The 55,130-nt window shown below is 59.8% G+C and carries 63 protein-coding genes and 3 pseudogenes (2 of these 66 cut by a window edge); 16 read left to right on the top strand and 50 right to left on the bottom strand.

Annotated features, from left to right (window positions below):
- A protein-coding gene (locus ACSQ26_RS09340) for an alpha/beta hydrolase family protein (protein WP_436008279.1) crosses the window boundary here: on the bottom strand, positions 1-87 show its 5' end (the start). The gene continues 789 nt to the left of window position 1, outside the view; 87 of the gene's 876 nt are visible here — the first part of the coding sequence; it begins with the start codon at positions 85-87; its stop codon lies off the left edge, out of view.
- A gap of 138 nt (positions 88-225) precedes the next feature.
- Here ACSQ26_RS09340 and parE point away from each other — a divergent pair, with 138 nt between their 5' ends.
- The 3 genes from parE (at position 226) to ACSQ26_RS09325 (ending at position 4,138) form a co-directional block, all read left to right on the top strand.
- Positions 226-2,277, top strand: coding sequence for a DNA topoisomerase IV subunit B (gene parE / locus ACSQ26_RS09335; RefSeq protein WP_436008278.1), 2,052 nt, complete (start codon positions 226-228; stop codon positions 2,275-2,277).
- A gap of 119 nt (positions 2,278-2,396) precedes the next feature.
- Entirely contained in the window at positions 2,397-3,011 is a 615-nt protein-coding gene (locus tag ACSQ26_RS09330; protein ID WP_436008277.1) for a PilZ domain-containing protein, read from the top strand.
- A gap of 533 nt (positions 3,012-3,544) precedes the next feature.
- Positions 3,545-4,138: a transglutaminase-like cysteine peptidase gene (locus ACSQ26_RS09325; protein WP_436008276.1), complete on the top strand. Its 594-nt coding sequence runs from the start codon at positions 3,545-3,547 to the stop codon at positions 4,136-4,138.
- A gap of 97 nt (positions 4,139-4,235) precedes the next feature.
- Here ACSQ26_RS09325 and ACSQ26_RS09320 read toward each other — a convergent pair whose 3' ends face one another.
- Positions 4,236-4,556 carry a DUF6949 family protein gene (locus tag ACSQ26_RS09320; RefSeq protein WP_436008275.1) on the bottom strand — a complete coding sequence of 107 codons (321 nt, stop codon included), beginning with the start codon at positions 4,554-4,556 and terminating at the stop codon, positions 4,236-4,238.
- 128 nt (positions 4,557-4,684) lie between these two features.
- Between ACSQ26_RS09320 and ACSQ26_RS09315 the strand changes: the two genes are divergently transcribed.
- The 3 genes from ACSQ26_RS09315 (at position 4,685) to ACSQ26_RS09305 (ending at position 7,448) form a co-directional block, all read left to right on the top strand.
- The gene (locus ACSQ26_RS09315) at positions 4,685-5,404 is read left to right on the top strand and encodes a hypothetical protein (RefSeq protein WP_436008274.1); all 720 of its coding nucleotides are present in this window, start codon (positions 4,685-4,687) and stop codon (positions 5,402-5,404) included.
- A 241-nt stretch (positions 5,405-5,645) separates the two neighbouring features.
- On the top strand, positions 5,646-7,067 hold the full coding sequence (locus ACSQ26_RS09310; protein WP_436015171.1) for a D-alanyl-D-alanine carboxypeptidase: 1,422 nt from the start codon (positions 5,646-5,648) through the stop codon (positions 7,065-7,067).
- A 123-nt stretch (positions 7,068-7,190) separates the two neighbouring features.
- On the top strand, positions 7,191-7,448 hold the full coding sequence (locus ACSQ26_RS09305) for a hypothetical protein (protein WP_436008273.1): 258 nt from the start codon (positions 7,191-7,193) through the stop codon (positions 7,446-7,448).
- Here ACSQ26_RS09305 and ACSQ26_RS09300 read toward each other — a convergent pair whose 3' ends face one another.
- A complete protein-coding gene (locus ACSQ26_RS09300) occupies positions 7,449-7,886 on the bottom strand; it encodes a DUF1489 family protein (RefSeq protein ID WP_436008272.1) in 438 nt (145 codons plus the stop codon).
- Positions 7,887-7,937: 51 nt separating this feature from the next.
- Complete coding sequence (locus tag ACSQ26_RS09295) at positions 7,938-9,335, bottom strand: L-serine ammonia-lyase (protein WP_436008271.1); 1,398 nt, start codon at positions 9,333-9,335, stop codon at positions 7,938-7,940.
- Between the two features lie 156 nt (positions 9,336-9,491).
- Between ACSQ26_RS09295 and ACSQ26_RS09290 the strand changes: the two genes are divergently transcribed.
- From ACSQ26_RS09290 to ACSQ26_RS09280, 3 genes are read left to right on the top strand one after another with little or no spacing between them, the layout of a single operon-like run.
- Positions 9,492-10,184, top strand: a complete 693-nt coding sequence (locus ACSQ26_RS09290; protein ID WP_436008270.1) for a DUF599 domain-containing protein — start codon at positions 9,492-9,494, stop codon at positions 10,182-10,184.
- A gap of 25 nt (positions 10,185-10,209) precedes the next feature.
- Complete coding sequence (locus tag ACSQ26_RS09285; RefSeq protein ID WP_436008269.1) at positions 10,210-11,184, top strand: heparan-alpha-glucosaminide N-acetyltransferase; 975 nt, start codon at positions 10,210-10,212, stop codon at positions 11,182-11,184.
- A 41-nt stretch (positions 11,185-11,225) separates the two neighbouring features.
- Positions 11,226-11,684, top strand: coding sequence for a methyltransferase family protein (locus ACSQ26_RS09280; protein WP_436008268.1), 459 nt, complete (start codon positions 11,226-11,228; stop codon positions 11,682-11,684).
- Here ACSQ26_RS09280 and ACSQ26_RS09275 read toward each other — a convergent pair whose 3' ends face one another.
- Positions 11,685-12,071 (bottom strand): MerR family transcriptional regulator, encoded by a 387-nt coding sequence (locus tag ACSQ26_RS09275; protein ID WP_436008267.1) that lies wholly within the window; start codon positions 12,069-12,071, stop codon positions 11,685-11,687.
- A 72-nt stretch (positions 12,072-12,143) separates the two neighbouring features.
- A complete protein-coding gene (gene mgtE, locus ACSQ26_RS09270; protein WP_436008266.1) occupies positions 12,144-13,571 on the bottom strand; it encodes a magnesium transporter in 1,428 nt (475 codons plus the stop codon).
- A gap of 351 nt (positions 13,572-13,922) precedes the next feature.
- Between mgtE and ACSQ26_RS09265 the strand changes: the two genes are divergently transcribed.
- From ACSQ26_RS09265 to ACSQ26_RS09255, 3 genes are read left to right on the top strand one after another with little or no spacing between them, the layout of a single operon-like run.
- Positions 13,923-14,432 (top strand): Spy/CpxP family protein refolding chaperone, encoded by a 510-nt coding sequence (locus ACSQ26_RS09265; protein WP_436008265.1) that lies wholly within the window; start codon positions 13,923-13,925, stop codon positions 14,430-14,432.
- Between the two features lie 18 nt (positions 14,433-14,450).
- A complete protein-coding gene (locus ACSQ26_RS09260; RefSeq protein WP_436008264.1) occupies positions 14,451-15,158 on the top strand; it encodes a response regulator in 708 nt (235 codons plus the stop codon).
- Complete coding sequence (locus ACSQ26_RS09255; protein WP_436008263.1) at positions 15,155-16,423, top strand: ATP-binding protein; 1,269 nt, start codon at positions 15,155-15,157, stop codon at positions 16,421-16,423. Before ACSQ26_RS09260 ends, ACSQ26_RS09255 begins: the two co-directional genes overlap by 4 nt.
- Before the next feature lies 1 nt (position 16,424).
- On the opposite strand, the pseudogene ACSQ26_RS09250 reads toward ACSQ26_RS09255, so the two are convergent.
- The 3 pseudogenes from ACSQ26_RS09250 to ACSQ26_RS09240 form a co-directional block, all read right to left on the bottom strand.
- Positions 16,425-17,240: pseudogene (locus tag ACSQ26_RS09250) on the bottom strand (DMT family transporter); the annotation flags it as partial.
- A 17-nt stretch (positions 17,241-17,257) separates the two neighbouring features.
- A pseudogene (locus ACSQ26_RS09245) lies at positions 17,258-18,018 on the bottom strand (IS5 family transposase).
- A gap of 71 nt (positions 18,019-18,089) precedes the next feature.
- Positions 18,090-18,206 (bottom strand): annotated as a pseudogene (locus ACSQ26_RS09240) (EamA/RhaT family transporter); the annotation flags it as partial.
- 146 nt (positions 18,207-18,352) lie between these two features.
- Here ACSQ26_RS09240 and ACSQ26_RS09235 point away from each other — a divergent pair.
- Positions 18,353-19,480: an S-(hydroxymethyl)glutathione dehydrogenase/class III alcohol dehydrogenase gene (locus tag ACSQ26_RS09235; RefSeq protein ID WP_436008262.1), complete on the top strand. Its 1,128-nt coding sequence runs from the start codon at positions 18,353-18,355 to the stop codon at positions 19,478-19,480.
- Positions 19,481-19,539: 59 nt separating this feature from the next.
- Entirely contained in the window at positions 19,540-20,238 is a 699-nt protein-coding gene (locus ACSQ26_RS09230) for a hypothetical protein (RefSeq protein ID WP_436008261.1), read from the top strand.
- 9 nt (positions 20,239-20,247) lie between these two features.
- Here the strand turns inward: ACSQ26_RS09230 and ACSQ26_RS09225 are convergent, their stop codons facing one another.
- The 32 genes from ACSQ26_RS09225 to rpsL form a co-directional block, all read right to left on the bottom strand.
- Complete coding sequence (locus tag ACSQ26_RS09225; RefSeq protein WP_436008260.1) at positions 20,248-20,763, bottom strand: GNAT family N-acetyltransferase; 516 nt, start codon at positions 20,761-20,763, stop codon at positions 20,248-20,250.
- A 90-nt stretch (positions 20,764-20,853) separates the two neighbouring features.
- The gene (gene rplQ, locus ACSQ26_RS09220; RefSeq protein WP_258162276.1) at positions 20,854-21,276 is read right to left on the bottom strand and encodes a 50S ribosomal protein L17; all 423 of its coding nucleotides are present in this window, start codon (positions 21,274-21,276) and stop codon (positions 20,854-20,856) included.
- A 121-nt stretch (positions 21,277-21,397) separates the two neighbouring features.
- On the bottom strand, positions 21,398-22,408 hold the full coding sequence (locus ACSQ26_RS09215) for a DNA-directed RNA polymerase subunit alpha (RefSeq protein ID WP_258162277.1): 1,011 nt from the start codon (positions 22,406-22,408) through the stop codon (positions 21,398-21,400).
- 85 nt (positions 22,409-22,493) lie between these two features.
- The gene (gene rpsK / locus ACSQ26_RS09210) at positions 22,494-22,883 is read right to left on the bottom strand and encodes a 30S ribosomal protein S11 (RefSeq protein ID WP_436015169.1); all 390 of its coding nucleotides are present in this window, start codon (positions 22,881-22,883) and stop codon (positions 22,494-22,496) included.
- Positions 22,884-23,075: 192 nt separating this feature from the next.
- Complete coding sequence (rpsM, locus tag ACSQ26_RS09205; protein ID WP_258162278.1) at positions 23,076-23,444, bottom strand: 30S ribosomal protein S13; 369 nt, start codon at positions 23,442-23,444, stop codon at positions 23,076-23,078.
- A gap of 238 nt (positions 23,445-23,682) precedes the next feature.
- Entirely contained in the window at positions 23,683-24,333 is a 651-nt protein-coding gene (locus ACSQ26_RS09200; RefSeq protein WP_436008259.1) for an adenylate kinase, read from the bottom strand.
- Complete coding sequence (secY, locus tag ACSQ26_RS09195) at positions 24,333-25,673, bottom strand: preprotein translocase subunit SecY (RefSeq protein ID WP_436008258.1); 1,341 nt, start codon at positions 25,671-25,673, stop codon at positions 24,333-24,335. The genes ACSQ26_RS09200 and secY overlap by 1 nt, the downstream gene beginning before the upstream one ends.
- Positions 25,674-25,902: 229 nt before the next feature.
- Positions 25,903-26,385: a 50S ribosomal protein L15 gene (gene rplO, locus ACSQ26_RS09190; protein ID WP_436008257.1), complete on the bottom strand. Its 483-nt coding sequence runs from the start codon at positions 26,383-26,385 to the stop codon at positions 25,903-25,905.
- A 16-nt stretch (positions 26,386-26,401) separates the two neighbouring features.
- Positions 26,402-26,608, bottom strand: coding sequence for a 50S ribosomal protein L30 (gene rpmD, locus ACSQ26_RS09185; RefSeq protein ID WP_258162282.1), 207 nt, complete (start codon positions 26,606-26,608; stop codon positions 26,402-26,404).
- 11 nt (positions 26,609-26,619) lie between these two features.
- Positions 26,620-27,195 (bottom strand): 30S ribosomal protein S5, encoded by a 576-nt coding sequence (rpsE, locus tag ACSQ26_RS09180; protein ID WP_258162283.1) that lies wholly within the window; start codon positions 27,193-27,195, stop codon positions 26,620-26,622.
- A 140-nt stretch (positions 27,196-27,335) separates the two neighbouring features.
- Complete coding sequence (gene rplR / locus ACSQ26_RS09175; protein ID WP_436008256.1) at positions 27,336-27,695, bottom strand: 50S ribosomal protein L18; 360 nt, start codon at positions 27,693-27,695, stop codon at positions 27,336-27,338.
- A gap of 12 nt (positions 27,696-27,707) precedes the next feature.
- Positions 27,708-28,241, bottom strand: coding sequence for a 50S ribosomal protein L6 (gene rplF, locus ACSQ26_RS09170; RefSeq protein WP_436008255.1), 534 nt, complete (start codon positions 28,239-28,241; stop codon positions 27,708-27,710).
- Positions 28,242-28,284: 43 nt separating this feature from the next.
- The gene (gene rpsH / locus ACSQ26_RS09165) at positions 28,285-28,683 is read right to left on the bottom strand and encodes a 30S ribosomal protein S8 (protein WP_258162286.1); all 399 of its coding nucleotides are present in this window, start codon (positions 28,681-28,683) and stop codon (positions 28,285-28,287) included.
- A gap of 12 nt (positions 28,684-28,695) precedes the next feature.
- Positions 28,696-29,001 carry a 30S ribosomal protein S14 gene (gene rpsN / locus ACSQ26_RS09160; protein WP_436008254.1) on the bottom strand — a complete coding sequence of 102 codons (306 nt, stop codon included), beginning with the start codon at positions 28,999-29,001 and terminating at the stop codon, positions 28,696-28,698.
- Positions 29,002-29,034: 33 nt separating this feature from the next.
- Entirely contained in the window at positions 29,035-29,592 is a 558-nt protein-coding gene (gene rplE, locus ACSQ26_RS09155; RefSeq protein ID WP_436008253.1) for a 50S ribosomal protein L5, read from the bottom strand.
- On the bottom strand, positions 29,585-29,896 hold the full coding sequence (gene rplX, locus ACSQ26_RS09150) for a 50S ribosomal protein L24 (protein ID WP_258162289.1): 312 nt from the start codon (positions 29,894-29,896) through the stop codon (positions 29,585-29,587). Before rplX ends, rplE begins: the two co-directional genes overlap by 8 nt.
- Before the next feature lie 18 nt (positions 29,897-29,914).
- Entirely contained in the window at positions 29,915-30,283 is a 369-nt protein-coding gene (gene rplN, locus ACSQ26_RS09145) for a 50S ribosomal protein L14 (RefSeq protein ID WP_201663652.1), read from the bottom strand.
- Positions 30,284-30,487: 204 nt separating this feature from the next.
- Entirely contained in the window at positions 30,488-30,724 is a 237-nt protein-coding gene (gene rpsQ / locus ACSQ26_RS09140; protein ID WP_258162290.1) for a 30S ribosomal protein S17, read from the bottom strand.
- 12 nt (positions 30,725-30,736) lie between these two features.
- Entirely contained in the window at positions 30,737-30,937 is a 201-nt protein-coding gene (gene rpmC, locus ACSQ26_RS09135) for a 50S ribosomal protein L29 (RefSeq protein ID WP_436008252.1), read from the bottom strand.
- A 13-nt stretch (positions 30,938-30,950) separates the two neighbouring features.
- Positions 30,951-31,364: a 50S ribosomal protein L16 gene (gene rplP, locus ACSQ26_RS09130; RefSeq protein WP_436008251.1), complete on the bottom strand. Its 414-nt coding sequence runs from the start codon at positions 31,362-31,364 to the stop codon at positions 30,951-30,953.
- A 33-nt stretch (positions 31,365-31,397) separates the two neighbouring features.
- Positions 31,398-32,108 carry a 30S ribosomal protein S3 gene (gene rpsC, locus ACSQ26_RS09125; RefSeq protein ID WP_258162293.1) on the bottom strand — a complete coding sequence of 237 codons (711 nt, stop codon included), beginning with the start codon at positions 32,106-32,108 and terminating at the stop codon, positions 31,398-31,400.
- Positions 32,108-32,497, bottom strand: a complete 390-nt coding sequence (rplV, locus tag ACSQ26_RS09120) for a 50S ribosomal protein L22 (protein ID WP_258162294.1) — start codon at positions 32,495-32,497, stop codon at positions 32,108-32,110. Before rplV ends, rpsC begins: the two co-directional genes overlap by 1 nt.
- 2 nt (positions 32,498-32,499) lie before the next feature.
- On the bottom strand, positions 32,500-32,778 hold the full coding sequence (gene rpsS / locus ACSQ26_RS09115) for a 30S ribosomal protein S19 (protein WP_201663658.1): 279 nt from the start codon (positions 32,776-32,778) through the stop codon (positions 32,500-32,502).
- 16 nt (positions 32,779-32,794) lie between these two features.
- Positions 32,795-33,625: a 50S ribosomal protein L2 gene (gene rplB / locus ACSQ26_RS09110; RefSeq protein WP_258162295.1), complete on the bottom strand. Its 831-nt coding sequence runs from the start codon at positions 33,623-33,625 to the stop codon at positions 32,795-32,797.
- A 10-nt stretch (positions 33,626-33,635) separates the two neighbouring features.
- Positions 33,636-33,929 (bottom strand): 50S ribosomal protein L23, encoded by a 294-nt coding sequence (locus tag ACSQ26_RS09105; RefSeq protein ID WP_258162296.1) that lies wholly within the window; start codon positions 33,927-33,929, stop codon positions 33,636-33,638.
- Complete coding sequence (gene rplD, locus ACSQ26_RS09100) at positions 33,926-34,546, bottom strand: 50S ribosomal protein L4 (RefSeq protein ID WP_258162297.1); 621 nt, start codon at positions 34,544-34,546, stop codon at positions 33,926-33,928. Before rplD ends, ACSQ26_RS09105 begins: the two co-directional genes overlap by 4 nt.
- 14 nt (positions 34,547-34,560) lie before the next feature.
- A complete protein-coding gene (gene rplC, locus ACSQ26_RS09095) occupies positions 34,561-35,241 on the bottom strand; it encodes a 50S ribosomal protein L3 (protein WP_258162298.1) in 681 nt (226 codons plus the stop codon).
- A gap of 185 nt (positions 35,242-35,426) precedes the next feature.
- On the bottom strand, positions 35,427-35,735 hold the full coding sequence (gene rpsJ, locus ACSQ26_RS09090) for a 30S ribosomal protein S10 (RefSeq protein ID WP_258162299.1): 309 nt from the start codon (positions 35,733-35,735) through the stop codon (positions 35,427-35,429).
- A 104-nt stretch (positions 35,736-35,839) separates the two neighbouring features.
- On the bottom strand, positions 35,840-37,015 hold the full coding sequence (gene tuf / locus ACSQ26_RS09085) for an elongation factor Tu (RefSeq protein WP_436008250.1): 1,176 nt from the start codon (positions 37,013-37,015) through the stop codon (positions 35,840-35,842).
- Between the two features lie 60 nt (positions 37,016-37,075).
- Positions 37,076-39,175, bottom strand: coding sequence for an elongation factor G (gene fusA / locus ACSQ26_RS09080; RefSeq protein ID WP_436008249.1), 2,100 nt, complete (start codon positions 39,173-39,175; stop codon positions 37,076-37,078).
- 23 nt (positions 39,176-39,198) lie between these two features.
- The gene (gene rpsG / locus ACSQ26_RS09075) at positions 39,199-39,669 is read right to left on the bottom strand and encodes a 30S ribosomal protein S7 (protein WP_436008248.1); all 471 of its coding nucleotides are present in this window, start codon (positions 39,667-39,669) and stop codon (positions 39,199-39,201) included.
- A 77-nt stretch (positions 39,670-39,746) separates the two neighbouring features.
- Positions 39,747-40,118: a 30S ribosomal protein S12 gene (gene rpsL, locus ACSQ26_RS09070; protein ID WP_137153564.1), complete on the bottom strand. Its 372-nt coding sequence runs from the start codon at positions 40,116-40,118 to the stop codon at positions 39,747-39,749.
- A gap of 569 nt (positions 40,119-40,687) precedes the next feature.
- Here rpsL and ACSQ26_RS09065 point away from each other — a divergent pair.
- Positions 40,688-40,978, top strand: a complete 291-nt coding sequence (locus ACSQ26_RS09065) for a transcriptional regulator (protein ID WP_258162827.1) — start codon at positions 40,688-40,690, stop codon at positions 40,976-40,978.
- A gap of 63 nt (positions 40,979-41,041) precedes the next feature.
- Positions 41,042-41,440: a GFA family protein gene (locus ACSQ26_RS09060; RefSeq protein WP_436008247.1), complete on the top strand. Its 399-nt coding sequence runs from the start codon at positions 41,042-41,044 to the stop codon at positions 41,438-41,440.
- Positions 41,441-41,484: 44 nt separating this feature from the next.
- Here the strand turns inward: ACSQ26_RS09060 and ACSQ26_RS09055 are convergent, their stop codons facing one another.
- The 9 genes from ACSQ26_RS09055 to secE all read right to left on the bottom strand — a co-directional run.
- Positions 41,485-42,951, bottom strand: coding sequence for a type I secretion C-terminal target domain-containing protein (locus tag ACSQ26_RS09055; protein WP_436008246.1), 1,467 nt, complete (start codon positions 42,949-42,951; stop codon positions 41,485-41,487).
- 204 nt (positions 42,952-43,155) lie between these two features.
- Complete coding sequence (gene rpoC / locus ACSQ26_RS09050; protein WP_436008245.1) at positions 43,156-47,367, bottom strand: DNA-directed RNA polymerase subunit beta'; 4,212 nt, start codon at positions 47,365-47,367, stop codon at positions 43,156-43,158.
- A gap of 174 nt (positions 47,368-47,541) precedes the next feature.
- Positions 47,542-51,678 carry a DNA-directed RNA polymerase subunit beta gene (gene rpoB, locus ACSQ26_RS09045; RefSeq protein WP_436008244.1) on the bottom strand — a complete coding sequence of 1,379 codons (4,137 nt, stop codon included), beginning with the start codon at positions 51,676-51,678 and terminating at the stop codon, positions 47,542-47,544.
- Between the two features lie 261 nt (positions 51,679-51,939).
- Positions 51,940-52,317, bottom strand: a complete 378-nt coding sequence (gene rplL, locus ACSQ26_RS09040; protein ID WP_436008243.1) for a 50S ribosomal protein L7/L12 — start codon at positions 52,315-52,317, stop codon at positions 51,940-51,942.
- Positions 52,318-52,379: 62 nt separating this feature from the next.
- Positions 52,380-52,901 (bottom strand): 50S ribosomal protein L10, encoded by a 522-nt coding sequence (rplJ, locus tag ACSQ26_RS09035; protein WP_436008242.1) that lies wholly within the window; start codon positions 52,899-52,901, stop codon positions 52,380-52,382.
- 332 nt (positions 52,902-53,233) lie between these two features.
- Positions 53,234-53,929, bottom strand: coding sequence for a 50S ribosomal protein L1 (rplA, locus tag ACSQ26_RS09030; protein ID WP_436008241.1), 696 nt, complete (start codon positions 53,927-53,929; stop codon positions 53,234-53,236).
- A 5-nt stretch (positions 53,930-53,934) separates the two neighbouring features.
- Positions 53,935-54,366, bottom strand: coding sequence for a 50S ribosomal protein L11 (gene rplK, locus ACSQ26_RS09025; RefSeq protein WP_436008240.1), 432 nt, complete (start codon positions 54,364-54,366; stop codon positions 53,935-53,937).
- A gap of 191 nt (positions 54,367-54,557) precedes the next feature.
- Positions 54,558-55,088: a transcription termination/antitermination protein NusG gene (gene nusG / locus ACSQ26_RS09020; RefSeq protein ID WP_436008239.1), complete on the bottom strand. Its 531-nt coding sequence runs from the start codon at positions 55,086-55,088 to the stop codon at positions 54,558-54,560.
- A gap of 15 nt (positions 55,089-55,103) precedes the next feature.
- Positions 55,104-55,130: the end of a preprotein translocase subunit SecE gene (gene secE / locus ACSQ26_RS09015; protein WP_258162311.1), read on the bottom strand. It continues 174 nt past the right edge of the window; 27 of the gene's 201 nt are visible here — the last part of the coding sequence; the start codon falls outside the window, past its right edge; its stop codon occupies positions 55,104-55,106.

Below are 55,130 nucleotides of genomic sequence, written 5' to 3'. Positions count from 1 at the left end.
AAGTTCGTCGGCAGCAGCCGAAGTCAGCGTGAGAATGGTGGAGAAAGCAGCGATCAGCATCCTTCTCGGCAAACGAACTGTGGACATCAGGCCTCCATCCTCGCTATCTCGGCCCGATATCTTGCCATTCAAGTCTCGGACACGCCATTCTCTATATGTTCGCGTATCATTGTGCCATCTGTCAGAATCCAATGATTCGCGGAACGAACGAGCCGACTGGAACACATGAGCCAAGCCCTTAATCTTTTCGACGACATGCCCGAGGCCCCCAAGCCGGAACGGAAGCCCGCCGCTGCTGGCAATATGTCGCCACCTCCGCCGCCAACAACCACGTCCATGCCAGAAAAATCCGGCGAGGACTATGGCGCGTCCTCGATCCGCGTCCTCGAAGGCCTCGAGCCGGTCCGCATGCGGCCGGGCATGTATATCGGCGGCACCGACGAAAAGGCGTTGCATCACCTGTTTGCCGAAGTCATCGACAATTCGATGGACGAGGCGGTGGCAGGCCACGCCAATTTCATCGAGGTCAGCCTTGATGCCGAGGGCTATCTGACGGTCAGCGACAATGGTCGCGGTATTCCGGTCGAACTGCATCCGCAGGTTCCCGGCAAGTCGACGCTCGAAGTGATCATGACCAAGCTGCATGCCGGCGGCAAGTTCGATGGCAAGGCCTATGAGACGTCGGGCGGCCTGCACGGCGTCGGCGTATCGGTGGTCAATGCGCTCTCGGATTTCGTCGAGGTCGAGGTCGCCCGCAACAAGCGCCTCTACCGCCAGCGTTTCTCGCGCGGTGTCCCGCAGGGTCCACTGGAGGAATTGGGCGAAATCCACAATCGTCGCGGCACGCGGACACGCTTCCATCCCGATCCGCAGATTTTCGGCGCCCATGCGAAATTCGATGCCGGCCGCATTTTCCGCATGTCCCGCTCGAAAGCTTATCTCTTCGGCGGCGTCGAAATCCGCTGGAGCTGCGACCCGGCGCTTGTCGAAGGTAGCGAGACCCCCGACAAGGCAGTCCTTCACTTCCCGGGCGGCCTCAAGGATTACCTCGCGGCGCAGATCGGCAAGGAATTCACCGTCACCCGCGAAATCTTCTCCGGGAAGACGGAGCGCGGCGGCCATGGATCGGTCGAATGGGCCGTGACCTGGTACGGCGGCGACATGATGCTGCATTCCTATTGCAACACCATTCCGACGCCCGAAGGCGGCACGCATGAAGCGGGCTTCCGCATCGCGCTGGCCAAAGGCCTCAAGGCCTATGCAGACCTCACCGGCAACAAGCGTGCGGCCAACATCACGACGGATGACGTGATGATCTCGGCGGCGGGCATGCTGTCGGTCTTTATCCGCGAGCCGGAATTCGTCGGCCAGACCAAGGATCGCCTGGCGTCCGTCGAAGCGCAGCGCATTGTCGAAAACGTCATCCGCGACCCGTTCGACCACTATCTCGCCGATAACCCCAATGAGGCGGACAAGCTGCTCGAATGGGTGATCGAGCGTTCGGACGAGCGCATGCGCCGGCGCAAGGAAAAGGAAGTCAATCGCAAATCAGCGGTTCGCAAGCTGCGCCTGCCGGGCAAGCTCGCCGATTGCTCGCAGAATTCCGCAGACGGCGCCGAACTCTTCATCGTCGAAGGCGACTCGGCCGGGGGCACGGCGAAACAGGCGCGCAACCGCGCCAACCAGGCCATCCTGCCGCTCAGGGGCAAGATCCTCAACGTTGCCTCGGCCGGCCGCGAGAAAATGGGCGCCAACCAGCAGATCTCCGATCTCATCCAGGCGCTCGGCTGCGGCACCAAGAGCAAATACCGGGACGAAGACCTTCGCTACGAGCGCATCGTCATCATGACCGACGCCGATGTCGACGGCGCCCATATCGCGTCGCTGCTGATCACCTTCTTCTACCAGGAAATGACGGAACTCGTGCGGAAGGGCCATCTGTTCCTTGCCGTGCCGCCGCTCTATCGCATCACCCAGGGCGCCAAGACGCTTTATGCCCGCGACGACGTGCATCGAGCCCAGTTGATGGAAACCGAATTCAAGGGCGGGAAGAAAGTTGAAATCGGCCGCTTCAAGGGTCTCGGCGAGATGTCGACCGGTCAGCTCAAGGAAACCACGATGGATCCGGCGAGCCGCACGCTTCTGCGAGTCGAAATCGATGAAATCGACTTCGAAGGCACGCGGGAAGCTGTGGACGGCCTGATGGGCACCAAGCCCGAGGCACGATTCCGGTTCATCCAGGAACGGGCGGTTTTCGCCGACAATCTCGATATATGATCGATAATCGGATTTGTTGCTATTGGCGCTGAATCCGTAGGAGTTTTGTCACACAAAAAACGCTTCGTTAACCTCGCCGCCCTATTATTCAATCCATAGGCGAAAATGGATTCTCGAATATGCCGGCATTCTCGACGACAGCACCCGCGGCCGCTCGCGTCCAGATACAGAACAACTCGAACGAACGCGTGGTTGTCAATCTCAGCGGTCGTCTCATGTTGTCGAGCAGCTACGCGGAATTCGATTGCAAGGCAGTCGAAATGTCGCCGTCGGAAGTCGTCTTCCAGTGCGCGGCATTTCCCGCGATCGGCGAACGGATCGTCGCCTATGTCGATCATATCGGCCGGCTGGAATGCACCGTCACCCGCCATGTCGATCATGGCTTTGTCTGCAAGATCAGCACGACCGACCGCAAGCGCGAGAAGCTCGCCGCCCAGCTGACCTGGCTTGCCAACAAGCATCAGTTCAACCTGCCCGAAGACCGCCGTCACGAGCGTGTCGCCCCCAACAACAACACGTCCGAACTGAGCCTCGACGACGGCCGCAACTATCCCTGCCGTATCATCGACCTGTCGATGTCGGGCGCCGCTGTCGAGATCGACGTTCGCCCCGCCATGGGCACACCGGTCAGGCTCGGTAATATGCGCGGCCGTGTCGTGCGTCATTTCCAGGAAGGCGTCGCGATCGAATTCGCCAACGTACTGTCCCGCGAAGGCCTGCAGATGCTCGTCTGACAACATCGAAAAAGTAAAGTTTTCAAGCCGGCGCTATGCCGGCTTTTTCGTTTCCAGGCCCCGGTTGCCGTTTGGCAATCCTCTGTTTACCAAGAAACGCCGCAAATCCCGCAAATCAGCGCCTTGATTCTGCCCCAAATGGATAGGTCTCCAAGGCTGTCGCGGCCTTTCCATAAGCATTGTCCAAACAGACAAGCGGCTGCGTTGCGCCAGGCCGGTCCATGGACGCTTTGCTCCAGATAGTCTGGCGGTACCCCCGAAACCTCTCATCGCTCGCAACAATTCAAGAACATGAATATTTTTCAATAACATAGGCAGGCGCTTCGATCTGCCGAGATCCGATTTCCCTAAGATTTTCATCAAATTCTACTCAAACAATAATCAAATACACATCAAATAAAGAAAGAGTTTTACTCTAATTATTGCTTCATTTTATATTTGTTTTACTAGATTTAATACTTTTTTTTACTGTCAATATTGGCGGGCGATAAAAAACTGTGTGCCATTGTCTTCCCACAACGGGGAGACACAAGATGACAAGAACATTCCTGAAGGGGCTACTGACGACCGCTTTGTTCGGCCTTGCTACAACGGCCTATGCGACGCCAGCCAATATGATCACGCTCGGCAAGACGAACCCGCCGATCGGCCACTATGAATTCTGCAAGCTCAATACCGGCAAATGCGGACCGACCAATGACGGCGGCCCATTGCAGCTAACCGAAGCAAAATGGAAGACGTTGCTCAAGGTCAACTACAACGCCAACAGCTCGGTCGAGCCGTTGACGGACCAGGAAATCTACGGCGTAGAGGAGAAGTGGGTCTATCCCAAGTCGGTCGGCGACTGCGAGGACTATGTCCTGCTCAAGCAGAAGATGCTGATCGAGCGCGGATTTTCCCCCTCCGACCTGCTGATCACCGTCGTACTGCAGCCGAATGGCGACGGTCATGCCGTGCTTGTGGTGCGCACCGATCGCGGCGACTTCGTGCTCGACAATATGCGCAACAAGGTCCTGCTCTGGTCGGACACAGAATACACCTATCTCAAGCGCCAATCGACCAGGAATGCCGCCCAGTGGGTCAAGATCGAGGACGATCATTCGCCTGCGGTTGGTAGCCTGCAGTAACAGCCACGCCTAAGGGCCCGGTCACACCCCGTATCCCCGTCCCCGGCCGAGCCCAGCTTGCCGGTCCCGTATCCCCCGGGACCGGCATTTTTTTCTTTTAGGCCGGCAGCACGAATTGCACGCCGCGCAGCACGACATAACCGTAGATCGTCGCCCAGCCGACGGCGATGAAGGCGCCGGCGGAAAGATCGCCGGCACTCAGCGATTGTTCCTTCCATCCCTCGATGAGCTTTTCGACCAGCAGGCCGGGACCTGCGACGACTGCCAGCAGCCATGGTGACAGCCGCGTCTCGATCTGGAATCCATCATGTTGCACCGGCATGCGAGAGCCTACGAACGCCCGGAGGCCATCGAGTATGGCAAGCGGCAGGGCGAGCCCGACCACGAGGCTGACGAAAACATCACCGGAATTAAACATTGGTTAACCCTAAACTGGTTGCTTCTCAAAAGCATGAGGTGAGCAAGCGCCGTGCCAGCATTTTTTGCGTCAGTCTGGCACAGGCACCACGCACGATACTTCCGCCAGGCAACCAACGGGTGATGACGATGACGACCGCATCCGACACCGACGAATCCTTGATATCCAATCGCTTGCTGTTCCGGCTGACGGCGGCGATTGGTGTCCTGGCCGCCCTGACAGCCTTGATCAGTGTTGCGGGCAAGAACTACGGCGACGAACTGTCCCTCGGCGGGCATACCGCGTCCACGGAGATCCAGCATGTCATCGTCGGCCAGGATGTGATCGCGCTCCCCGCCAATGTGATCTGCTTCGAAAGCCAGCGTCGCAGCGGCCCCACCGATGCGGTCAGCGTCTACCTGTCATGGCCGCGGATGGAAGGCTATTCGCACGCCAATGCCATAGCGTTCTCCAATCCGGCCAATGCCGAGGCGCTGGTTTTCGCCGACTTCTCGCAAAGTGTCATGTCGCGCGATATGTCGGGCAGGCTCGAGCCGATCTATGAAAGACTATTCACGGGCGAGCCGCGCCCCGGCCCTTCCGGTCTGGTGATCCACGATCTCTCGGAGAAATCGGGCTTCGGCGACGAGAAGCTGTTGACGGGAACGACGAAGACCGGCGCCGTCTACGCCGTGCGCTGCATCCTGCCCAGGTCGAGGGCACAAGCCACCGCCGCCGATTGCCAGCGCGACATTCAGGTCGGTCGCGATCTCACGCTGCTTTACCGCTTCTCCTCCAATCTTCTGCCGCAATGGGAGAAGATCGATAGCGCTATGCTGGAATTCGCCACCAGGCATATCAAGCGATAGAACGGCAAATTTATTTGATTTCAGTACTTTGTGAACCATCCCGCCCGAAATTAACGCTAAACGCATTTTTTCCTTCAATGGCACAGAAATGTCTCAACTTATCATTCATCATAAACTGATTGGTAACGCTAACTCGGTAGATTTTTTCCAATCACGCCGCACCTCCCAACGGCAGACTGAAACAAAAACAAAGAGTAGCATTGTGTCACAATTCAAGTTCGTATCGCCTTCGATCGAAGGCATGCACCATCCGCTTATCAGGGCTTTTTGGTCGCTTGCATTGGCCGTGTTGATCGGCTTTGTTTTTACTGCCGAAGCCTTCGCCGGACCCCGCCCCGCCAGCATCGTCATCGACGTGCGCACCGGCAAGATCATGGCCTCGGAAGATCCGGACGGCCTGCGCTATCCCGCCTCGCTCACCAAGATGATGACGCTCTATATGGTGTTCGATGCTCTCGAGTCGGGCCGCATCTCGCTCAATACCCGTGTACCGGTCTCGGCCCATGCCGCTGCCCAGCAGCCGTCCAAGCTCGGCGTCCGCAAGGGTAGCACCTTTACCGTTGAACAGGGCATTCTCGCTCTCGTGACCCGCTCTGCCAATGATTGCGCCACGGCGTTCGCCGAATTCCTCGGTGGCACCGAGCCGCGCTTCGGCAAGCTGATGACCTCCAAGGCGCGCCAACTCGGCATGACCCGTACCGTCTACCACAATGCCAACGGCCTTCCGGATGCGCGCCAGGTGACCACCGCCCGCGACCAGGCCCGCCTCGGCATCGCGCTGCGCAAGCACTTCCCTGACTATTACGGCTATTTCGCCACTCGTTCCTTCAGGTACGGCAAGCAGGTGATCGGCAACCACAATCGTCTTCTCGGCAATGTTCGTGGCGTCGACGGCATCAAGACCGGCTACACCCGCGCCGCAGGCTTCAACCTGGTGACATCTGCCCAGGCTGATGGCCGCTCCATCGTCGGTGTCGTGCTCGGCGGCAAGTCCGGCCGCTCACGCGATGCCAAGATGCGCAAGCTGGTCGAAACCTATCTGCCGCAGGCATCGCGCAAGGGCAAGATGAACGACTTCATCGCCAAGGCCGAACAGCCCGCAGTCGTCGAGACCGCCTATGCCGAGCCCGAGCGGGACACCGAAATGGAAGTCGCGACACGTGCGCTCGATCTTCCGCATAACGGTCCGGTGCCGGCCACCCGCTACGAGCAGGCCGAAGAGGAAGTTGCCTCGGCTGACGACGCTCTCGTGCCGGTGATCCGCACCAAGACGGTCAAGATCACCAAGTCCAATCGCGCTGCGAAGATCGTTCTCCCCGAGGAGCCTGTCGGCGAAGATGTCGCCGAAGCCGAGGCACCGGTTCGCGAAGAGCAGAAGGTCGATCAGGTGACCACCGCGTCCACCAAGTCCGACATCTCGGGTTGGGTGATCCAGGTCGGTGCGGCTCCTGAAAAGGACCAGGCCATGAATCTCCTGCAGAAAGCGCAGGATAAGGGCGGCAAGGTATTGCGTTCCGCCACTCCCTTTACCGTCGCCTTCGTCAAGGGCGAAGAACAGCTCTTCCGCGCTCGCTTCGGCGGCTTCTCCGATCAGGATGAAGCGGTCCGCGCCTGCAAGGTGCTGAAGCGCAAGGGCGTCAGCTGCTGGGCAAGCCTGCAGTAAAACGAATTCGGAGAGCCGCGCGTACTTGCGGCTTTCCATGACGGTGAACCCGTCGCGTTAAGGAATACGGGAGGCTCGCCTCCCGGCTCAAAACCTCGATTTGTATTGCGTACGAGGCAACCTATGGCACAGAACGGCAACATATCCGAGTTCAAGTCCAAGAATGCCGGCAAGGCCACCGGCCTTCATCCGTTGCACGAAGCGGCGATGAAACTGGCCGGGATGGGGCTCAACCGCTCCCATTCCAAGACCCGCGATCTCGTCGCCATGCTGCTCGGCCATGGCGCCCGCGCCTGGCGCGCCGGCCAGCCGGAAGTCAACCTTCATCTTCATGTGAAGACGCCGAACGGCGCCCACCCCATCCGGCTCAGGCTTCGCTGATCAGAGAAGCCCGAGTTCCGCGAGTTCGCGCTTCAATTCCGCTGGCATGTCCTTCTCGGACTGCCCAGCCTCGAAAAGATCGCGCGGCGCATCCTTCGTCTCGAGATAGCGCCAGCCCTGGAACGGCCGCTTCGGCTGCGGCATGGTCTCGATGACCTGAGGTCCGAGGATCAACTTGCACCGGCCGATGCCGTCGACATCTGTAAACTCTACGAGATCGAGCAGGGGCTGGCGGGCGCAAAGCTGACCCTTGATCACCCAATAGAGCGATCCGCCGTCGAGAAGATCGGCCACCCGCTTGGGCGTCATGCGCGTCGTGTGCGAGGAGTGCGGCTGATGACCGGAGGCAATTGCCATGAGTGACCGCTCCGTCACCCATTCCCGGAGATCATCGATCGAGTCGCAACCGACGCAGAGCTTGATGAGATGAAGTGCCATGCCCTCTTCTCCGCCAAGTCGCCGCAATCGTCAACACGGACGCTTGGGATATCAACACTCGACCACATTGACGGCGAGGCCGCCGGTCGAGGTTTCCTTGTACTTCTCGTTCATGTCGTTGCCGGTCTGGCGCATCGTCTCGATACAGGCGTCGAGCGGCACGAAATGCTGGCCATCGCCCTTCAGCGCCAATGAGGCGGCAGTGACCGCCTTGACCGCACCCAGCGCGTTGCGCTCGATACAGGGCACCTGGACCAGCCCGGCGATCGGATCGCAGGTCATGCCGAGATGGTGTTCGAGCGCGATCTCGGCCGCGTTCTCGATCTGCTCGGGCGTAGCGCCCATGACGGCGGCGAGGCCGGCAGCGGCCATCGCGGCAGCCGAACCAACCTCGCCCTGACAGCCGACCTCGGCGCCGGAGATCGAGGCATTGTGCTTGATGATGCCGCCGACCGCGGCTGCGGTCAGCAGGTAGTCGCGGATGCCGTCCTGGTCCCAATCCTCATGGAAATGCTGGTAGTAGCGGATAGTGGCCGGAATGACGCCGGCCGCACCATTGGTCGGTGCCGTGACGATCCGGCCGCCGCCGGCATTTTCCTCGTTGACCGCCATCGCGTAGACCGACAGCCAGTCATTGGCGAGCAACGGGTTGACCTTGTTGGAGCGCCACTCTTCCTGCAGCTTGTCGTGGATCTGACGTGCTCGGCGGCGAACCTTGAGCCCACCCGGCATAATGCCATCGACTGCCAGCCCGCGATCGATACAATTGGTCATCGCGTCCCAGATCTTGTCGAGCTTGGCGTCGAGATCGTCACGGCTCATCGAGACTTCCTCGTTGGCACGCTTCATCTGGGCAATCGACAGGCCGGAACGATTGGCCATTTCAAGCATCTGCTTGGCTGAGGCGAAGGGGTATGGCACCTTGACGCTGTCAGGCTTTTTGGCGCTGCGCGCCTTTTCCAGTTCGACATCGGTGACCACGAAGCCACCGCCGATCGAATAATAGACCTGCTTGAGCAACAGCCGCCCTGCCCCGTCGAAGGCCGAAAACGTCATGCCGTTGGCGTGTCCCGGCAGTGGGTTCTTCTTGTCGAGGACCAGATCGTCTTTCGGCCGGAAATCATAAGTGGGATGGCCCGGCGGGTTGATCTTGCCCGTGCGCTCGACCTCGGCGACCAGCGCATCCATCTGATCCGGATCGACGCTTTCGGCATTCTGGCCGGTCAGCCCGAGAATCACGGCGCGGTCCGAACCATGGCCGATGCCGGTATAGGCGAGCGACCCATGCAGGCTCGCCTTGATCGCGGCCACCTTCGCGCCGGATGGACGCGGCCAGTCGGGCGACAGGATCAATGCCAGGAAGGCGTTCGCTGCCGTCATCGGCCCCATTGTGTGGGAGCTCGACGGGCCGATGCCGATCTTGAACACATCGAACACGGATAGAAACATGAATGACCGCCTTGCCGCCTCGGGTTAATTCCACTGACCATCTTATGACAATTCGCGGGCTTCCGCGCGATGGACTTTCCGCCACACGCTGCTACGCTCGCGACATATCAGGATGCGACTATCAATATAGGCACGAATCCCCTTATCAGTAGAGCCATGACGCATCTCGACTATTTCGCTTTGGTCTTCTTTATCGCCACCTGGGGCGGCTTCAACTGGCTGACCAGTGTCGAGCGGCAATCATCCCATATGAGCATCACGCGCGCCATGGCGATCCACCGCGCTCGCTGGATCCAGAATTCGCTTGGCCGCGACCTGAAGATGATCGACACGCAGATCATGGCGGGCCTGCAGAACGGCACCGGATTTTTCGCCTCGGCCTCGCTCTTCGCGCTCGGAGGCTGCTTCGCACTTCTCGGCGCCACGGATCAGGTCGAGGCCCTGTTCCGGGATCTGCCGATCATGCTGCAGGGCGGTCGCCAGGGCTTTGAGATGAAGGTCGGCGGCCTGGCTGTCATATTCGGCTACTCCTTCTTCAAGTTCGGCTGGTCCTATCGCCTGTTCAACTATTGCTCGATCCTGTTCGGCGGCTTGCCGATGCATGCGGAGACCATCAAGGAGCCCGAACGCGCGGCAAAGGCGGCCGAGCGCGTCATCGCGCTCAACATCATCGCGGCGAAGCATTTCAATGCCGGCCTCAGGGCGATCTTCCTGTCGATCGGCTATCTCGGCTGGTTTGTGAATGCCTATGTCTTTATGGCAATGACCGTGTTCGTTTTCTTCGTTCTCATACGCCGCCAGTTCTTCTCGGAAGCACGCCAGGCGATCCTCAAGGATATGGAATTGTGATGCCGCATCCGCTGCGGAGCCCCCGATGACGGAAACCGCATCCCCCGAGAAGGCCCTAACGGGCAGGCGAATCGCATGGCTGGATATCCTGCGTGGCGCGGCACTGATCGCCATGGCGAGCTATCATTTCCTCTGGGATCTCAGCGATTTCGGCTATCTCGAACCTGGTTATCCCGAGACCGGTTTGCCGAAGATCTACGCCCGCTCGATCGCCTCGACCTTCCTGTTCCTCTCAGGCTTCTCGCTGGTACTGGCAAACCGCAAGGGCATTCAGTGGCGGCCGTTCTGGACACGGTTCCTGATGATCGTTGCCGGAGCCGGCCTGGTCACGCTCTATTTCTATCTGTTCGACCCAGTGGGGCTGGTTTTCTTCGGCATCTTGCACGCCATCGCGGCGGCGAGCCTCGTCGGCCTCCTGTTCCTGCGCCTGCCGGCGCCAGTCACCGCCGTGGCAGGGGTACTTGCGGCGGTCGCACCGCACTACCTCACGTCGGAGGCATTCGACACGCCATGGCTCTGGTGGCTGGGGCTGTCGACGCGGACGCGCAACAGCTTCGATTTCGTACCGCTCCTGCCCTGGCTTTGCCCCTTTTTCCTCGGTATCGCAGCCGCACGGATCGAACCGGTCATCTCCTGGCTGCGACAAAATGCTTCTGTGGAACCAGCGAAGAAAACCCTCCGCGCCGGCCTTGCCTTCCTCGGCCGTCACAGTCTGGTCTTTTATCTCGTGCATCAGCCCGTGCTGATCGCGATTCTCTATGGCGTTTCACTTGCTTACCCCGCGCCGGTGGTCGAACCGACGGTGCGATATATGCGAAACTGCGAACGCAGTTGCAGGGATGACCCGCGGGCCGGGTTCTGCGACCGGTTTTGTGGATGCACGCTGGACGAACTGGTGCGACAGGACCTGCTCCTTCAGCTCCAGTCCGGCGCAATATCGCCAGGCAAGGATGAACGCCTCAATCGAATCGCAAATGAATGCACAGCATGGTCCGAATAGCGGACCGACCTTGGCGGGCAGAAAGCATGAATGCATATCGCATGAGGCCACTCAGTTTTCCGTGGACCCCTTTCGTCTATATCGCCGCGATCCTGGTCGCGGTCGGCCTTGATCGGCTTTTCCCGCTCGAGCTGCTCGACGGCTGGTATCTGACGTTTCTAGCGTTTGGCAGCCTGTTCCTCGTTATGTCTGTCTGGCTCGGCTTCTCAGGTTTTCGCAAGCTTTACAAATCCGGCACGGCAATGCTGTCCTCGGGCACGGCCACACGGCTGGTCACGTCAGGGCCTTACCGCTTCACCCGCAATCCGGTCTATCTCGCCTATACGCTCGGCACATCAGGCGCGGGCATGGTCACCGGCAATGCCTGGCTGATCGCCGCGGCGATCGTCACTGCCGGCATCACCCATGCCTGGATCATCCGCCGCGAGGAAAAGCACCTGCTGGCGCGCTTCGGCTTCGAATTCGAGAACTACTGCCGCCGCACCCGCGCCTGGATCTGATCAGGTACTCACGCCGATCTCGGCGAGCCGGTTGAGGCAGGTTTCCTCGATACTGTCGAGCTCGCCGATCGTCTCGTCGATATCCTTGCGGCGCTGCCGCAGCCCGTCCCGCTTTTCCTCGACCTTCCTCATCAGCAGCTTCAGCTGACCCGCCTCACCCGGCGGTTCGTTATAGACCTGGATGATTTCCCTGATCTCGGCGATCGTGAACCCGATCCGCCGCCCGCGCAGGATTTGCGCGATCAGATGCCGGTCGGCCGTGCGGTAGAGCCGCGTGCGCCCGCGGCGCTCCGGATGGATCAGACCCTCGTCCTCGTAGAACCGCAATGTGCGCGTCGAAATATCGAATTCGCGCGTCATCTCGGTAATGCTGTAGAGCTTAGTCACGGAGGACTCCGTTCAAATGCAGGCAGGATGCGCAGGCTACAAGTTCTTACGTAAAAGTCAATTTTTCCGGGGCTACCGCAAGGCGAACCACAATGTCGCCAGCCCGAGAAAGCCGAAGAAGCCGGTCATGTCGGTCATCATCGTCACGAAGACGGACGATGCCACCGCCGGATCGGCTCCGAACCGATTGAGCAACAGCGGAACCAAGTTGCCAGCCAGCGCCGCCATCATGAAGTTGACGAAGAGCGCGATCCCTATCACCAGACCGAGATGGTAGTCGTGGTACATCAACGAGGCTACCGTGCCAACCAGACAGGCGAAGATGAACCCGTTGGTCGCGCCGACACCGAGCTCGCGGCGAATGATGCGGCCGGCATTGTAGATATCGAGATCGCGGGTCGCGAGCGCACGCACGGTGACGGTCATGGTCTGGGTGCCGGCATTGCCGCCCATCGAGGCGACGATCGGCATCAGCACGGCCAACGCTACCATCTCCTGGATCGTGGCATCGAAGAGCCCGATCACCGTCGATGACAGGAATGCGGTCCCGAAATTGATGAATAGCCAGAGGAAACGCGACCGCACCGTCGAGACCACATTGTCCGACAGTTCTTCGTCGCCGACGCCGGCGAGACGCTTGATGTCCTCGTCCGCCTCCTCGTGGATGACGTCGACCACGTCGTCGATCGTCAACACGCCCACGAGGCGGTCGTTCTCATCCACCACGGCCGCGGACAGAAGGTCATACTGCTCGAAAAGCTGTGCGGCTTCTTCCTGGTCCATCTCGGCGGGAATCGGATGATTGGTCTCGCGCATGATGTCCTCGACCTTCACCGCGCGTTTGGTGCGCAGGATGCTGTCGAGGTCGACGACGCCCATCAGCTTGAAGGTCGGGTCGATGACGAAGATTTCGGTAAAACTGTCGGGCAGATCCTGCTCTTCGCGCATGTAGTCGATGCACTGGCCGATCGTCCAGAATGGCGGCACAGCAACGAATTCAGAGCGCATACGGCGCCCGGCGGAGCTTTCAGGATAATCGAGCGAGCGGCGCAGCCGTACTCGTTCGGTGAAAGGCAGCTTGGAAAGAATTTCTTCCCGGTCCTCGTCGTCGAGGTCTTCGAGAATATAGACGGCGTCGTCCGAATCGAGGTCGGTGAGACCCGCCGCGATCGCTTCGTTGGGAATATTCTCAACGATCTCGAGGCGGATCGCCTCATCGACCTCGGTCAGCGCCGCAAAGTCGAAGTCGTCGCCCAGCAGGTGGACCAGCGCGTTACGCTGGTCGGGCAGGATTGCCTCGAGCACGTCGCCCAGTTCGGAAATATGCAGGCTGCCGACATTGCGGCGCAACCAGATGACGTCGCGGTCGGCGATAGCCGCGCCCACCATGGTGAGGAAGTCACCACGGACCGAACCGTCTTCCGTATAGATATCGGAGAGCTCAACCTTTTCTTCAGGTTCAGGGGCGTGTTTGATTTCGTCCGAGCTATCTTGCGACATAGCTAAGCCCCTTTTGATCCTGAAGTACCTTGCCAACGAAAACCCGCGTGCGATGCAGGAAATTCCCGTAATGGCTTGCTTACATGAGCTGTTTCTCTTTCCGGCCGATTTCTCTCGCCGACTTCGTGCTAGACGAATTTGCAGCCCGGGTCCAACGAAAAAGAGAACCCGCCCGGCAATTCTCCCCACGATGATTAAATTCAAGAAAATCAAAAGCCTGTGCGCTCTTCCGACAACGTGAAGAACGCGCTTTCGGGCTTTACATTACTTTACACCAGCGACAACCGGGGGAAACAGACAGCGGCTATCTTGCAGTCATCGGAAACGACGAACCGCGGAAAGGACAGTCTGATGACCGAGAACAACATTGGGCCGGAAATCGAGATTCTCCCCCCGGAAAAACCCGGCTGGGGTCGCAAGCTGATCATCGGCGGCGTGGCTGTCATTGCGATCGCCGGTGCCGGTGCCTATGCCTTCGCCAACAATGACGACTGGGGTGGCCGCCACAAGTTCATGCGCGGCTACATGGAATACCGGCTTGACCAGATGCTGACCGACGCCGGCGCATCGGACGACCAGAAATCGAAACTCAAGGCGCTCGTCACGTCGACCGTGGACGAGGTTCGCCCGGACAGGGAGACGCGGATGGCCATGCGAGACGAAATCATCAAGCTTATTGAAGCTCCCACCATCGACCGGACTGCGATCGAGGCTCTGCGCGCCAAACAGATGGCTCAGTTCGAAGAACGGTCGAAAACCATTGCCAAAGCGGTTGCCGATGCGGCAGAAATCCTTACCCCCGAACAGCGCAAGAAGCTGGTAGAGGAAATGAAGGAATTCGGCCCTCACGGCCGCTGGTAAAGGTTGATGGGAGAAAGCATGGCGGCGGAAGTGCTGATTATCGACGATGACACACGTCTCGCCGCCATGCTCTCCGACTATCTGCGATCGGCAGGTTTTACGACCCGCAGCGCGGCCACAGGCAATTCCGGCCTCCAGGAAATTGCTCGAAAGGCGCCTGACGCTGTGATCCTCGACGTGATGCTCCCCGATCACGACGGGTTCGAAATCTGCCGCCGCATCCGCGCCGGCTCCGGTCTCCCGATCCTCATGCTGACTGCGAAGGGTGAGGAATTGGACCGTATAGTAGGACTGGAACTCGGCGCGGACGACTATCTGCCGAAACCTTTCAGCCCGCGCGAACTTGCGGCGCGGCTGAAAGCCATCCTGCGGCGCACGCAAGGCTCGTCCTCGATCGCGCCGATGGACATATTGCGCTTCGGCCGGCTTGAGATCGATCGCGGCCAGCGCTGCGTGCGGCTGGACGGCGGCGAACGGCCCCTCACCGGCTACCAGTTCGCGCTGCTCGTCAACATGGCCGAGAATGCCGGACGCGTGCTGTCGCGCGAACGCCTGATGGAACTCACCAAGGGTGAGGAACTCGAAGCCTTCGACCGGTCCATCGACGTGCATATTTCCCGCATCCGGGCGGCCATCGAGACCGATCCGAAACATCCGCGCCGCATCATCACGCTGCGCGGCTCGGGCTATATCTTCGCCCGCAACCAGGACGAATCCGAGCGATGATCCGCAGCCGCCTCTACATCAAGATGTATCTCACGGTTCTCTGTGGCCTGATGCTCGTCGTGCTGTCGCTTGGCACCTATGCGATGTTGGGTGATTTCGGCGACGAGGATCACGGCTTCTCGGGCAAGCTCGACCGTTTCGCCAGCGCCATGCTCAGCGCCGACATGACGAAAGAGCAGCGGCAGGAGATGCTGGACAGGCTCGCCAAGGGCCTTGATGCCGATGTCGGCCTGTTCGACGGGCAAGAGCGCTACATCCAGGGCGCGGGCGCCATGGCGACGCGTGAGGGCGCAACGGCCTTCCTGGACGAGAGAAATCGCCATCGCAAGGAATTCGATGCCAAGCTGTCCGATGGAAACCATGTCCGCGTGTTCATGGACCGCAACTTCGACCAGTCTCGCTGGCACTTCCTGACCGCTATCCTGATCGTGGCACTCGCGATCGGCGTTGCTTCGTTGCCCGCCGTGCGCTACTTGACACGCCGTCTCGAACAATTGCGCCGTGGCGTCGAGCACTGGGGCGACGGCGCGCTGTCGAGCCGCGTCGAAGTCTGTGGCCGCGACGAGATCGCCCAGGTGGCGAAGAGCTTCAATCGCGCCGCCGACCGGGTCGAGGGCGTGATCAATTCGCAGAAGAGCCTCCTCGCCAATGCCAGCCACGAGCTCAGGTCACCCTTGGCGCGCCTGCGCATGGCCACGGAAATATTCGAAGCCTCACCCAGCGACAGCCTGCGCGAGGAGATTGTCCGCAATCTCGCCGAACTCGATGAACTGGTTGATGAAATCCTGCTCAAGAGCCGGATCGACAGCGACCAGAAAATGGACCTGGGCCAGTTGGTGGACTTGTTGCCGCTGGCCGCTGAGGAGGCCGCCGCCGTCAACGCCGAGATCGAGGGCGGATCGCTGACCATACCGGGCAATGAACGGCTGCTGCGCCGCATGATCCGCAATCTGCTGCAAAATGCGGCACGCCACGGCAAACCACCGGTGACGATCCACCTTACCTCGAACAAGGGGCTGGCGAACATTGCTGTCTGCGACAAGGGCGACGGCATCCGGCCTGAGGAGGCGGCACGCGTGTTCGAGCCCTTCTACCGGCCCGAAGGGCGCAGCGAGTCCGCAGGCGGCTGGGGCCTTGGCCTGGCGCTGGTGGCAGAGATCGCGCGGCTTCACAGGGGCCGTGCCTGGTACAGCGCACTCGACGATGGCGGCGCATGTTTCACGGTCGAACTGCCGCTTGATCCGCCGGCCGCCAAGCGCGCATGAGCTACGGCACGCCAGCCGCTTCCTTCTGCACCCGCCGCTCGCGCCAGATGATATAGAGGCCGGAGCCGACGATGATGGCGACACCCAGCCATTTCGACGGCGTCGGGAATTCGCCGAACAGCGTGAAGCCGAGGATCGTCGCCGAGATGATCTCGAAATACTGGAAGGGTGCGAGGATCGATACCGGCGCCAGCCGGAACGCCCAAAGCACCAGAAGGTGGCCGTAGCCGGATAGCGCTCCGAGGACGAGCAGCAGCGTGAGACTGAAGCCAGAATCCGGTAGCGCCATCTGGAAATCGGCATTCCCCAGCCCGTCACCGATCAGCAGTGCGACAGCCATGAAGATCGCGCCGCCCAAGCCTGAAATCGTCTGCATCGTCAGCGGTGGATCGGCCTCACCGATCGCCCGGTTCATGAAGAGATAGAGCGCGAAGAGAAAGGCGCACAGCACCGGCAGCAGCGACATCACGCCGAAAATCTCGAAGCTCGGCTGGATGACGATCATCGCGCCGCCGAAACCGATCAGGATCGCAACCCAGCGCCGCCAGCCCACCTTCTCGCCGAGAAATGCCGCTGACATCGCAGTCAGCATGAAGGGCTCGACGAAATAGATCGCGAAGACATCGGCCAGCGGCATATATTTGATCGCGGTGAAGAACAGCAGCGTCGCCGCCGCATGCAGCGCACCGCGCATGAGGTTCATCCAGGGTCGCTTTGCGCGGAAAGCACCCGATCCCGCCACGGTGAGCAGCAGCCGGACCGTGAGCACCAATTGGAAGAAGAAGCGGTAGAACGTCACCTGCGCTGGCGACATGGCCTAGGTCGTGTGGACACTTACCTGATCCATAGTACGATAGCTGCGATTGTGACGACGGCTAGGTAGTTTCGTGCGGTTTTCTCGAAACGTGTCGCGACCCTGCGGAAGTGCTTGAGCTTGGAGAAGCAGCATTCAATGAGGTGGCGCTGGGCATAGAGGTCCTTGTCGAGCGGGTATTTCTGAGCACGGGAGGGATTGTTGGGGATCACCGCCACAGCGCCTTTGTCCGCGATGGCGTCGCGCAGACGGTCGCTGTCATAGGCGGTGTCGGCCATGACGATATCGGCAGGCAGGCCCTCGATCAGGACATCGGCTTGTGGCGCATCGCCTTTCTGGCCGGCGGTCAGTGTGAAGCGGACCGGGCAGCCGAGACCACGCACCGCCATGTGGATTTTGGTGCTCAGTCCGCCGCGAGAGCGGCCAAGGGCTTGATCTTCAGCCCCCTTTTTGCGCCGGCGGCGTGCTGATGAGCGCGGATGATGGTGGAATCGACGATCAGATACTCGAAGTCCGGATCATCGGACATCGCCGCAAACATGCGCCACCAGATGCCCTTCTCGCTCCAGCGGCTGAAGCGGCGGAAGACACTGTTCCACTCGCCGAACACCTCCGGCAGGTCACGCCAGGGTGAGCCGGTGCGCACGATCCAAAGCACTGCTTCCACGAACATACGATTGTCGCGACCGGACGAACCGCGCGTGCGATCGTCACCAATGATGTGCGGCGATATCCGCTCCCACTGCTCGTCCCGAAGGATCAACCGGTCCAATACACCCATGACTGCCTCCAAAAGACAGTCTTGAATCTGATTTGCTCAGCCTTGGGAATCCCAAGAGTCCACACGACCTAGAAGGTCGAGAGATATTTCGCGATCCCATCCATGCACGGCAGGATCATCATCGCGAAGGCCATGATCGCGAGGCCCTTGAACAGGCCGTTCTGCGCGGCGAGAGGATCGTCTTGCATGGGATGATTCGCCTGGCGGGAGATTTCGATAATAGGCGCCCGGTCTATTCGAAGCATGTCAGCACATCAAAATAATTTGCGCTCTTGCATCGTCATGGATCATTGTGATTTGAAGATTCGAAATAACGAATTCAGGGAGAACCACCATGGACGTCCGCGCAGCCGTGGCCACGCAGGCCGGCAAGCCACTTGAAATCATGACCGTGCAGCTCGAGGGTCCGAGGGCCGGCGAAGTGCTGATCGAGGTCAAGGCAACCGGCATCTGCCACACCGACGATTTCACCCTGTCGGGCGCCGACCCCGAAGGCCTCTTTCCAGCCATTCTCGGCCACGAGGGCGCGGGCGTCGTGGTCGATGTCGGCCCGGGCGTGACATCAGTCAAGAAGGGCGACCACGTCATCCCGCTCTATACTCCGGAATGCCGCTCCTGCCCTTCCTGTTTAAGCCGCAAGACCAATCTCTGCACCGCCATCCGCGCCACCCAGGGCCAGGGCCTGATGCCGGATGGCACCAGCCGCTTCTCGATCGGCAAGGACAAGATCCACCACTATATGGGCTGCTCGACCTTCGCGAATTTCACCGTGCTCCCCGAGATCGCCGTCGCCAAGGTGCGCGAAGACGCCCCCTTCGACAAGATCTGCTACATCGGCTGCGGCGTGACCACGGGCATCGGCGCGGTGATCAACACTGCCAAGGTCGAGATGGGCGCCACGGCCATCGTCTTCGGCCTCGGCGGCATCGGCCTCAACGTCATCCAGGGCCTGAAGCTCGCGGGCGCGGACATGATCATCGGCGTCGACATCAACAACGACAAGAAGGCTTGGGGCGAACGCTTTGGAATGACTCACTTTGTCAATCCGAAAGACGTCGATGGCGATATGGTTCCCCATCTCGTCAACATGACCAAGCGTGGCGCCGACCAGATCGGTGGCGCCGACTACACATTCGATTGCACCGGCAATACCAAGGTCATGCGCCAGGCGCTCGAAGCCTCGCATCGCGGCTGGGGCAAGTCGGTCGTCATCGGCGTCGCCGGCGCCGGCCAGGAAATCTCCACCCGCCCCTTCCAGCTGGTCACCGGCCGCACCTGGATGGGCACCGCCTTCGGCGGCGCCCGCGGCCGCACCGACGTGCCGAAAATCGTCGACTGGTACATGGACGGCAAGATCCAGATCGACCCGATGATCACCCACACAATGCCGCTCGAAGACATCAATAAGGGCTTCGAGCTCATGCATTCGGGCGAGAGCGTCCGTGGCGTGGTGGTTTACTGATCGATCCAAGCAGGGGCGCCGAATGCGGCGCCCTCGTTTCCCACAACGGAAAATGTCATATGCTCTTCCTCAATCGGGCGGGACTGGTGATCCTCAGCCAGCCCAAGACCGGCACGACGGCCCTCGAAAACGCACTGACGCCGCGCTCGTCGATCTCGATCAGCAAGCCGCCCGAACTCAAGCACATGTCCTATCGCGGCTTCATGACCTATATGGCGCCGATGATCGAGGCCCATACCGGCATGAAGCGATCGGATTATGAGGTCGTCTCGGTGATGCGCGAGCCGCTTGATTGGCTCGGCAGCTGGTATCGCTATCGCACCCGCGACGAGCTCAAGAAGCCTGATAATCCACGTTCGGTGAATTATACCGGCGGCATGAGTTTCGACCAGTTCGTGCGCGATTTCTGCAAGCCTGTTGGCGAGCAACCAGTGCATGCGCGCATTAAGACCCCGTCCTGGGTGGCGTTGTCGGGCAGGAACTCAATCGGCGTCGACCGGCTCTATCCATACGAGAATCTCGAGGATCTCTATCAATTGATCATCGACCGCACGGGCAAGCCGATCGACGCGAAACTCGCCAATGTCTCACCGGAAATGCCGCTCTCGCTCACCGACGCCGCGAAGACAGTGCTGCGACAGGCATGCGCGTTCGAATTCGAGCTCCATGCATCCCTGAGACGTGATGGAGCCGTCGACGGGAAGTTTAAGCGGCAAATGTCAGACATCGATACGGCGGATCTCTCGCCCGGCGTCTGATCCGGCCGGTTAGCGCAGCCTTTCCAGAAAGATGTTCAAGCTACCCTTGTATTCGCCGCGATCGAACTCGCGAAAGCCGAACCGCTCTGCCAGCCTCAGCGACGCCGTATTGTCCGGTTCGATCATACAGACGGTCCGAGGCGATGGGAAATGGCTGTCGAACCACACGATCGCGGCCGTCGCCGCCTCACCCGCCAGTCCCTCGCCATGAAAATCGGGATGCAGTGTCCACATCGTCTCCGGCACGCCGTCAAACGCGGGTCCGTTGCCGCGATGGAAATGCCCGAAGCCGACCTCGCCGCAGAGCCTGCCGGATGCAAGGTCGAACGCCAGGAACGGCGCAAAGCCGAAGACCTGCCGGTGACCGATCCAGCGCAGCAGCCGCGCCCAAACCTCCTCATCCCATAACGGCGGAAACCGGAAGCCGCCATCGGGACCCGGCAGGCGCTGGGTCCAGAGCGGAATATAGGCAGCAAAGTCGTCGATGCGGTGTTCGCGGAGGAGAAGGCGCTGTGTCTCGATCATCTACGGAATCTAGGCATTGATCCGTCCCGACACAACGCAAAAAAGCCGGGCTCATCGCCCGGCTCCTTCAATTCATGCGATCCTGATGGATCAAGCGGCTTCGGCGGCCTTCTCGGCTTCGACGCGCGCGTGGTCAGCCGCACCCTTGGCCGAGACGTCGCGGTCGACGAATTCGACGACTGCGAGCGGGGCGTTGTCGCCATGGCGGAAGCCGGCCTTCATGATGCGGATGTAGCCGCCATTGCGGTTCACATAGCGCGGTGCGATTGCCGAGAACAGCTTGGCGACCAGCTCGGCGGAGCCGATCTGCGAGATCGCCTGGCGGCGGGCATGAAGGCTGCCCTTCTTGCCGAGCGTCACGAGCTTTTCGACGATCGGACGGATTTCCTTTGCCTTCGGCAAGGTGGTGACAATCTGCTCATGTTCGATGAGCGAGGCTGCCATATTTGCAAACATCGCCTTGCGATGGCTTGCGGTTCTGTTGAGCTTGCGGCCGACCATACCATGGCGCATTGCTATTCTCCTTTAATCGCAGGTTACCCTAGTTTTTGTTGGGCCTGCCGTTTCCTGGCACATGCAGATAAAAACCTGCTGTTTGACGGGGAAAGGCAAGTGGAACCTGCCTTTTCTGTTCTTAATATTGGTCTTCGTAGCGCTTGGCGAGTTCTTCGATGTTCTCGGGCGGCCAGGCGGGAACTTCCATACCAAGATGGAGGCCCATGGACGCGAGAACTTCCTTGATCTCGTTGAGCGACTTGCGGCCGAAATTCGGAGTGCGAAGCATTTCGGCTTCGGTCTTCTGAATGAGGTCGCCGATATAGACGATGTTGTCGTTCTTGAGGCAGTTGGCCGAACGCACGGAAAGCTCGAGTTCGTCCACCTTCTTGAGCAGCGCCGGGTTGAAGGCGAGTTCGGTGATGGCTTCCTCTTCGGCTTCCTTCTGCGGTTCGTCGAAGTTGACGAACACGGACAGCTGGTCCTGAAGAATGCGGGCGGCGAAAGCAACGGCATCTTCGCCCGTGACGGAACCGTCGGTCTCGATGGTCATGGTCAGCTTGTCGTAGTCGAGAACCTGGCCTTCACGGGTGTTTTCCACCTTGTAGGACACTTTCTTGACCGGCGAGAACAGGCTGTCGACCGGGATGAGGCCGATCGGCGCGTCTTCGGAGCGATTGCGATCAGCAGGAACGTAGCCCTTGCCATTGGCAACGGTGAATTCCATGCGGATCTCGGCGCCCTCGTCGAGCGTGCAGATCACGTGGTTCGGGTTGAGGATCTCGATGTCGCCGACGGTCTGAATGTCGCCTGCGGTCACCTGACCCGGACCCTGCTTGCGCACGACCATGCGCTTGGGATCGTCGCCATCCATCTTGATGGCGATTTCCTTGATGTTGAGCACGATGTCCGTCACATCTTCCCGAACGCCGGGGATGGAGGAGAATTCGTGCAGCACGCCGTCGATCTGCACTGCCGTCACAGCCGCACCGCGGAGCGAGGAGAGCAGGATACGGCGGAGCGCATTGCCGAGGGTGAGGCCAAATCCACGCTCGAGCGGCTCGGCAACAAGGACAGCCTTGATGCGGCTCGAAGACGAAAACTCGACCTTGTTCGGCTTGATGAGTTCCTGCCAGTTCTTCTGAATCATGTGTAGTTACCTTCCATTCGTGCCACCATCCAATCGTGGCAATCGACATCGAGGACACCGGCCGAAGCCGGCGGCGCGGATATGATCAGACGCGGCGCTTCTTGCGCGGGCGGCAGCCATTGTGCGGAATCGGGGTCACATCGCGGATCGAGGTGATCATGAAACCGGCAGCCTGGAGCGCGCGAAGAGCGGACTCACGACCCGAACCCGGACCGCAGACTTCCACTTCCAGCGACTTCATGCCGTGTTCCTGAGCCTTCTTGGCGCAATCTTCGGCAGCGACCTGGGCGGCGAACGGGGTCGACTTGCGCGAGCCCTTGAAGCCCTTGGCGCCAGCCGACGACCAGGCGATCGCATTGCCCTGTGCATCGGTGATGGTGATCATCGTGTTGTTGAAGGTCGAGTTGACGTGAGCGACACCCGACGAAATATTCTTGCGTTCGCGACGGCGGACGCGTGTGGCTTCCTTGGCCATATGCTTTCCTTTCATTGATCTCTTCACCGCCGTAATGCCAGCGGCTACACCGGGAAAGGATTGACGTCCCTACCCTGTCGTCCCGGTCCCTCGGGAGGGACCGCATGCGATCAGAGGCCGAGGCCTCTGAAACTGGCAAAAGAGGCTCGTGCGGAAGCACCAGCCTCTTTCGTCTTCCGTCTATTGACGAAATTACTTCTTCTTGCCGGCAATCGCCTTTGCCGGACCCTTGCGGGTGCGGGCATTGGTGTGCGTGCGCTGGCCGCGAACGGGCAGCGAGCGGCGATGACGCAGGCCGCGGTAGCAGCCGAGGTCCATCAGACGCTTGATGTTCATCGAGGTTTCGCGGCGAAGATCGCCTTCCACCTGATAGTCGCGGTCGATGGCTTCGCGGACAGCAAGAACTTCGGCGTCGGTGAGCTGATGCACGCGGCGTTCAGCCGGGATGCCGACCTTCTCGACGATTTCCTGAGCGAATTTCGGACCGATCCCGTGGATATAAGTCAGAGCGATGACAACACGCTTCTGAGTCGGGATGTTGACGCCAGCTATACGGGCCACGCCTGTTCTCCTTCACAATCCGGTTGCCATCCGGCAATCGGCTTTTCTTCGTTGCGCGACTGGTTTGGCCAGTCACAAGTTTTAAAACAGCGGTTCGCTTTCACGTCAAAAACGACCGTACCGGACTTCCCGATTCTCAAAGGGAAAGCCGCGCCGATCGACGAGTATTTCGCGAGTTGGCGCGTCAATAGCGGAATCGCCTGGAAAAAGCAACACGCCGCTAAAAGATTCTTGGATATCAGACCTTGGCGAGAATCGCCTCGATCGATGCGGTTACTTCATCCATATCGGCCATGCCGTCAACCGATTTCAGGAGACCCTTGGCGTGATAGTAGCCGATCAGGGGCGAAGTCTTCTTGTAATAGTCCTGCAGCCGTGTCGCCACCGTCTCTGCATTGTCGTCGGCACGGCGCTTGAAGCTGGTCGAACCGCATTTGTCGCAGACACCGTCCACCTTCGGCTTGTGCAGCCGGTCATGGTAGCCGGCCCCACAATTGGCGCATGTGTAGCGACCGGAAATGCGATCGACGAGGACCGCGTCATCGACCTGAACCTCGATCACCACATCGAGCTTGGTGCCCTTGGTGGCGAGCATCGCTTCGACGGCATCGGCCTGGACGAGGGTACGCGGGTAACCATCGAGGATGAAGCCGTCCTTGCAATCTGGCTGGTCGATTCGCTCGGAGACGATGGCATTGACGATCTCGTCGGATACGAGATTTCCGGCATCCATCACCGCCTTGGCGCGCTTGCCGACATCAGTGCCGGCGGTCACTGCTGCACGCAGCATGTCACCAGTCGAAAGTTGCGGAATGCCATGCTTCTCCACGATCCGCTGCGCCTGGGTGCCCTTCCCCGCGCCCGGCGGCCCCAACAAGATTAACCGCATTATCCCCTCTTACCTCCCCGGAGTTTCGACTTCTTGATGAGCCCCTCATATTGCGTGGCGATCAGATGTCCCTGGATCTGTGCTACAGTATCAAGGGTGACGCTGACAACAATCAAAAGCGACGTGCCACCAAGGTAGAACGGCACACCGGTCTGGGCAATCAGGATCTCCGGCAGGATGCAGACGAAAATCAGGTAGAGCGCACCGACCACCGTGATACGGGTCAGCACATAATCGATATATTCCGCGGTCCGCTCACCCGGACGGATGCCGGGGATGAAGCCGCCTTGCTTCTTGAGGTTATCGGCGGTGTCCTTCGGATTGAAGACGATCGCCGTGTAGAAAAAGGCGAAGAAGCCGATCAGGCCCGCATAGGCCAGCATGTAGAGCGGCTGGCCATGGCCAAGGGCTGCCACGATCGCGGTCGCCCAATCCGGCAACGTGCCCTGGCTGCCTGAGAAGCCAGCTAGCGTGGCGGGCAAGAGCAACAGCGACGATGCGAAGATGGCCGGGATGACGCCTGAAGTGTTGAGCTTCAGCGGCAGATGCGACGTGTCGCCCTGGAACATCCGGTTGCCGACCTGTCGCTTCGGATACTGGATCAGGAGCCGTCGCTGGGCGCGCTCGAAGAACACGATCATCGCGATTGCCGCGATGGCAACGAGGATCACCACAACGATGATAGCCGTCGAAAGCGCACCGGTGCGGCCCAGTTCGAGAGTACCGGCAAGAGCGCTCGGGAGTGCCGCGACGATACCCGCGAAGATGATCAGCGAGATACCGTTACCGATACCGCGCGAGGTGATCTGCTCACCGAGCCACATCAGAAACATCGTGCCGCCGAGAAGTGTCACGACGGTCGAAATGCGGAAAAACCAGCCGGGATCCATGACGATCCCCTGCCCCGATTCCATCGAGACCGCGATGCCATAGGCCTGCAGCGCGCCCAGGATCACCGTGCCGTAGCGGGTGTACTGGTTGATCATCTTGCGGCCCTGCTCGCCCTCTTTCTTGAGCTGCTCGAGCGCCGGAATGACCGAGGTCATCAGCTGAACGATGATAGACGCGGAGATATAGGGCATGATTCCGAGTGCGAAGATCGCCATGCGCTCGACGGCACCGCCGGAGAACATGTTGAAGATGCCGAGAATGCCGCTGGACTGCGTCTTGAACGCATTGGCGAATGCGGCCGGATCGATGCCGGGAAGCGGAATATAGGTGCCGAGGCGATAGACGAGAAGCGCGCCAAGGGTGAACAGAAGACGCTTCTTGAGGTCCTCAGCCTTTGAAAAGGTCGAAAAGCTCAGGTTGGAAGCTAGTTGTTCCGCTGCAGAAGCCATGAATTTCTCCGCAAAACCGAAACCGGGACGGAGATCGGCGTCATCCGGAGTGGCAGGTCTGAATTGTCAAAGAAAACCAAAAGCGGGCAGCAAGGAAAATTCGCCGGCCTCACAATCAGGTTTCGCATTCTCCGCCAGCCGCCGCAGAAGTGCGCGGACTGCCGGATGTGAGGCTCTCATATAGGAGAGAAAACGCCCGGTGTGAAGCACCGGGCGTCAATTTGTCAGCTTATTCGGAAGCGGCTTCAGCAACCGGCGCCAACAGCTTTATGGAGCCGCCGGCCTTCTCGATTTTCTCGACCGCAGCCTTGGAAGCACCCATGGCTTCGATCGCGACCTTGGCCTTGATCTCGCCATCGGACATGATGCGGATACCGTCCTTTTCGCGACGGATCACGCCGGCAGCCTTGAGGGCGGCCGCGTCAACGGTCTTCTTGCCGTCGAGCTTCTTGGCATCGATCGCGGCCTGGATGCGGCCGAGCGACACGACGACGAAGTCGGACTTGAAGATGTTATTGAAGCCACGCTTCGGCAGACGGCGGTAGATTGGCATCTGGCCGCCTTCAAAACCGTTGATGGCAACGCCGGAACGGGCCTTCTGACCCTTCACGCCGCGACCGCCGGTCTTGCCGGTGCCCGAGCCGATACCGCGGCCCACGCGCTTGCGACGCTTGAGGGCGCCTTCATTGTCGGTGATTTCATTCAGTTTCATGATCGTCTCTCCCGGCTCACTTGTCGTCGACAACGCGAACCAGGTGGCTGACCTTGGCGATCATGCCACGCACGGACGGCGTGTCTTCGAGCGTACGGACGCGGTGCATCTTGTTGAGGCCGAGGCCGATCAGGGTCTGTTCCTGGCGGGCCGGACGGCGAATCGGCGAACCGATCTGCTCAACGGTGACGGTGGTCTTCTTGGTTTCTGCCTTCTTGGCCATGATCCGTCTCCTTATTCTTCGACAGCGGCAACTGCGCCGCCGGTCGCCTGGGAGCGGCGCGTCTGAAGCGTTGCATACTTGATGCCGCGCTGAGCTGCGATGTCCTTCGGGTGAACCTGGTTCTTGAGAGCGTCGAACGTCGCGCGAACCATGTTGTAGGGGTTGGACGAACCGGTCGACTTGGCAACGACGTCATGGACGCCGAGCGTTTCGAAGACGGCGCGCATCGGGCCACCGGCGATGATACCGGTACCGGCCTGGGCCGAACGAAGCAGAACCTTGCCGGCGCCATGACGGCCATTGACGTCATGATGCAGCGTACGGCCATCGCGCAGCGGTACGAAGATCAGGTCGCGCTTGGCGGCTTCAGTCGCCTTGCGGATCGCTTCCGGCACTTCACGAGCCTTGCCGTGGCCGAAGCCGACGCGGCCCTTCTGGTCACCAACGACGACGAGCGCTGCGAAACCGAAACGACGGCCGCCCTTGACGACCTTCGCGACGCGGTTGATCGCGACGAGCTTGTCGACAAACTCGCTGTCGCGCTCTTCGCGGTTCTGGCGGTCATCCCGCCTCTTTTCTTGTGCCATTGTCCTTTTCCTTTTTCTTTTCCGGGTGCAATCGGCATACAAAATAGACCCGGGACGCTCCAGTTAGGGCGATCAGGGTCCGGTGAGTGAGGCTTCCCGCCTCGGGGGAGTGAAGGCCCGGATCGCTCCGGGCCGACAAATCAGAAGCTCAGACCGCCTTCGCGGGCTGCATCGGCGAGCGCCTTGACGCGGCCGTGATAGATGAAGGCGCCGCGGTCGAAGACCACTTCCTTCACGCCGGCCTTGACGGCACGTTCTGCAACCAGCTTGCCAACGGCAGCAGCTGCTGCGGTGTCGGCGCCGGTCTTCAGGCTCTTGAGGTCGCCATCGAGGGTGGAAGCCGAAGCAAGGGTCTTGCCCGCAACGTCATCGATGATCTGGGCGTAGATGTTCTTGGAAGAACGATGAACGCTCAGACGCGGACGGCCATTGGCGACCGCCTTGATCTGACGGCGGACGCGGCTCGCGCGGCGCACCTGGGATTCTTTTGTGCTAGCCATTTTTCCGCTTCCTTACTTCTTCTTGCCTTCCTTGCGGATAATACGCTCACCGGCGTATTTCACACCCTTGCCCTTGTAGGGCTCGGGGCCGCGATATTCGCGGATCTCCGCTGCCACCTGGCCGACGACCTGCTTGTCGATGCCGGTAACCGTGATTTCGGTCGGCTTCGGGCAGACAATGCTGATGCCTTCCGGCGGCTGGTAGACCACATCGTGCGAGAAGCCGAGCTGGAGCTGCAGGTTCTTGCCGTTCATGGCGGCGCGATAACCGACGCCGTTGATTTCCAGCTTCTTCTCGAAACCATCCTTCACACCCTTGACGAGATTCTCGATCATGGTGCGGGACATGCCCCACTTGGCGCGGGCGTCCTTGGAATCGTTCGCCGGAGTTACGGCGACGGTGTTGTCTTCGAGCTTGATGAGCACTTCGTCGTTGACGACATACTTGAGTTCGCCCTTGGGACCCTTCATGGTCACGGTCTGTCCAGTGATGGACGCCGTCACGCCGGCAGGAACCTGAACGGGCTTTTTACCGATACGAGACATATTTCTTCCTGTCTGTTCGCTATGCGAAACCGACTTTGCTGGATCAGAAGATCGAGCAGAGCAGTTCGCCACCAACGTTCTGTTCGCGAGCCTGGTGATCGGCCATCACACCCTTCGGAGTCGAAAGGATGGTGATGCCGAGACCGTTCGCGACCTGCGGAATGGACTTGACCGAGACATAGACCCGGCGGCCCGGCTTGGACACGCGGTCGATCTTGCGGATCACCGGTGCGCCTTCGTAGTATTTCAGCTCGATGTTGAGCTCGGACTTGCCGTTCTCGAAATCGACCTTCGAATATCCGCGGATGTAGCCCTCGGACTGCAGCACGTCGAGGACGCGGGCACGCAGGTTCGAAGCCGGAGTCGAAACAGACGACTTGCGGCGGGCGACACCGTTGCGGATGCGGGTGAGCATATCACCCAATGGATCAGTCATGGACATGGGTTGCTCTCCTTACCAGCTTGACTTCACAATGCCGGGGATCTGTCCAAAATTGCCGAGTTGGCGCAGAGCGATACGCGACATTTTGAGCTTCCGGTAATATGCACGCGGACGGCCGGTGATTTCGCAACGATTGCGAATGCGGGTCTTGGAGCCATTGCGCGGCATTTCAGCCAGTTTCAGAGTAGCCTTGAACCGGTCTTCGATCGGAAGATCGCGGCTCGAGATGATTGCCTTGAGCTTGGCACGCTTGTTAGCCTGCTGGGCAACCAATGCACGGCGGCGCTTGTTTTTCTCAACTGCGCTCGTTTTCGCCATTTGATAGTTCCTTTTCTACGCTCGTCGTTACGGTCAGGCACGGAACGGGAAGTTGAACTCTTTTAGAAGAGTCCGCGCTTCGTCGTCGGTCTTGGCCGTCGTGCAAACGATAATGTCCATGCCCCACATCTGATCAACCTTGTCGTAGTTGATTTCCGGGAACACGATGTGCTCCTTGACACCCATGGCGAAATTGCCACGGCCATCAAAGCTCTTCGGATTCAGGCCGCGGAAGTCTCGAACGCGCGGAAGCGCGATGTTGATCAGACGGTCCATGAATTCATACATGCGGATGCCGCGCAGGGTAACCTTCGCGCCGATCGGCATAAACTCGCGGACTTTGAAGCCAGCGATTGAATTGCGTGCCTTGGTGATTACAGGCTTCTGGCCGGCAATCGCAGCAAGGTCGGCTGCGGCAACGGTAGGCTTCTTGGAGTCGGCAGTCGCCTCGCCCACGCCCATGTTGATCACGATCTTGTCGACGCGCGGGATCATCATGACGTTTGAGTAGGAGAAAGCCTCCTGCATCGCCTGACGGATACGGTCGTTGTATTCCTTCTTGAGCCGCGGCTCGTAACTATCCTTAGCCATCGATCGTCGCTCCCGAACGCTTTGCCACGCGAACCTTCTTGTCGCCGTCGATCTTGAAACCGACGCGGGTCGGCTTGCCGTCCTTGGGGTCGGCGATCGCGAGATTGGACAGGTGGATCGGGGCTTCCTTGGTGATGATGCCGGCTTCCTGCGAAGCGGACTGGCGCTGATGGCGCTTCACCAGATTGATGCCACGGACGACCGCACGGTCTTCCTTGGGTATGACCTGGAGGACTTCGCCCGAACGGCCCTTGTCCTTGCCAGTAAGAATGACGACCTTGTCGCCCTTGCGAATCTTTTGCATCTCAGTCGTTCCTCTCGATTACAAAACTTCTGGAGCCAGCGAGATGATCTTCATGTGGTTCTTGGCGCGAAGTTCGCGCGGAACCGGTCCGAAGATACGGGTGCCGATCGGCTCTTTCTTGTTGTCGATGAGAACGGCTGCGTTGCTGTCGAAGCGGATGACGCTTCCGTCCGGCCGGCGGATGTCCTTGGCGGTGCGAACCACCACGGCCTTCATCACGTCGCCCTTCTTCACACGGCCGCGCGGGATGGCTTCCTTGATCGAAACGACGATGACATCGCCGATCGACGCGTATTTACGCTTGGAGCCGCCCAGCACCTTGATGCACATGACACGACGCGCGCCGGAATTATCGGCAACGTCGAGGTTTGTTTGCATCTGAATCATGTCAGGTCGCCTTCTTGTTATGACCGGCTGGTTGGACAGAGCGTCTGAACGCCCTGACCCCTGGTCCGGCTTGTCAGTCCAATTTTCAATGGAATGGGCGGGTCTTATACAAAACTCGCCCAAAATCAAGCCCTATCCCGAAAAAGAGTTCACGCCCGGATGATTTTCCGGGCGAGCAGCTCTTGCCAGGGATAGCGCCAGATCTTAGCTGTGAGTGCTCACAACCTTCCAACGCTTGTCCTTGGAGATCGGCGCGCATTCCTCGATGGAAACGACATCGCCGGTCTTCACGGCATTCAATTCGTCATGTGCCTTGTACTTCTTGGAACGGCGGACCGTCTTCTGAAGCAAGGGATGGGCGAAGCGACGTTCGACGCGGACCACGACGGTCTTGTCATTCTTGTCGCTGACGACAGTGCCCTGCAGAATGCGTTTCGGCATTTCTTATATCCTTCAAGCCTTGGCGCCGGCCGCCTTCTGGCGGGCGACGGTTTTAATGCGGGCAATGTCCTTACGAATCTCATCGAAACGTGCGGTCTTCTCCAGCTGGCCGGTCGCCTTCTGGAAGCGCAGGTTGAACTGCTCCTTCTTGAGCTTGGCGAGCTCGTCCTTCATCTGGTCTTCGCTCAATGCGCGAACGTCGGCGGCTTTCATGTCAAATCACTCCTTATTCGGCAATGCGCTGGACAAAGCGCGTCTTGACCGAAAGCTTGGCCGAGCCAAGACGAAGGGCTTCGCGCGCAAGTTCCTCGCTCACACCGTCGATTTCGAACATGACACGGCCGGGCTTGACCTTGCATGCCCAATATTCCACGGAGCCCTTACCCTTGCCCATGCGGACTTCGGTCGGCTTCTTGGTTACCGGAACGTCCGGGAACACTCGGATCCAGACGCGGCCGGCACGCTTCATGTGACGGGTGATCGCGCGGCGTGCCGCTTCGATCTCGCGGGCGTTAACCCGGTTGGGTTCCTGGGCCTTGAGCCCATATTCACCGAAAGTCAGGTCAAAACCACCCTTGGCAACACCATGGATGCGGCCCTTGAACTGCTTGCGGAACTTCGTTTTCTTTGGCTGCAACATTTCTTAATTCTCCGAAGTCTGCGTGTCGCGCTATCAGGCGTTTTCACGGCGACGGTTGGTGTTGCCGCCCTGGTTGTCACCTTCGATCGCACGGCGCTCGGAGGCCATCGGATCATGCTCGAGGATTTCGCCCTTGAAGATCCAGACCTTGATGCCGCACACGCCGAAAGCGGTGTGTGCTTCAGCGACGCCGAAGTCGATGTCGGCGCGCAGCGTGTGAAGCGGAACGCGGCCTTCGCGATACCATTCGGTACGAGCGATTTCAGCACCGCCGAGACGGCCGCCGCAGGTGATCTTGATGCCTTCGGCACCCAGACGCATGGCGGACTGAACGGCGCGCTTCATGGCGCGGCGGAAGGCAACGCGGCGTTCGAGCTGCTGGGCAATGCCCTGTGCAACGAGCGTCGAGTCGATTTCCGGCTTGCGCACTTCAACGATGTTGAGATGCGTCTCGGACTTCGTCATCTCCGAAACCTTCTTGCGAAGCTTCTCGATGTCGGCGCCCTTCTTGCCGATGATCAGGCCCGGACGAGCCGAGTGGATCGTGACGCGGCACTTCTTGTGCGGACGCTCGATGACCACCTTGGCGATGCCGGCCTGCTTGAGCTCGTCCATCAGCATCTTGCGGATGGCGATGTCTTCATGCAGGAGCTGGCCGTATTCGGCGTTGTCGGCGAACCAGCGGCTGTCCCATGTACGGTTGATGCCGAGGCGAAAACCGATTGGATTGATTTTCTGACCCATTATGCGGCCTCCCCTTTTTCGGCAACTTCACGAACGACGATCGTAAGGTGCGAGAACGGCTTTTCAACACGCGATGCACGGCCACGGCCGCGAGCGTGGAAACGCTTCATGACGATCGACTTGCCGACATAGGCCTCGGCGACGACGAGTGCGTCGACGTCGAGGTCATGGTTGTTCTCGGCGTTCGCGATTGCCGATTCGAGCGTCTTGCGGACGGTTCCGGCGATACGCTTGCGGGAGAATTCCAGCTCGGCAAGCGCGCGCTCGACCTTCTTGCCGCGGATCATCGCTGCAACCAGGTTGAGCTTCTGGGGGCTCACGCGGATCGTGCGCGCAATTGCCTGCGCCTCGTTGTCCTTGAGCCGGCGTTCTGTCTTAGCCTTGCCCATGATTACTTCCTCTTTGCCTTCTTGTCCGCGCCGTGACCGTAATAGGTCCGGGTCGGGGAGAATTCGCCGAACTTGTGTCCGACCATTTCTTCCGAGACCGACACGGGAACATGCTTGTTGCCGTTGTAGACGCCGAACGTGAGACCGACGAACTGCGGAAGAATGGTGGAGCGACGGCTCCACATCTTGATCACTTCATTGCGGCCGCCTGCGCGTACCTTCTCAGCCTTCTTGAGAAGATATCCGTCGACAAACGGTCCTTTCCATACTGAACGAGCCATTTTGACTTCCTCTCAATTAACGCTGATGCCGCGAGCGCATGATGAACTTGTTGGTCTGCTTGTTAGACCGGGTGCGCTTGCCCTTGGTGGGCTTGCCCCACGGAGTCACCGGATGGCGACCACCTGAGGTGCGGCCTTCACCACCGCCGTGCGGATGGTCGACCGGGTTCATCGCGACACCGCGAACATGCGGACGCTTGCCCTTCCAGATCGAACGACCGGCCTTGCCATCATTGGTGTTGATGTGGTCGGCATTCGAAACCGCACCGATCGTCGCCAGGCAGGAGCCCGGAACGAGGCGCTGTTCACCGGAGGTCAGGCGCAGGATCGCCATGCCCTGGTCACGACCGACCAGCTGGACATAGGTGCCTGCCGAACGGGCCATCTGGCCACCCTTGCCCGGCTTCATCTCGACATTGTGGATGATCGAGCCGACCGGGATGAACTGAAGCGGCATGGTGTTGCCGGGCTTCACGTCGGTGCCCTTGTCGGAAGCGATCACCTTGTCGCCGGCAGCAAGACGCTGCGGAGCCAGGATGTAGCTGAGCTCGCCATCGTCGTACTTGATGAGCGCGATGAATGCGGTCCGGTTCGGATCGTATTCCAGATGCACGACAGTCGCTTCGATGTCGAACTTGCGGCGCTTGAAGTCCACCATGCGGTAGGACTTCTTGTGACCACCGCCCTGGTAGCGGGCGGTGACGCGGCCCTGATTGTTGCGGCCGCCCTTGGAGGACAGACCTTCCGTCAAGGACTTGACGGGCTTGCCCTTGTGCAGGCCGGAGCGGTCGACGATGACCAGCTGGCGCAGGCTCGGCGTAACCGGGTTGAATGTTTTCAATGCCATTGTTCTATCCTCAGAGACCGGTGGTCACGTCGAGCGTCTGGCCTTCGACCAGGGTGACGACGGCCTTCTTGACGTCCTGCTGCTTGCCGATCGTGGCCTTGAAGCGCTTGGTCTTGCCCTTGCGGACGAGCGTGTTCACGGCCTTGACCTTGACGCCGAAGAGGGCTTCGACAGCTGCCTTGATTTCCGGCTTCGAAGCGTCCTTGGCAACGTTGAAGACAACCTGGTTGAATTCAGAAACGAAGGTAGACTTTTCGGTGATAGCCGGGGTGCGGATCACATCATAGTGGCGAAGATCAGTCATTTGAACCGCTCCTCCAGAGCTTCAACGGCAGCCTTGGAAAGCACGAGCTTCTTGCGGCGCAGGATGTCGTAGACGTTGATGCCCTGAACCGGCAGTACGTCGATGTTGGGGATGTTCTGGGCAGCGAGCTTGAAGTTCGCGTCCAGTTCGGCACCGCCGATGAACAGGGCGTTGGTCAGGCCGAGACCTTCGAAAGCACCGACCAGGATCTTGGTCTTGGCTTCGGTTGCCACCAGGTTGTCGATGATGATCACATCTTCCGACTTCAGCTTTGCCGAGAGGGCGTGGCGAAGTGCGAGAGCGCGGATCTTCTTCGGCAGGTCATGGGCGTGGCTGCGGACAACCGGACCATGGGCACGACCACCGCCACGGAACTGAGGTGCGCGAGCGGAATGGTGACGAGCGCGGCCCGTACCCTTCTGCTTGTACATCTTCTTGCCGGTGCGCGAGATTTCGGCGCGAGTCTTGGTCTGGTGCGAACCCTGCTGCTTCTTGGCGAGCTGATAGCGGATCATGCGGGCGATGATGTCTTCGCGCGGATCGAGACCGAAGATCTGGTCCGAGACGGAGACTTTGCCGGCATCCTTGCCATCAAGTGTTCTTACATTGAGATCCATCTTGGCGGTCTCCCTTACTTGGCTGCGCGGACGCCAGCCGGACGCGGAGCGTCAGCCGGGATACCCGCCTTGATGGCGTCACGAACGATGATCCAGGAGCCCTTCGAGCCCGGGACCGCGCCGCGAACCAGGATGAGACCGCGATCGTCGTCGGTGGAGACGATTTCGAGGTTCTGCGTGGTCACGCGCGTCTGGCCCATATGGCCGGCCATCTTCTTGTTCTTGAAGACCTTGCCCGGATCCTGACGGTTACCCGTCGAACCATGCGAACGGTGCGACACCGATACGCCGTGCGTTGCACGAAGACCAGCGAAGTTGTGGCGCTTCATGGCACCGGCAAAACCCTTACCGATCGAGGTACCGGTCACATCGACCAACTGGCCTGCGATGAAGTGGCTGGCGGCAATCTCGGTTCCGACATCGAGCATGTTGTCGGCGGAAACTCGGAATTCGGCAAGCTTGGCCTTGGGCTCGACCTGGGCAAGCGCGAAAGTACCGCGCGAAGCCTTCGAGACATTCTTGACCTTGGCAACGCCGGCGCCGAGCTGAACAGCAGTGTAGCCGTTCTTCTCTTCAGTGCGCTGGGCTACCACCTGGCAGCTTTCCATGCGCAAAACCGTCACGGGAACATGCTCGCCTGCATCTGTATAGATGCGGGTCATTCCCACTTTCTGTGCAATTACACCTGAACGCATTGGTTCGTCCTCTTGAGAGTTCCTGACGGAGCAAAGCTCCCTCATGCCTCTTGTTTAAGGATTCCGTTGGACCATCTCGGTCTTCCGGTTTCCCGTTTTAGAAGCCGTTGGCTTGGGTCTTGACGACCTTGGAGCCACGTACCTTCCTTGTTATTTGGCTTGCGCCAGATCCAGACCCTGAAGTCTCAGAGCTTGATTTCGACGTCGACGCCGGCGGCAAGATCGAGCTTCATCAGAGCATCGACCGTCTGCGGGGTCGGATCGACGATGTCGAGCAGGCGCTTATGGGTGCGCATCTCGAACTGTTCGCGGCTCTTCTTGTCCACATGCGGCGAGCGGTTGACGGTGAAACGCTCGATACGGGTCGGCAGCGGTATCGGGCCGCGGACCTGCGCACCGGTGCGCTTGGCCGTCGAAACGATTTCGCGCGTCGAGGCATCGAGGATCCGGTGATCAAACGCCTTCAGGCGGATGCGGATATTCTGGCCGTTCATTCGACTAGTCCTTGCTGGTCATGTCCTTGCGGACATTTCTTGTTCTTGTTTTCAAACAACCGGGCGGGGCACAAGGCCCCTGCCCTTGATGTTCAACCCGCCGATTACTCGACGATGGATGCGACGATGCCGGCGCCGACGGTGCGGCCGCCTTCGCGGATCGCGAAGCGCAGCTTTTCTTCCATCGCGATCGGAACGATCAGTTCGACCGAAACCGTCACATTGTCGCCAGGCATGACCATCTCGGTGCCTTCCGGCAGGGTTACGATGCCCGTCACGTCCGTCGTGCGGAAGTAGAACTGCGGACGGTAGTTGGTGAAGAACGGCGTATGACGGCCGCCTTCTTCCTTGGTCAGGATGTAGGCTTCGGCCATGAACTTCTTGTGCGGCTTGACCGAACCCGGCTTGCAGAGAATCTGGCCACGCTCGACGCCGTCACGGGTGACGCCGCGGATCAGCGCGCCGATGTTGTCGCCGGCCTGGCCCTGGTCGAGCAGCTTGCGGAACATTTCAACGCCGGTCACCGTCGTCTTGGTGGTCGGACGGATGCCGACGATCTCGACTTCCTCGCCAACCTTGACGATGCCACGCTCGACGCGGCCGGTCACCACCGTACCACGGCCCGAGATCGAGAACACGTCTTCGATCGGCAGCAGGAACGGCAGGTTGATCGGACGCTCCGGCGTCGGGATGTAGGCGTCGACAGCGGCCATCAGTTCGCGGATCGCGTCTTCGCCGATCTTCTTGTCGGAATCTTCAAGCGCGGCGAGAGCCGAACCCTTGACGATCGGGATTTCATCGCCCGGGAAGTCGTAGGACGACAGAAGTTCGCGCACTTCCAGCTCGACAAGCTCGAGCAGCTCGGCGTCATCGACCTGGTCGACCTTGTTGAGGAACACGACGATCGCGGGAACGCCGACCTGACGGGCGAGCAGGATGTGCTCGCGGGTCTGCGGCATCGGGCCGTCGGCGGCCGAGCACACCAGGATCGCGCCGTCCATCTGTGCGGCACCGGTGATCATGTTCTTGACATAGTCGGCGTGGCCGGGGCAGTCGACATGGGCATAGTGGCGGGCCGGCGTCTCGTATTCGACGTGAGCGGTCGAGATCGTGATGCCACGGGCCTTCTCTTCAGGCGCGGCGTCGATCTGGTCGTAAGCCTTGTATTCACCGAAATACTTGGTGATCGCAGCCGTCAGAGACGTCTTGCCATGGTCAACGTGACCAATCGTGCCAATGTTCACATGCGGCTTGTTCCGCTCGAATTTGCTCTTTGCCATTTCGGCTCTCCATTCCTTGGCCTGTCGGCCGTAAACTCAATCTGACGATTTGTATTCCGATCAACGCTGACCGGAATACTTTGCCTGGATTTCCTGGGCCACGTTCGACGGGACCGGCGCGTAGTGATCGAAGGACATCGTGTACTGGGCACGGCCCTGCGACATCGAGCGCAACTTGTCCACATACTTGAACATGTTGGCCAGTGGCACAAACGCATTGAGAACGACCGAAACGCCTCTGGCTTCCTGGCCCTGGATCTGGCCGCGACGGGCATTGAGGTCGCCGATGCAGTCACCGACATAATCCTCAGGCGTCACGACTTCGACCTTCATGATCGGCTCGAGCAGCTGGGCACCGGCCTTCTTGGCTGCTTCACGGAAGCAGGCGCGGGAGGCGATTTCGAATGCCAGAACCGAGGAGTCGACATCATGGTAGGCGCCGTCGATCAGTGTCGCCATGACACCGAGCATCGGGAAGCCTGCGAGCGGACCGGAGGTCAGAACGCTTGCGATACCCTTTTCAACGCCCGGGATATATTCCTTCGGCACCGCACCGCCAACAATCTTGGACTCGAACTTGAAGTCGTCGCCATCGGGATTCGGCTTGAAAACAAGCTTGACGCGGGCGAACTGGCCGGTACCACCGGACTGCTTCTTGTGGGTGTAGTCTTCGGTATGCTCGCGCGTGATCGTTTCGCGATAGGCAACCTGAGGCTCGCCGACAGTGGCTTCGACCTTGAACTCGCGACGCATGCGGTCGACAAGGATGTCGAGGTGAAGTTCACCCATGCCTGCGATGATCGTCTGGCCGGATTCCTCGTCGGTCTTGACGCGGAACGAAGGATCTTCGGCAGCCAGGCGGTTGAGCGCTAGGCCCATCTTTTCCTGGTCGCCCTTGGACTTCGGCTCGATGGCGATCTGGATGACCGGCTCGGGGAATTCCATGCGCTCGAGAATAACGGGCTTCAGCGGATCGCAGAGCGTGTCACCGGTGGTGGCATCCTTGAGACCGGCGAGAGCGACGATGTCGCCCGAGAAGGCTTCTTCGATGTCTTCACGCGAATTCGAGTGCATCTGCAGCATGCGGCCGACGCGCTCGCGCTTGTCCTTGACCGTGTTGAGAACCGAGGTGCCCTTTTCGAGCTTGCCCGAATAGATGCGGCAGAAGGTGAGCGAACCGACGAACGGGTCGTTCATGATCTTGAAGGCCAGCATCGAAAGCGGCTCGCTGTCATCGGCATGACGCTCGATTTCCAGCTCGGTCTTGAAGTCGATACCCTTGATCGCCGGAATATCCATTGGCGACGGCAGGAAGTCGACGACGGCGTCGAGCAGCGGTTGAACGCCCTTGTTCTTGAAGGCGGAGCCGCAGAACATCGGGAAGAACTTGACGTCGATCGTGCCGCGACGGATGAGCGCGCGGATCTGGTCGTTGTCGGGCATGTTGCCTTCGAGATAGGCTTCGGTGGCGGCTTCATCGATTTCGACGATCTGCTCGATCATCTTTTCGCGCCATTCGACGGCGGCATCCTTGAGGTCGTCAGGAATTTCGACGACATCCCACTGAGCGCCGAGCTGCTCATCGCGCCAGACGAGAGCGTTCATTTCGATCAGGTCGACGACGCCCTTGAATTCGGTTTCAGCGCCGATCGGCAGCTGGCAAACGACGGCGGTGGCACCGAGGCGGGTCTTGATCATCTCGACCGAGCGATAGAAATCGGCGCCGGTCTTGTCCATCTTGTTGCAGAAGATCATCCGCGGGACGTTGTACTTGTCGGCCTGGCGCCAGACGGTTTCCGTCTGCGGCTCAACACCGGCATTGGCGTCGAGAAGCGCGATGGCGCCGTCGAGAACGCGCAGCGAACGCTCGACTTCGATGGTGAAGTCGACGTGTCCTGGGGTGTCGATGATGTTGAAGCGGCGGGTCTTGCCGTCACGGCCCTTCCAGTAGGTCGTGGTCGCAGCAGACGTGATCGTGATGCCGCGTTCCTGCTCCTGCTCCATCCAGTCCATCGTAGCGGCGCCGTCATGGACTTCGCCGATCTTGTGGGACTTGCCGGTGTAATAGAGTACGCGCTCGGTCGTCGTGGTCTTGCCGGCGTCGATATGCGCCATGATACCGAAATTGCGGTAGTCTTCGATCTTATATTCGCGAGCCATCGGAGCTTGCCTTTCTTTCGAGATTACCAGCGATAATGCGAGAACGCGCGGTTGGCTTCAGCCATCTTGTGCGTATCTTCGCGCTTCTTGACAGCCGAACCACGGTTGTTGGAAGCGTCGAGGATTTCGCCGCAAAGACGCTCAACCATGGTGGTTTCGTTGCGCTTGCGGGCAGCAATGATCAGCCAGCGGATCGCGAGAGCCTGACGGCGCTCCGGACGAACATCGACGGGAACCTGGTAGGTCGCACCACCAACGCGGCGCGAGCGGACTTCGACATGCGGCGCGATGTTGTCGAGCGCGGTGTGGAAGAGGCCGATCGGCTCTGCCTTCGACTTCGCCTGGGCGGCATCGAACGCACCGTAGACGATGGTTTCGGCAACCGACTTCTTGCCGTCATACATGATGGCGTTCATGAACTTGGTGACGATCAGATCGCCGAACTTCGGGTCCGGATTGATCTCGCGCTTTTCTGCTTTATGACGTCTGGACATTTTATCTCGTCTCTTGATCTCTAAGGATGCTCACCACGCGGAGAACCTCGCGCAGCACCCGAATTCAGTGACCCGAATTACTTCGGACGCTTCGCACCGTACTTGGAACGACGCTGCTTGCGGTTCTTGACACCCTGGGTATCGAGAACGCCGCGGATGATGTGGTAGCGAACGCCCGGCAAGTCCTTGACGCGGCCGCCGCGGATCATGACCACGGAGTGCTCCTGGAGGTTATGACCTTCACCCGGAATGTAGCCGATGACTTCAAAGCCATTGACCAGGCGGATCTTGGCAACCTTACGAAGCGCCGAGTTCGGCTTCTTCGGGGTCGTCGTATAAACGCGGGTGCATACGCCACGCTTCTGCGGGTTTTCCTGCAGTGCGGGAACCTTGTTGCGCTTGACCTGTGCCTGACGTGGCTTGCGGATCAGCTGGTTTACGGTAGGCATGTAACCATCCCCTTAATTCTGTTTTCCATACCCTTTCGGGGCACACTTGCTGCCGTCACCGGCAAAGCACTCAGCATTCATGCGCAAAAACCGGATCGATCCGCCAAAAGGCAGATGACCCGAAAAAGCAGAGGATTCCCCCGCTTGCGGGAGCATCATGCGTGCAGCAATCTCGTATCAACGTGCTTTGTTGAACCTTGTTTGGGACGAAGTTCAGGACGAGTCATCCCGAAACAGCCAGCCCCACATCGGCTCTGATGGCGCGGGTACTAAAGGTTTCACCTACCCTCGTCAAGACCTTCAGGGAGTTTTTTCCGCCAAGTGCCTGCAAATGGCCGATCCGGCGCTGCCCGCCGGCCCATCGGGGCAACCATACCTCTCTCATATTGCATCTGCGAAGGAAAATATGCCATATTCTATACACCATCGCCGCCCGGAATACCATGGCTGCAGGACAGACCTGCATTTTCGCGACCCCGGCACAGGTGATTCCCGTCACCGAATCGAACAATGTGCCCCTTGTGGCATTCATCACCAGAATCGCCAGCATCTCGCAGAAGGCCGCCATCATGGAAGATCCCGTCAACGACAACATGCCGAAAGGCGGATTCGTCTTCATCATCATCGGCAAGGCCTATGCCGAGGACGATAACGAGGGCGTCGACATCCATGTCATGCTCCGCGCCCCCGACGACGACACGGCGGTGCGCGAGGCGCTCAACGCGCTGACCGAGGAAGGCTTCGCCGAAGCCGACCTCGACCAGATCGGCACGCTGATGGGCGCCCCCGACGAAGAACCCCATGCCTCGGCCTATCAGGGCGCGCTCGAGGGCGAGGTCGCAATCATCCGCTTCGGGTGATCCTGCCTATCAGGGATCGAATGCCCTTCCCGAGCGTTAACGCTCGATCGATGGAGGCGCAGCATGAAAATCCGCACCGGACAATGCCTTTGCGGCCGCGTACATTATGAAGTGCGCGGCGAGCCCTCTGGCGTCGGTCTTTGCCATTGCGCGGATTGCCGGCGCGAGAGCGGTTCGGCCTTCGTCATGTTCGCCATCTGGCCGCGGCACGCATTTTCATCCACCGGCGACTTCTCGACCTATGAAGGCCGGAGCTTCTGCTTCGCCTGCGGTGCGCGGCTGTTCAACCTGACGGATGAAGAGGCCGAGTTGCGCGTGGGCAGCCTCGACATGGCGCCAACCGATCTCAAGCCGACATACGAAATCTGGGCGAAACGGCGGGAGAACTGGCTCACTGCCTTGCCTGACACTCATCAACATCATGAAGACCAAGACCACAACAGCGCTTCTAATGCATTCTGAATGCGAGGGAATGGCGCCGATCTCGCGGCGCCATCCCATTTTCATCAGAGCGCGAAGTCCCCACCTTCCAGCTCCACTTCCTGATTGATCCGGATCTGGAAGTCGGCTGTCCCGTCGCCGTTGACGTCACCCGAGAGGATCGTCTTGCCGCCGGCGATAACATAACGGAGTTCGCCCGCATTTCCGGTCAACGCCCCCTCACCGCCGAAGAAAAGGCCGCCGATGCCCGAGAGATCGATCTGGTCGCCCTGACCCTGATCGAAGTCGTCGATCTCGTCACGGGTGTCCTTGTCGCCAAGGGTATTCAGCGCCGCGAATACGAAGGTATCTTCGCCGTCGCCGCCCGAGAACCACTGTTGGCCTGTGCCCGCTTCCAGGCGATCGTCACCCGCGTCAGCATAGATCCAACCATTGGCCTTACCGAGCTTGATCTCGTCGTCGAACTGCGACCCGTCAATCCCCTCGATACGCTTCATAGTTTCGGTATTACCGAAGCCGTCATTGATGACCTGACCCGTCGCAAGGGTCATATCGACGATGATGCCGCCTTGGCCGATGTCATTCCAGTAAAAGAACCGCGCGATGTCTGCACCCTTGCCGCCGTCGTAGCTGTCGACGCCGTCCAGACCAACGAAGAAGTTCTTGGCCGCCGAACCGACAAACTTGTCGTTCTCGTTGGTGCCGAGAACACCTTCGATATTGGAAACATTATCCTTCTTGCCGAAACCATCGATGACGAAGCCTTTGGCGAGATTGGCGTTGATTCCGTCCTCGCCCTCGTACCTGTGGTCGTCGTGATAGCGAACCTGGTCCTGCCCCTTGCCGCCGTCGATCGTGTCGCGGCCATCAAGGCCCTTGAAGGCCTCGTCACGTTTGCTGCCCGTCATGCGGTCATTGAAAATGGATCCGCCATACTCTTCAAAGCCCGAAAAGGTGTCCTTGTCCCGCCAACTGTCGGTCACGGTTCCTTTGGCCGCATTCAGAACGATGCCGAAGCGCGCATCTTGCCACCAGTATGTCTCTTCGTAGCTGAGCGTATCCCAGTCCGCGCCACCGTGCAGCGTGTCATTGCCCTCTGTGCCGGTAACATAGGAGCCGCCATCGCCGCAGAAGACCTCGTCGTCTCCATGGTCGTCACCCATCATGATTACGGTTCCGTTGTCATTGCCATGATGGACATCGTCGCCGCTCGCCAGCAGTTGCAGGAACGCCCATATATCCGGCTCGTCCGCAAACTCGGCAATCAAATCCAAAACGTCGAGATTGGTGCCGGTCACGCTGAGCAGATCGCCGCCGACGTCGTCCAAGAGGTTAATCCCGGTAACCGTACCGCCCGTGATAGCCCCGGAATTGTATGTAAACCCGGTGCCGGTCAGAACGATCTGGTAGCCATTCTGATCTTCAAAGGTCGGGGTGCTGCCCTCTTCAACGAGCGTGAGGCTGTCGAGATCATAAAGTTGGTGCACTACCGCAAAGGAAGGCAGATCGGCCCCATACGTAAACACTGCCATGACTTCATCCCCCCTGTGTGAAGTATCAACGGGCGCTAAAGTGTACCTGTCCTAGGAAAACGTCAAGGAAAATCAATATAGAGAGAAATAAACAACTTTAGCGATGACGAACGAGCAAGAAGAACTGACAAATGAGCCGCTTCGTGAAAACAAAAAAGCCGCCGGGTCGCCCCGGCGGCTTCGTTATTTATCAAGTGCTTGCGATTACTCGCCGGCCGGAACCTGATCTTCCGAAGCGAGATTCTGCAGCATCGGGGTCGCGTCGCTGGCACCCGAACCGCGCTTGCGCTCTTCGAGGATCATCTCGTCGCGCGCCGAAGCGATACGGCGGATCTGGGTCATGGTACCACCGGTACCGGCCGGGATCAGACGACCGACGATGACGTTCTCCTTCAGGCCCTGCAGGGTGTCGCGCTTGCCGGCGATCGCAGCTTCCGTGAGAACCTTGGTGGTCTCCTGGAACGATGCGGCCGAGATGAACGACGGCGTCTGCAGCGATGCCTTGGTGATGCCGAGCAGAACCGGCTCGCCATAGGCAGGCTTCTTGCCCTCCTCGATCAGGCGCTCGTTGACCTCTTCCAGCTCGATCCGGTCGACATTGTCGCCCGGGATATAGCCGGTATCGCCCTGTTCGGTGATCTCGACCTTCTGCAGCATCTGGCGAACGATCACCTCGATGTGCTTGTCGTTGATCAACACGCCCTGCAGACGGTAGACTTCCTGGATTTCGTTGACGAGGTAGGAAGCGAGTGCCTCCACGCCCTTGATCGCCAGGATGTCGTGCGGTGCCGGGTTGCCGTCGAGGATGTAGTCACCCTTTTCGATATAGTCGCCTTCCTGAAGGTGGAAGGGCTTGCCCTTCGGGATCAGGTATTCGACCGGATCGATGCCGTCTTCCGCCGGCTCGATGATGACGCGGCGCTTGTTCTTGTAGTCGCGGCCCAGGCGGATCGTGCCGTCGATTTCGGCAATGATCGCATGGTCCTTCGGACGACGGGCTTCGAAGAGTTCGGCAACACGCGGCAGACCGCCGGTGATGTCCTTCGTCTTCGCGCTTTCCATCGGCGAACGTGCAAGCACGTCACCCTGGGAAGCCTTGGTGCCCGGCTCGACCGAAAGAATGGCTTCGACCGACAGGAAGTAGCGGGCATCACCGCCACGAGCGAGCTTCAGGATGTTGCCGGCATCGTCCTTGATGACGATGGCAGGCTTCAGGTCCGTACCGCGCGGGGTCGAACGCCAGTCGATAACCTGGCGCTTGGTGATGCCGGTGGCATCGTCGGTGGTTTCCGTGACCGAAATACCGTCGACGACATCTTCGAACTCGACGCGGCCGGAGACTTCCGTCAGGACCGGACGTGTGTAGGGATCCCACTCGGCCAGACGCTGGCCGCGCTTCACCTTGTCACCATCGTCGACCAGGATCTTCGAACCGTAGGCGACGCGCTGCGAGGAACGCTCCACGCCACGCTCGTCGAGAAGCTGGATCGCCATGTTGCGGCCCATCGCGACAAGGTTGCCATCCGAGTTCCGCAGCATGTTGCGGTTCTTGATGGTGACCGTGCCTTCATACGATGCTTCCAGGAACGACTGGTCGACCACGGTCGCCGTGCCGCCCAAGTGGAAGGTACGCATGGTGAGCTGCGTGCCCGGCTCGCCGATCGACTGAGCCGCGATGACGCCAACGGCTTCGCCCATGTTGACGGGCGTTCCGCGTGCAAGGTCACGGCCGTAGCAGACGCCGCAGACGCCGGTGCGGATTTCGCAGGTCAGCGCCGAACGGATACGAACCGACTGGATGCCAGCCTTTTCGATATCCACGACATTGGCTTCGTCGATCATCTTGCCGGCATCGACGATACGCTCGCCGGTGACCGGGTTGTCGATGTCGTCAAGCGCCGTGCGGCCGAGGATACGGGTACCGATCGAAGCCACGACCTGGCCGGCGTCGATGATCGCCGTCATGGTGAGGCCGGTCTCGGTGCCGCAATCGACATGCGTGACGATGCAATCCTGCGCGACGTCAACGAGACGACGTGTGAGGTAACCGGAGTTGGCGGTCTTCAAGGCGGTGTCTGCAAGACCCTTGCGGGCGCCGTGGGTCGAGTTGAAGTACTCGTTGACGGTCAGGCCTTCCTTGAAGTTCGACGTGATCGGCGTCTCGATGATCGAGCCGTCAGGCTTGGCCATCAGGCCGCGCATGCCGCCGAGCTGGGACATCTGCTTCGGTGAACCACGCGCGCCGGAATGGCTCATCATGTAGATCGAGTTCATCTGCTTCTGGCGGCCGTCGGCAGTGAATTCGACAGCCTTCAGACGCTGCATCATGTGGTCGGCGACCTTTTCGGTAGCCTTGCCCCATGCGTCAACGACCTTGTTGTACTTTTCGCCCTGAGTGATCAGGCCGTCATTGTACTGCTGCTCGTATTCCTTGACGAGGTTTTCGGTCTCGTCGACGATCGTGTACTTGGCATCCGGAATGACCATGTCGTCCTTGCCGAACGAAATGCCGGCGCGGCAGGCATGGGCAAAGCCGAGCTGCATGATGCGGTCGCAGAAAATGACCGTGTCCTTCTGGCCGCAATGGCGGTAGACCGTGTCGATCATCTTGGAGATGTTCTTCTTGGTCAGTTCCTGGTTGCAGACATCGAAGGGCACCATCGGGTTCTTCGGCAGAAGTTCGCCGACGATCATGCGACCAGGCGTGGTCTCATAGATCTTCGAGGTCGGCTTGCCTTCGGCATCGACGCTCTTGTAGCGACCCTTGATCTTGGTGTGGAGCGTCACCGACTTGGTTTCGAGTGCATGCTGCAGCTCGCCCATGTCGGAGAAAACCATGCCCTGGCCCGGTTCGTTCTCGGCCACGATCGAGAGATAGTAGAGACCCAGCACCATGTCCTGCGACGGCACGATGATCGGTGCGCCGTTCGCCGGATGCAGGATGTTGTTGGTCGACATCATCAGCACGCGGGCTTCAAGCTGGGCTTCGAGCGACAGCGGCACGTGAACGGCCATCTGGTCGCCGTCGAAGTCGGCGTTGAAGGCCGTGCAGACGAGCGGATGCAGCTGGATCGCCTTGCCTTCGACCAGTGTCGGCTCAAACGCCTGGATGCCCAAGCGGTGCAGCGTCGGTGCGCGGTTGAGGAGAACCGGATGCTCGCGGATGACCTCGTCGAGGATATCCCAGACTTCAGGCTTTTCCTTCTCGACCAGCTTCTTGGCCTGCTTGACGGTCGAGGAGAAGCCCTTGGCGTCGAGGCGGGCGTAGATGAACGGCTTGAACAGTTCGAGCGCCATCTTCTTCGGCAGGCCGCACTGGTGCAGCTTCAGTTCCGGACCGGTCACGATGACCGACCGGCCGGAATAGTCGACGCGCTTGCCGAGCAGGTTCTGGCGGAACCGGCCCTGCTTGCCCTTGAGCATGTCGGAGAGCGACTTCAGCGGACGCTTGTTGGCGCCGGTGATGACGCGGCCGCGACGGCCGTTGTCGAACAGCGCGTCCACAGCTTCCTGCAGCATGCGCTTTTCGTTGCGGATGATGATGCCCGGAGCGCGCAGTTCGATCAGGCGCTTCAGACGATTGTTACGGTTGATCACGCGGCGATAGAGATCGTTGAGATCAGACGTCGCGAAACGGCCGCCATCGAGTGGCACGAGCGGACGCAGGTCCGGCGGGATCACCGGCACGACCTTCATGATCATCCATTCCGGCTTGTTGCCGGACTCGATGAAGCTCTCGACGATCTTGAGGCGCTTCATCAACTTCTTCTGCTTGAGGTCCGACGTGGTGTCGGCAAGCTCGGTGCGCAGTTCGCCTGCAATCTTCTCGAGTTCGAGCGCAGCCAGCATCTCGAATACGGCTTCGGCGCCGATCATCGCGGTGAACTGGTCTTCGCCATACTCGTCAACGGCCAGCATGTACTCTTCTTCCGAGAGCAGCTGGTTTTCCTTGAGCGCGGTAAGGCCCGGCTCGGTGACGATGTAGTTTTCGAAGTAGAGGACGCGCTCGATATCCTTCAGCGTCATGTCGAGCAGCGTGGAGATGCGGCTCGGCAGCGACTTGAGGAACCAGATATGGGCAACGGGCGCGGCGAGCTCGATATGGCCCATGCGCTCGCGGCGAACGCGCGACAGCGTGACTTCGACGCCGCACTTTTCGCAGATGATGCCCTTGTACTTCATGCGCTTGTACTTGCCGCACAGGCACTCATAGTCCTTGATCGGTCCGAAAATACGCGCGCAGAAAAGACCGTCACGCTCGGGCTTGAACGTGCGGTAGTTGATGGTCTCCGGCTTCTTGATCTCGCCGTACGACCAGGAAAGAATCTTCTCTGGCGAAGCGATCGAGATCCGGATGGAATCAAAGACCTGTGCCGGGGCCTGGGGGTTGAAAAGATTCATGACCTCTTGGTTCATGCCTGTCTCCTTGGGGCGCCATACCCTAAATTCGGCGGATGTCGGTCACTTGGGCTGACCGGCCGCCTGAAAATCATCTTGCCGCGATCGCGGCTCATTCCCGTCGCCCGGTCAGCCTAAGGAACCGGTGGGGTACCCGCGCGCTTTGGCAACGCGCGGGCTATGTGGTGCTTCTTACTCGGCAGCGTCCGGCAGTTCGGCCGGCACTTCGTCGATGACAGTGTTCTCGAGTTCGACCGACAGGCCAAGCGAGCGCATTTCCTTGACCAGAACGTTGAAGCTTTCCGGAATACCGGCTTCGAACGTATCGTCGCCACGGACAATTGCCTCGTAGACCTTGGTACGGCCGGCGACGTCGTCCGACTTCACCGTCAGCATTTCCTGGAGCGTGTAGGCCGCGCCATATGCTTCCAATGCCCAGACTTCCATTTCGCCGAAGCGCTGTCCGCCGAACTGTGCCTTGCCGCCCAGCGGCTGCTGGGTAACGAGCGAGTACGGACCGATCGAACGGGCGTGGATCTTGTCGTCGACAAGGTGGTTGAGCTTGAGCATGTAGATGTAGCCCACGGTCACCTTGCGGTCGAACTCCTCGCCGGTACGTCCGTCATAGAGCGTCGACTGACCGGTTTCGGAGAGGCCCGCCTGGGTCAGCATCGTGTTGATGTCTGCCTCATGCGCACCATCGAAGACCGGCGTTGCGATCGACACGCCACGCTTGGACTGTTCGGCAAGACGAACCACCGACTCGTCGTCGAACTCGGAGACCCGTTCAGCCTTCGGGCCGGAGCCCATCAGGTCGGTCATGGTCATCTTGAGCGGCTTGATGTCGCCCGAAGCCTTGTAGGCCTCGATCATCTCACCGATCTTTCGGCCCATGCCGGCGCAAGCCCAACCCAAATGGGTTTCCAGGATCTGGCCGACATTCATGCGCGACGGCACGCCGAGCGGATTGAGCACGACGTCGACCGAAGTACCGTCCGCGAGGAACGGCATGTCTTCGACCGGAACGATGCGCGAAACCACGCCCTTGTTGCCATGACGGCCGGCCATCTTGTCGCCCGGCTGGATCTTGCGCTTCACAGCGACGAAGACCTTGACCATCTTCATGACGCCCGGGGGCATTTCATCGCCGCGCTGGACCTTTTCGACCTTGTCCATGAAGCGCTGCTCGAGCAGCGACTTGGACTCGTCGTACTGGCCGCGGAGCGATTCAAGCTCGCCCTGAACCTTCTCGTCCTCGACGGCAAACATCCACCACTGCGAGCGGGGGTATTCGCTGATCACGGACTGACTGAGCTCAGTGCCCTTCTTGAAGCCCTTCGGACCGGCAATCGCCACATGGCCCTTGAGCATGTCGATCAGGCGGCCGTAGACGTTACGGTCGAGGATCGCCTGTTCGTCGTCACGGTCCTTGGCGAGACGCTCGATTTCCTCGCGCTCGATGGCCATCGCGCGCTCGTCCTTCTCAACGCCGTGGCGATTGAAGACGCGCACTTCGACGACCGTGCCATAGGTGCCCGGGGGCATCCGCATGGAGGTGTCGCGAACGTCGGAAGCCTTCTCGCCGAAGATGGCGCGGAGGAGCTTTTCCTCAGGCGTCATCGGGCTTTCGCCCTTCGGCGTGATCTTGCCGACCAGGATATCGCCCGGCTGAACTTCGGCACCGATATAGACGATGCCGGCTTCGTCGAGGTTCTTCAGCGCTTCTTCCGATACGTTCGGAATGTCGCGCGTGATTTCTTCCGGACCAAGCTTCGTGTCGCGCGCCATCACTTCGAATTCCTCGATGTGGATGGAGGTGAACACGTCGTCCGACACGATGCGCTCGGAGAGCAGGATCGAGTCTTCGTAGTTGTAGCCGTTCCAGGGCATGAACGCGACGAGCGCGTTGCGGCCGAGCGCCAGATCGCCGAGATCGGTCGACGGACCGTCGGCAATGATGTCGCCCTTGTTCAGGATGTCACCGACAGTGACCAGCGGACGCTGGTTGATGCAGGTGTTCTGGTTGGAACGCTGGTACTTCTGGAGACGGTAGATATCGACGCCGGACTTGCCCGGATCGAGGTCTTCCGTCGCACGGATAACGATACGCGTCGCATCGACCTGATCGACCACGCCGCCGCGACGGGCGCCGATGGCAGCACCGGAGTCGCGAGCCACGACCGGTTCCATGCCGGTACCGACGAACGGTGCCTCGGCGCGGAGAAGCGGCACGGCCTGACGCTGCATGTTCGAGCCCATGAGCGCGCGGTTGGCGTCGTCGTTCTCAAGGAACGGAATGAGCGCCGCCGCCACCGAAACAACCTGCTTCGGCGAGACGTCCATGAGGTTCACGTTGTCGCGCGGTGCGAGCATGACGTCGCCGGCATGACGGCAGACGACAAACTCTTCCGCAAACGACGCATCGTCGTTCATGACCGAGTTGGCCTGGGCGATGTAGTACTTCGCCTCTTCCATTGCCGAGAGGTAGATCACTTCGCTCGTGAGCTTGCCATCGACGATCTTGCGGTACGGGCTTTCGATGAAGCCGTACTTGTTGACGCGTGCGAAGGTAGCGAGGCTGTTGATCAGACCGATATTCGGGCCTTCCGGCGTTTCGATCGGGCAGATACGGCCATAGTGGGTCGGATGCACGTCGCGGACTTCGAAGCCGGCGCGCTCGCGGGTCAGACCACCCGGTCCAAGTGCCGAGAGACGGCGCTTGTGGGTGATTTCCGAGAGCGGATTGACTTGGTCCATGAACTGCGACAGCTGCGAGGAACCGAAGAATTCGCGAACCGCGGCAGCAGCCGGCTTCGCATTGATCAGGTCCTGCGGCATCACGGTGTCGATCTCGATCGACGACATGCGTTCCTTGATGGCACGCTCCATGCGGAGCAGGCCGAGACGATACTGATTTTCCATCAATTCGCCGACCGAACGCACACGGCGGTTGCCGAGGTTGTCGATGTCGTCGATTTCACCCTTGCCGTCGCGCAGGTCGACCAGCATCCGGACCACGGCCAGGATGTCGTCCTTGCGCAGAACACGCACGGTATCGGCAACGTCGAGGTCGAGACGCATGTTCATCTTGACGCGACCGACGGCCGAAAGGTCGTAGCGCTCGGCGTCGAAGAACAGCGAATTGAACATCGCTTCGGCCGATTCCATCGTCGGCGGCTCACCCGGACGCATCACGCGGTAGATGTCGAACAGAGCGTCCTGACGGTTCTCGTTCTTGTCCACGTTGATCGTGTTGCGGATATAGGCACCGACATTGATATGGTCGATGTCGAGCACCGGGATCTCGTCGAAACCGGCATCCATGATCACGGGCAGCGTCTTTTCGTCGATCTCGTCGCCGGCTTCGAGATAGATCTCGCCGGTCGAGGGATTGACGATGTCTTCCGCCAGGTAGTTGCCATAGAGGTCGTCGTCGGACGCGCGGAGCGCCTTGAGACCCTTTTCGGCGAGCGTCTTGAGGAGGCGCGGGGTCAGCTTCTTGCCTGATTCGACGACCACTTCGCCGCTATCGGCGTCGATGAGATCGGAGAGAACCTTCTGGCCCTTGAGCGTCTCGGGCTGGAACGGCACGCGCCATCCCTTGCCGTCCCGCTGGTAGTAGGACTTGGTGTAGAAGGTCGACAGGATGTCTTCGCCGTCCATGCCGAGCGCCATCAGAAGCGACGACACGGGGATCTTGCGGCGACGGTCGATACGCGCATAGACGATGTCCTTGGCGTCGAACTCGATGTCGAGCCAGGAACCGCGATACGGGATCACGCGGGCAGCAAACAAAAGCTTGCCCGAGGAGTGGCTCTTGCCCTTGTCATGGTCGAAGAACACGCCCGGCGAACGGTGCATCTGGGAGACGATGACGCGCTCGGTGCCGTTGACGATGAACGTACCATTGTTGGTCATGAGCGGCATGTCGCCCATGTAAACGCTCTGCTCCTTGATGTCCTTGATGGACTTGGAGCCGGTATCCTCGTCGATATCGAACACGATGAGGCGCAGCGTCACCTTGAGCGGCGCTGCATAGGTCAGGTCGCGCTGACGGCACTCGTCAACGTCGAACTTCGGCGGTTCGAATTCGTAGGACACGAATTCGAGCATCGCCGCACCCGAAAAATCGGTGATCGGGAAGACGGACTTGAAGACCGCGTTCAGACCCTCGTCCGGACGGCCGCCTTCAGGCTCCTTGACCATGAGGAACTGATCGTAGGACGCCTTCTGAACCTCGATGAGGTTCGGCATCTCTGCGACTTCGGGGATTTTACCAAAAAACTTGCGTACGCGCCTACGACCGTTAAAGGAAAGGGTCTGAGCCATCGTCGCTCCTTATCAAATGCATCCGGGCCTGCAACGGACGCAGCGCGCTGGCCAGGCGGCTCCGTCTATCAATGGATCGTTCAATCTCGTTCCTCTGCAGGCGACAGGCCGGATTGCCTTCTCGTCTGGTTCGGAACCATCCTCTTGAAGAACCCATTACCCAAAAGCCTGCTCACCAGGCTTTTGGGTAACCGGTACGTCAGAAACAGACAGTGGGAGACCGCGAAAACGCGATCTCCCGCCGACCGTAAACGTAGAGAATTACTTGAGCTCGACTTTGGCGCCAGCAGCTTCAAGCTTCTTCTTGATGTCTTCGGCTTCAGCCTTCGACACAGCTTCCTTGACCGGCTTCGGAGCGCCGTCGACCAGGTCCTTGGCTTCCTTGAGGCCGAGGGCGGTGATAGCGCGGACTTCCTTGATCACGTTGATCTTGTTAGCGCCGGCTTCCATCAGGATGACGTCGAATTCAGTCTTTTCTTCAACGGCAGCAGCCGGAGCAGCGCCACCGCCAACAGCAGCAGCAGCGACCGGAGCAGCGGCAGAAACGCCCCACTTTTCTTCGAGGAGCTTGGAGAGCTCGGCAGCTTCCAGGACGGTCAGAGCCGAGAGGTCTTCAACGATCTTTGCGAGATCAGCCATTTTCTTACTTCCTTATATAGGTTCGAACTTGAGTTTTGTTAGTCTGACAGCGAAGTACCGCCTTATGCGGCTTCTTCGCTCTTCTCGGCATATGCTGCGAACACGCGAGCAAGCTGACCTGCCGGTGCCTGAAGAATACCTGCGATACGGGTCGCGGGGGTCTGAATCATACCCACCAGCTTCGCGCGCAGTTCATCAAGCGACGGGAGGGTCGCAAGCGCTTTTACGCCTTCGGCATCAAGACCTGTTGAGCCCATGGCTCCGCCAATGATGACCAGCTTGTCGTTGGTCTTGGCGAATTCAGAGGCGATCTTGGGAGCCACGATCGGGTCATTGCTATAGCAAATAAGCGTCTGACCCTTGAAAAGACCGTTGATCTTTTCGGACTCCGTGCCCTGAAGAGCGATCTTGGCCAGGCGGTTCTTCGCGACTTTAACGGTGCCGCCGGATGCGCGCATCTTTGAACGAAGATCGTTCATCTGCGCGACCGTGACGCCGGAATAGCTCGCCACGACGACTGAGCCGGAAGCCTTGAAGACCTCGTTCAGTTCGGAGACGAATTCGCGTTTTTCCGCTCTATCCACTGTCTCACTCCAGTTAGCAGGACCGCAATAACTGCGCGGACCCTGCCGGGTTGCCTTTTGCCGCACGGGATATGATCCCAAGCGACGCTTGAGGATCCTGCCCCCTCGCGCCTCACCGAAGTGAAAACACAAGGCATCCAAGGTTCGAACCGTTCTTTGCGGATATTCATCCGCGGAAACCGGAACTTACCCGTCTCATGCAGGCTAAGTGATTAAGGTATAACCACCTGCAATCTCGGACAGGAATGACGGGTTGCCCCGCCTTTTCCCGGGCGTTACTCCGGGAAACCATGAACGGAAGCCTCCGTCAGGAGGCTCCCGATAAACTTGTCTCAGGCCGAAATCGTGGCCGGATCGATCTTGACGCCAGGACCCTGGGTCGAGGAGATCGCGATCTTCTTGAGGTAGTTGCCCTTGGCGCCAGCCGGCTTCGCACGCACGACGGCGTCGGCGAATGCCTTGATGTTGGCTTCAAGCGCGTCCGGGGCGAACGATGCCTTGCCGATGCCGGCATGCACGATACCGGCTTTTTCGACGCGGAACTCGACGGCGCCGCCCTTGGAAGCCTTGACGGCTCCGGCAACGTCGACGGTCACGGTGCCGACCTTCGGGTTCGGCATCATGCCGCGCGGGCCGAGAACCTTGCCGAGACGGCCGACGAGCGGCATCATGTCAGGGGTCGCGATGCAGCGATCGAAATCGATCTTGCCGCCCATGACGATGTCGAGCAGGTCTTCCGCACCGACGATGTCGGCACCGGCTGCCTTGGCTTCATCAGCCTTGGCGCCACGAGCGAAGACGGCGACGCGAACGTCACGGCCCGTACCGTTCGGCAGGTTGACGACGCCGCGGACCATCTGGTCTGCGTGGCGGGGGTCAACGCCGAGGTTCATGGCGATCTCGACCGTTTCGTCGAACTTGGCGACGGCACGGTCCTTGACCATCTTGATCGCATCGGAAAGCGCGTAGGACTTGTTGGGGTCAACGCCTTCGCGGATCTTCTGGATGCGCTTTGCAATCTTAGCCATCTCGATCAACCCTCTACCGTCAGGCCCATGGCGCGGGCGGAGCCCTCGATCATGGCCATTGCGCCTTCGATATCGGCGGCGTTGAGATCTTTCATCTTGGCTTCGGCGATCGACTGGATCTGAGCCTTGGTGAGCTTGCCAGCGGAAGAACCCTTGCCCGGAGTCTTGGAACCCGAGGTGATCTTGGCTTCCTTCTTGAGGAAGTAGCTGACCGGCGGCTGCTTCATCATAAAAGTGAAGGACTTGTCCTGGTAATAAGTGATGACGACCGGAATCGGCATACCCTTTTCCATTTCCTGCGTAGCCGCGTTGAACGACTTGCAGAATTCCATGATATTGATGCCACGCTGACCAAGTGCCGGGCCGATAGGCGGGGACGGGTTTGCCGATCCTGCCTTGACCTGCAGCTTGAGCTGGCCTGCTACTTTCTTAGCCATTTCTCTGCCTTTTCTAGCAGCTCCGGTCCCCGATAGCGGGTTCCGGAACGGTTAATAGCCGGGGCGACCCGGCTCGAATGCCGGCATTTGCCGGCGGCTGCGGTTGCGTGGTGCGGCTTTCCGAAGATCCGGCTAAAGACCTTCCGCCTTCCACGCGGGGGTTCGGCGGCGCAGAACGCCGCCAAGCCTGATCAGACCTTTTCGACCTGACCGTATTCAAGCTCGACCGGCGTTGCGCGGCCGAAAATCGAAACTTCCACCTTGAGGCGGGAGCGCTCCTCGTCGACATCCTGAACGATGCCGTTGAACGAGGCGAAGGGCCCATCGGCAACCCGGACCTGCTCTCCGATCTCGAAGGAGACCGACGGCTTCGGATGCTCGACGCCGTCCTGCACCTGGTTGAGGATGCGGTCGGCTTCAGAGTCCGGGATCGGCACCGGCTTGGAGTCGGAACCGAGGAAACCCGTGACCTTGGGCGTATTCTTGATCAGGTGATAGGCCTCGTCGGTCAGCGTGGCGCGGACCATGACGTAGCCTGGGAAGAACTTCCGCTCGCTATCGACCTTGCGGCCGCGACGAATTTCCACCACCTTCTCGGTCGGAACCACGATCTTCTCGAACAAATGGCTCAAGCCCTTCTGGCGAGCCTTCTCTTCGATCGATTCCGCAACCTTCTTCTCGAAATTGGAATATGCGTGGACGATATACCAGCGTGCCGCCATGTTCGTCTCCGCCTATCAGTTGCCGGCGTTCAGGATGAAGCT

The organism is Rhizobium sp. LjRoot254 (assembly GCF_964254105.1).
Lineage (GTDB): Bacteria > Pseudomonadota > Alphaproteobacteria > Rhizobiales > Rhizobiaceae > Rhizobium_E.
This window is presented reverse-complemented; position numbering and strand designations above follow the sequence as displayed.

Coding starts and splice junctions, on each gene's coding strand:
- parE (WP_436008278.1), top strand. CDS start 226: ATGAGCCAAGCCCTTAATCTTTTCGACGACATGCCCGAGGCCCCCAAG.
- ACSQ26_RS09330 (WP_436008277.1), top strand. CDS start 2,397: ATGCCGGCATTCTCGACGACAGCACCCGCGGCCGCTCGCGTCCAGATA.
- ACSQ26_RS09325 (WP_436008276.1), top strand. CDS start 3,545: ATGACAAGAACATTCCTGAAGGGGCTACTGACGACCGCTTTGTTCGGC.
- ACSQ26_RS09320 (WP_436008275.1), bottom strand. CDS start 4,556: ATGTTTAATTCCGGTGATGTTTTCGTCAGCCTCGTGGTCGGGCTCGCC.
- ACSQ26_RS09315 (WP_436008274.1), top strand. CDS start 4,685: ATGACGACCGCATCCGACACCGACGAATCCTTGATATCCAATCGCTTG.
- ACSQ26_RS09310 (WP_436015171.1), top strand. CDS start 5,646: ATGCACCATCCGCTTATCAGGGCTTTTTGGTCGCTTGCATTGGCCGTG.
- ACSQ26_RS09305 (WP_436008273.1), top strand. CDS start 7,191: ATGGCACAGAACGGCAACATATCCGAGTTCAAGTCCAAGAATGCCGGC.
- ACSQ26_RS09300 (WP_436008272.1), bottom strand. CDS start 7,886: ATGGCACTTCATCTCATCAAGCTCTGCGTCGGTTGCGACTCGATCGAT.
- ACSQ26_RS09295 (WP_436008271.1), bottom strand. CDS start 9,335: ATGTTTCTATCCGTGTTCGATGTGTTCAAGATCGGCATCGGCCCGTCG.
- ACSQ26_RS09290 (WP_436008270.1), top strand. CDS start 9,492: ATGACGCATCTCGACTATTTCGCTTTGGTCTTCTTTATCGCCACCTGG.
- ACSQ26_RS09285 (WP_436008269.1), top strand. CDS start 10,210: ATGACGGAAACCGCATCCCCCGAGAAGGCCCTAACGGGCAGGCGAATC.
- ACSQ26_RS09280 (WP_436008268.1), top strand. CDS start 11,226: ATGAGGCCACTCAGTTTTCCGTGGACCCCTTTCGTCTATATCGCCGCG.
- mgtE (WP_436008266.1), bottom strand. CDS start 13,571: ATGTCGCAAGATAGCTCGGACGAAATCAAACACGCCCCTGAACCTGAA.
- ACSQ26_RS09265 (WP_436008265.1), top strand. CDS start 13,923: ATGACCGAGAACAACATTGGGCCGGAAATCGAGATTCTCCCCCCGGAA.
- ACSQ26_RS09260 (WP_436008264.1), top strand. CDS start 14,451: ATGGCGGCGGAAGTGCTGATTATCGACGATGACACACGTCTCGCCGCC.
- ACSQ26_RS09255 (WP_436008263.1), top strand. CDS start 15,155: ATGATCCGCAGCCGCCTCTACATCAAGATGTATCTCACGGTTCTCTGT.
- ACSQ26_RS09235 (WP_436008262.1), top strand. CDS start 18,353: ATGGACGTCCGCGCAGCCGTGGCCACGCAGGCCGGCAAGCCACTTGAA.
- ACSQ26_RS09230 (WP_436008261.1), top strand. CDS start 19,540: ATGCTCTTCCTCAATCGGGCGGGACTGGTGATCCTCAGCCAGCCCAAG.
- ACSQ26_RS09225 (WP_436008260.1), bottom strand. CDS start 20,763: ATGATCGAGACACAGCGCCTTCTCCTCCGCGAACACCGCATCGACGAC.
- rplQ (WP_258162276.1), bottom strand. CDS start 21,276: ATGCGCCATGGTATGGTCGGCCGCAAGCTCAACAGAACCGCAAGCCAT.
- ACSQ26_RS09215 (WP_258162277.1), bottom strand. CDS start 22,408: ATGATTCAGAAGAACTGGCAGGAACTCATCAAGCCGAACAAGGTCGAG.
- rpsK (WP_436015169.1), bottom strand. CDS start 22,883: ATGGCCAAGGAAGCCACACGCGTCCGCCGTCGCGAACGCAAGAATATT.
- ACSQ26_RS09200 (WP_436008259.1), bottom strand. CDS start 24,333: ATGCGGTTAATCTTGTTGGGGCCGCCGGGCGCGGGGAAGGGCACCCAG.
- secY (WP_436008258.1), bottom strand. CDS start 25,673: ATGGCTTCTGCAGCGGAACAACTAGCTTCCAACCTGAGCTTTTCGACC.
- rplO (WP_436008257.1), bottom strand. CDS start 26,385: ATGAAACTGAATGAAATCACCGACAATGAAGGCGCCCTCAAGCGTCGC.
- rpmD (WP_258162282.1), bottom strand. CDS start 26,608: ATGGCCAAGAAGGCAGAAACCAAGAAGACCACCGTCACCGTTGAGCAG.
- rpsE (WP_258162283.1), bottom strand. CDS start 27,195: ATGGCACAAGAAAAGAGGCGGGATGACCGCCAGAACCGCGAAGAGCGC.
- rplR (WP_436008256.1), bottom strand. CDS start 27,695: ATGGCTAGCACAAAAGAATCCCAGGTGCGCCGCGCGAGCCGCGTCCGC.
- rplF (WP_436008255.1), bottom strand. CDS start 28,241: ATGTCTCGTATCGGTAAAAAGCCCGTTCAGGTTCCTGCCGGCGTGACG.
- rpsH (WP_258162286.1), bottom strand. CDS start 28,683: ATGTCCATGACTGATCCATTGGGTGATATGCTCACCCGCATCCGCAAC.
- rpsN (WP_436008254.1), bottom strand. CDS start 29,001: ATGGCGAAAACGAGCGCAGTTGAGAAAAACAAGCGCCGCCGTGCATTG.
- rplE (WP_436008253.1), bottom strand. CDS start 29,592: ATGGCTAAGGATAGTTACGAGCCGCGGCTCAAGAAGGAATACAACGAC.
- rplX (WP_258162289.1), bottom strand. CDS start 29,896: ATGCAAAAGATTCGCAAGGGCGACAAGGTCGTCATTCTTACTGGCAAG.
- rplN (WP_201663652.1), bottom strand. CDS start 30,283: ATGATTCAGATGCAAACAAACCTCGACGTTGCCGATAATTCCGGCGCG.
- rpsQ (WP_258162290.1), bottom strand. CDS start 30,724: ATGCCGAAACGCATTCTGCAGGGCACTGTCGTCAGCGACAAGAATGAC.
- rpmC (WP_436008252.1), bottom strand. CDS start 30,937: ATGAAAGCCGCCGACGTTCGCGCATTGAGCGAAGACCAGATGAAGGAC.
- rplP (WP_436008251.1), bottom strand. CDS start 31,364: ATGTTGCAGCCAAAGAAAACGAAGTTCCGCAAGCAGTTCAAGGGCCGC.
- rpsC (WP_258162293.1), bottom strand. CDS start 32,108: ATGGGTCAGAAAATCAATCCAATCGGTTTTCGCCTCGGCATCAACCGT.
- rplV (WP_258162294.1), bottom strand. CDS start 32,497: ATGGGCAAGGCTAAGACAGAACGCCGGCTCAAGGACAACGAGGCGCAG.
- rpsS (WP_201663658.1), bottom strand. CDS start 32,778: ATGGCTCGTTCAGTATGGAAAGGACCGTTTGTCGACGGATATCTTCTC.
- rplB (WP_258162295.1), bottom strand. CDS start 33,625: ATGGCATTGAAAACATTCAACCCGGTTACGCCGAGCCTGCGCCAGCTG.
- ACSQ26_RS09105 (WP_258162296.1), bottom strand. CDS start 33,929: ATGACTGATCTTCGCCACTATGATGTGATCCGCACCCCGGCTATCACC.
- rplD (WP_258162297.1), bottom strand. CDS start 34,546: ATGGATCTCAATGTAAGAACACTTGATGGCAAGGATGCCGGCAAAGTC.
- rplC (WP_258162298.1), bottom strand. CDS start 35,241: ATGCGTTCAGGTGTAATTGCACAGAAAGTGGGAATGACCCGCATCTAT.
- rpsJ (WP_258162299.1), bottom strand. CDS start 35,735: ATGAACGGCCAGAATATCCGCATCCGCCTGAAGGCGTTTGATCACCGG.
- tuf (WP_436008250.1), bottom strand. CDS start 37,015: ATGGCAAAGAGCAAATTCGAGCGGAACAAGCCGCATGTGAACATTGGC.
- fusA (WP_436008249.1), bottom strand. CDS start 39,175: ATGGCTCGCGAATATAAGATCGAAGACTACCGCAATTTCGGTATCATG.
- rpsG (WP_436008248.1), bottom strand. CDS start 39,669: ATGTCCAGACGTCATAAAGCAGAAAAGCGCGAGATCAATCCGGACCCG.
- rpsL (WP_137153564.1), bottom strand. CDS start 40,118: ATGCCTACCGTAAACCAGCTGATCCGCAAGCCACGTCAGGCACAGGTC.
- ACSQ26_RS09065 (WP_258162827.1), top strand. CDS start 40,688: ATGGAAGATCCCGTCAACGACAACATGCCGAAAGGCGGATTCGTCTTC.
- ACSQ26_RS09060 (WP_436008247.1), top strand. CDS start 41,042: ATGAAAATCCGCACCGGACAATGCCTTTGCGGCCGCGTACATTATGAA.
- ACSQ26_RS09055 (WP_436008246.1), bottom strand. CDS start 42,951: ATGGCAGTGTTTACGTATGGGGCCGATCTGCCTTCCTTTGCGGTAGTG.
- rpoC (WP_436008245.1), bottom strand. CDS start 47,367: ATGAACCAAGAGGTCATGAATCTTTTCAACCCCCAGGCCCCGGCACAG.
- rpoB (WP_436008244.1), bottom strand. CDS start 51,678: ATGGCTCAGACCCTTTCCTTTAACGGTCGTAGGCGCGTACGCAAGTTT.
- rplL (WP_436008243.1), bottom strand. CDS start 52,317: ATGGCTGATCTCGCAAAGATCGTTGAAGACCTCTCGGCTCTGACCGTC.
- rplA (WP_436008241.1), bottom strand. CDS start 53,929: ATGGCTAAGATTGCAAAGCGCATCCAGAAGATCCGCGAAGGCGTTGAC.
- rplK (WP_436008240.1), bottom strand. CDS start 54,366: ATGGCTAAGAAAGTAGCAGGCCAGCTCAAGCTGCAGGTCAAGGCAGGA.
- nusG (WP_436008239.1), bottom strand. CDS start 55,088: ATGGCGGCACGCTGGTATATCGTCCACGCATATTCCAATTTCGAGAAG.